The sequence below is a fragment of the Streptomyces sp. CLCI03 genome, assembly GCF_053615355.1.
The window spans coordinates 6,386,159-6,443,066 of record NZ_CM132132.1; the positions used below are offsets into that span (position 1 = coordinate 6,386,159).

General features: G+C 70.3%; 54 protein-coding genes (2 of these 54 cut by a window edge). 36 read left to right on the top strand and 18 right to left on the bottom strand.

The features are described from left to right. Positions 1-142, bottom strand: partial view of an MIP/aquaporin family protein gene (locus ACWG52_RS29430; RefSeq protein ID WP_033223918.1) — the beginning only. Its footprint begins 641 nt before the window's first position; the window shows 142 of its 783 coding nt (coding positions 1-142); its start codon is at positions 140-142; its stop codon lies beyond the left edge, outside the window. A gap of 312 nt (positions 143-454) precedes the next feature. Then, positions 455-1,222: an IclR family transcriptional regulator gene (locus ACWG52_RS29435; protein ID WP_033223919.1), complete on the bottom strand. Its 768-nt coding sequence runs from the start codon at positions 1,220-1,222 to the stop codon at positions 455-457. A gap of 277 nt (positions 1,223-1,499) precedes the next feature. On the opposite strand from ACWG52_RS29435, the gene metH reads away from it, so the two are divergent. From metH to ACWG52_RS29455, 4 genes are all read left to right on the top strand, one after another. Further along, positions 1,500-5,012: a methionine synthase gene (gene metH, locus ACWG52_RS29440; protein ID WP_453126403.1), complete on the top strand. Its 3,513-nt coding sequence runs from the start codon at positions 1,500-1,502 to the stop codon at positions 5,010-5,012. 113 nt (positions 5,013-5,125) lie between these two features. Beyond that, the gene (locus ACWG52_RS29445; protein WP_375933993.1) at positions 5,126-5,827 is read left to right on the top strand and encodes an HAD family hydrolase; all 702 of its coding nucleotides are present in this window, start codon (positions 5,126-5,128) and stop codon (positions 5,825-5,827) included. A 582-nt stretch (positions 5,828-6,409) separates the two neighbouring features. Continuing rightward, the gene (locus tag ACWG52_RS29450) at positions 6,410-8,014 is read left to right on the top strand and encodes an ABC transporter substrate-binding protein (protein WP_389817971.1); all 1,605 of its coding nucleotides are present in this window, start codon (positions 6,410-6,412) and stop codon (positions 8,012-8,014) included. A 71-nt stretch (positions 8,015-8,085) separates the two neighbouring features. Beyond that, positions 8,086-9,669 carry an ABC transporter substrate-binding protein gene (locus ACWG52_RS29455; RefSeq protein ID WP_389817968.1) on the top strand — a complete coding sequence of 528 codons (1,584 nt, stop codon included), beginning with the start codon at positions 8,086-8,088 and terminating at the stop codon, positions 9,667-9,669. 123 nt (positions 9,670-9,792) lie between these two features. Here ACWG52_RS29455 and ACWG52_RS29460 read toward each other — a convergent pair whose 3' ends face one another. Continuing rightward, on the bottom strand, positions 9,793-10,464 hold the full coding sequence (locus ACWG52_RS29460) for a response regulator (protein ID WP_161288457.1): 672 nt from the start codon (positions 10,462-10,464) through the stop codon (positions 9,793-9,795). A 60-nt stretch (positions 10,465-10,524) separates the two neighbouring features. Beyond that, positions 10,525-11,439, bottom strand: coding sequence for a RecB family exonuclease (locus tag ACWG52_RS29465; protein ID WP_389817964.1), 915 nt, complete (start codon positions 11,437-11,439; stop codon positions 10,525-10,527). A gap of 68 nt (positions 11,440-11,507) precedes the next feature. Here ACWG52_RS29465 and ACWG52_RS29470 point away from each other — a divergent pair, with 68 nt between their 5' ends. The 3 genes from ACWG52_RS29470 (at position 11,508) to ACWG52_RS29480 (ending at position 14,500) form a co-directional block, all read left to right on the top strand. Next, positions 11,508-12,794 carry a site-2 protease family protein gene (locus ACWG52_RS29470; protein WP_453126406.1) on the top strand — a complete coding sequence of 429 codons (1,287 nt, stop codon included), beginning with the start codon at positions 11,508-11,510 and terminating at the stop codon, positions 12,792-12,794. Between the two features lie 18 nt (positions 12,795-12,812). Continuing rightward, complete coding sequence (locus ACWG52_RS29475; RefSeq protein WP_033226525.1) at positions 12,813-13,709, top strand: tRNA (adenine-N1)-methyltransferase; 897 nt, start codon at positions 12,813-12,815, stop codon at positions 13,707-13,709. 179 nt (positions 13,710-13,888) lie between these two features. After that, positions 13,889-14,500 carry a hypothetical protein gene (locus tag ACWG52_RS29480; RefSeq protein WP_453126408.1) on the top strand — a complete coding sequence of 204 codons (612 nt, stop codon included), beginning with the start codon at positions 13,889-13,891 and terminating at the stop codon, positions 14,498-14,500. Between the two features lie 4 nt (positions 14,501-14,504). Here ACWG52_RS29480 and ACWG52_RS29485 read toward each other — a convergent pair whose 3' ends face one another. Next, positions 14,505-14,825 carry a ferredoxin gene (locus tag ACWG52_RS29485; protein WP_030723362.1) on the bottom strand — a complete coding sequence of 107 codons (321 nt, stop codon included), beginning with the start codon at positions 14,823-14,825 and terminating at the stop codon, positions 14,505-14,507. 264 nt (positions 14,826-15,089) lie between these two features. On the opposite strand from ACWG52_RS29485, the gene arc reads away from it, so the two are divergent. The 6 genes from arc (at position 15,090) to prcA (ending at position 21,250) form a co-directional block, all read left to right on the top strand. Continuing rightward, positions 15,090-16,856, top strand: a complete 1,767-nt coding sequence (gene arc, locus ACWG52_RS29490) for a proteasome ATPase (RefSeq protein WP_030723365.1) — start codon at positions 15,090-15,092, stop codon at positions 16,854-16,856. A gap of 266 nt (positions 16,857-17,122) precedes the next feature. Further along, the gene (gene dop / locus ACWG52_RS29495) at positions 17,123-18,634 is read left to right on the top strand and encodes a depupylase/deamidase Dop (RefSeq protein WP_266389622.1); all 1,512 of its coding nucleotides are present in this window, start codon (positions 17,123-17,125) and stop codon (positions 18,632-18,634) included. 172 nt (positions 18,635-18,806) lie between these two features. Continuing rightward, positions 18,807-19,019 (top strand): ubiquitin-like protein Pup, encoded by a 213-nt coding sequence (locus tag ACWG52_RS29500; RefSeq protein WP_030233608.1) that lies wholly within the window; start codon positions 18,807-18,809, stop codon positions 19,017-19,019. Between the two features lie 395 nt (positions 19,020-19,414). Continuing rightward, on the top strand, positions 19,415-19,648 hold the full coding sequence (locus ACWG52_RS29505; RefSeq protein ID WP_390141605.1) for an endonuclease VII domain-containing protein: 234 nt from the start codon (positions 19,415-19,417) through the stop codon (positions 19,646-19,648). Next, entirely contained in the window at positions 19,600-20,439 is an 840-nt protein-coding gene (prcB, locus tag ACWG52_RS29510) for a proteasome subunit beta (RefSeq protein WP_266358455.1), read from the top strand. Before ACWG52_RS29505 ends, prcB begins: the two co-directional genes overlap by 49 nt. A 46-nt stretch (positions 20,440-20,485) precedes the next feature. Beyond that, positions 20,486-21,250, top strand: coding sequence for a proteasome subunit alpha (prcA, locus tag ACWG52_RS29515; protein WP_030389614.1), 765 nt, complete (start codon positions 20,486-20,488; stop codon positions 21,248-21,250). An 83-nt stretch (positions 21,251-21,333) separates the two neighbouring features. Here the strand turns inward: prcA and ACWG52_RS29520 are convergent, their stop codons facing one another. After that, complete coding sequence (locus ACWG52_RS29520; RefSeq protein ID WP_389817948.1) at positions 21,334-22,332, bottom strand: LacI family DNA-binding transcriptional regulator; 999 nt, start codon at positions 22,330-22,332, stop codon at positions 21,334-21,336. A gap of 144 nt (positions 22,333-22,476) precedes the next feature. Between ACWG52_RS29520 and ACWG52_RS29525 the strand changes: the two genes are divergently transcribed. The 13 genes from ACWG52_RS29525 (at position 22,477) to ACWG52_RS29585 (ending at position 35,510) form a co-directional block, all read left to right on the top strand. After that, a complete protein-coding gene (locus ACWG52_RS29525; RefSeq protein WP_389817945.1) occupies positions 22,477-23,739 on the top strand; it encodes an MFS transporter in 1,263 nt (420 codons plus the stop codon). A gap of 128 nt (positions 23,740-23,867) precedes the next feature. Further along, the gene (gene pafA / locus ACWG52_RS29530; protein ID WP_030016332.1) at positions 23,868-25,229 is read left to right on the top strand and encodes a Pup--protein ligase; all 1,362 of its coding nucleotides are present in this window, start codon (positions 23,868-23,870) and stop codon (positions 25,227-25,229) included. A 127-nt stretch (positions 25,230-25,356) separates the two neighbouring features. Further along, positions 25,357-26,298, top strand: coding sequence for an FKBP-type peptidyl-prolyl cis-trans isomerase (locus ACWG52_RS29535; RefSeq protein WP_389817940.1), 942 nt, complete (start codon positions 25,357-25,359; stop codon positions 26,296-26,298). A gap of 28 nt (positions 26,299-26,326) precedes the next feature. Next, the gene (locus tag ACWG52_RS29540; protein ID WP_033226511.1) at positions 26,327-26,719 is read left to right on the top strand and encodes an FKBP-type peptidyl-prolyl cis-trans isomerase; all 393 of its coding nucleotides are present in this window, start codon (positions 26,327-26,329) and stop codon (positions 26,717-26,719) included. 171 nt (positions 26,720-26,890) lie between these two features. Then, a complete protein-coding gene (locus tag ACWG52_RS29545; protein ID WP_030723385.1) occupies positions 26,891-27,853 on the top strand; it encodes a helix-turn-helix transcriptional regulator in 963 nt (320 codons plus the stop codon). Between the two features lie 114 nt (positions 27,854-27,967). Next, on the top strand, positions 27,968-28,936 hold the full coding sequence (locus tag ACWG52_RS29550; protein WP_030723386.1) for a helix-turn-helix transcriptional regulator: 969 nt from the start codon (positions 27,968-27,970) through the stop codon (positions 28,934-28,936). A gap of 14 nt (positions 28,937-28,950) precedes the next feature. Beyond that, complete coding sequence (locus ACWG52_RS29555) at positions 28,951-29,178, top strand: CpXC domain-containing protein (RefSeq protein WP_030723389.1); 228 nt, start codon at positions 28,951-28,953, stop codon at positions 29,176-29,178. A 26-nt stretch (positions 29,179-29,204) separates the two neighbouring features. Further along, on the top strand, positions 29,205-29,405 hold the full coding sequence (locus ACWG52_RS29560) for a hypothetical protein (RefSeq protein WP_033226509.1): 201 nt from the start codon (positions 29,205-29,207) through the stop codon (positions 29,403-29,405). A gap of 179 nt (positions 29,406-29,584) precedes the next feature. Beyond that, positions 29,585-29,875: a Sec-independent protein translocase subunit TatA gene (gene tatA, locus ACWG52_RS29565; RefSeq protein ID WP_389817935.1), complete on the top strand. Its 291-nt coding sequence runs from the start codon at positions 29,585-29,587 to the stop codon at positions 29,873-29,875. A 47-nt stretch (positions 29,876-29,922) separates the two neighbouring features. Next, positions 29,923-30,888: a twin-arginine translocase subunit TatC gene (tatC, locus tag ACWG52_RS29570; RefSeq protein WP_033226507.1), complete on the top strand. Its 966-nt coding sequence runs from the start codon at positions 29,923-29,925 to the stop codon at positions 30,886-30,888. 84 nt (positions 30,889-30,972) lie between these two features. Then, positions 30,973-31,872 (top strand): diacylglycerol kinase, encoded by a 900-nt coding sequence (locus tag ACWG52_RS29575; protein WP_389817930.1) that lies wholly within the window; start codon positions 30,973-30,975, stop codon positions 31,870-31,872. 46 nt (positions 31,873-31,918) lie between these two features. After that, positions 31,919-34,759 (top strand): DEAD/DEAH box helicase, encoded by a 2,841-nt coding sequence (locus ACWG52_RS29580; protein ID WP_389817926.1) that lies wholly within the window; start codon positions 31,919-31,921, stop codon positions 34,757-34,759. Positions 34,760-34,850: 91 nt separating this feature from the next. Next, on the top strand, positions 34,851-35,510 hold the full coding sequence (locus tag ACWG52_RS29585; RefSeq protein WP_033226503.1) for a TetR/AcrR family transcriptional regulator: 660 nt from the start codon (positions 34,851-34,853) through the stop codon (positions 35,508-35,510). A gap of 41 nt (positions 35,511-35,551) precedes the next feature. Here ACWG52_RS29585 and ACWG52_RS29590 read toward each other — a convergent pair whose 3' ends face one another. Continuing rightward, positions 35,552-35,839 (bottom strand): antibiotic biosynthesis monooxygenase, encoded by a 288-nt coding sequence (locus tag ACWG52_RS29590; protein WP_389817922.1) that lies wholly within the window; start codon positions 35,837-35,839, stop codon positions 35,552-35,554. Positions 35,840-35,939: 100 nt separating this feature from the next. Between ACWG52_RS29590 and ACWG52_RS29595 the strand changes: the two genes are divergently transcribed. After that, positions 35,940-36,512 (top strand): TetR/AcrR family transcriptional regulator, encoded by a 573-nt coding sequence (locus ACWG52_RS29595; RefSeq protein ID WP_389817920.1) that lies wholly within the window; start codon positions 35,940-35,942, stop codon positions 36,510-36,512. Between the two features lie 97 nt (positions 36,513-36,609). On the opposite strand, the gene ACWG52_RS29600 is transcribed toward ACWG52_RS29595, so the two are convergent. The 4 genes from ACWG52_RS29600 to ACWG52_RS29615 form a co-directional block, all read right to left on the bottom strand. Then, a complete protein-coding gene (locus tag ACWG52_RS29600; RefSeq protein ID WP_389817917.1) occupies positions 36,610-37,581 on the bottom strand; it encodes an RluA family pseudouridine synthase in 972 nt (323 codons plus the stop codon). A gap of 19 nt (positions 37,582-37,600) precedes the next feature. Next, on the bottom strand, positions 37,601-39,163 hold the full coding sequence (locus ACWG52_RS29605) for a serine hydrolase (protein ID WP_390141599.1): 1,563 nt from the start codon (positions 39,161-39,163) through the stop codon (positions 37,601-37,603). A 225-nt stretch (positions 39,164-39,388) separates the two neighbouring features. Then, complete coding sequence (locus ACWG52_RS29610) at positions 39,389-40,228, bottom strand: siderophore-interacting protein (protein WP_389817911.1); 840 nt, start codon at positions 40,226-40,228, stop codon at positions 39,389-39,391. A gap of 48 nt (positions 40,229-40,276) precedes the next feature. Then, positions 40,277-41,182 (bottom strand): 5'-3' exonuclease, encoded by a 906-nt coding sequence (locus ACWG52_RS29615; RefSeq protein WP_389817981.1) that lies wholly within the window; start codon positions 41,180-41,182, stop codon positions 40,277-40,279. A 235-nt stretch (positions 41,183-41,417) separates the two neighbouring features. On the opposite strand from ACWG52_RS29615, the gene ACWG52_RS29620 reads away from it, so the two are divergent. Both ACWG52_RS29620 and ACWG52_RS29625 read left to right on the top strand, forming a co-directional pair. Next, a complete protein-coding gene (locus ACWG52_RS29620) occupies positions 41,418-42,032 on the top strand; it encodes a helix-turn-helix domain-containing protein (RefSeq protein ID WP_051763982.1) in 615 nt (204 codons plus the stop codon). 5 nt (positions 42,033-42,037) lie between these two features. Then, positions 42,038-42,760 carry a helical backbone metal receptor gene (locus tag ACWG52_RS29625; protein WP_389817908.1) on the top strand — a complete coding sequence of 241 codons (723 nt, stop codon included), beginning with the start codon at positions 42,038-42,040 and terminating at the stop codon, positions 42,758-42,760. A gap of 581 nt (positions 42,761-43,341) precedes the next feature. Here the strand turns inward: ACWG52_RS29625 and ACWG52_RS29630 are convergent. Then, positions 43,342-44,460 carry a TDT family transporter gene (locus tag ACWG52_RS29630; RefSeq protein ID WP_453126419.1) on the bottom strand — a complete coding sequence of 373 codons (1,119 nt, stop codon included), beginning with the start codon at positions 44,458-44,460 and terminating at the stop codon, positions 43,342-43,344. Positions 44,461-44,530: 70 nt separating this feature from the next. Here ACWG52_RS29630 and ACWG52_RS29635 point away from each other — a divergent pair, with 70 nt between their 5' ends. Beyond that, on the top strand, positions 44,531-45,451 hold the full coding sequence (locus ACWG52_RS29635) for a LysR family transcriptional regulator (protein WP_389814827.1): 921 nt from the start codon (positions 44,531-44,533) through the stop codon (positions 45,449-45,451). Between the two features lie 49 nt (positions 45,452-45,500). Here ACWG52_RS29635 and ACWG52_RS29640 read toward each other — a convergent pair whose 3' ends face one another. Beyond that, on the bottom strand, positions 45,501-46,301 hold the full coding sequence (locus tag ACWG52_RS29640) for a thioesterase family protein (RefSeq protein ID WP_389814830.1): 801 nt from the start codon (positions 46,299-46,301) through the stop codon (positions 45,501-45,503). Positions 46,302-46,529: 228 nt separating this feature from the next. On the opposite strand from ACWG52_RS29640, the gene ACWG52_RS29645 reads away from it, so the two are divergent. After that, positions 46,530-46,877 (top strand): hypothetical protein, encoded by a 348-nt coding sequence (locus ACWG52_RS29645; protein ID WP_453126422.1) that lies wholly within the window; start codon positions 46,530-46,532, stop codon positions 46,875-46,877. A 46-nt stretch (positions 46,878-46,923) separates the two neighbouring features. Here the strand turns inward: ACWG52_RS29645 and ACWG52_RS29650 are convergent, their stop codons facing one another. From ACWG52_RS29650 to ACWG52_RS29665, 4 genes are all read right to left on the bottom strand, one after another. After that, the gene (locus ACWG52_RS29650) at positions 46,924-47,736 is read right to left on the bottom strand and encodes a hypothetical protein (RefSeq protein WP_453126424.1); all 813 of its coding nucleotides are present in this window, start codon (positions 47,734-47,736) and stop codon (positions 46,924-46,926) included. Positions 47,737-47,850: 114 nt separating this feature from the next. Then, positions 47,851-48,558, bottom strand: a complete 708-nt coding sequence (locus tag ACWG52_RS29655) for a gamma-glutamyl-gamma-aminobutyrate hydrolase family protein (protein ID WP_389814839.1) — start codon at positions 48,556-48,558, stop codon at positions 47,851-47,853. 43 nt (positions 48,559-48,601) lie between these two features. Continuing rightward, positions 48,602-50,080: an ethanolamine permease gene (gene eat / locus ACWG52_RS29660; protein ID WP_389814842.1), complete on the bottom strand. Its 1,479-nt coding sequence runs from the start codon at positions 50,078-50,080 to the stop codon at positions 48,602-48,604. Between the two features lie 123 nt (positions 50,081-50,203). Then, positions 50,204-50,950, bottom strand: coding sequence for a FadR/GntR family transcriptional regulator (locus ACWG52_RS29665; RefSeq protein WP_375944093.1), 747 nt, complete (start codon positions 50,948-50,950; stop codon positions 50,204-50,206). Between the two features lie 77 nt (positions 50,951-51,027). On the opposite strand from ACWG52_RS29665, the gene ACWG52_RS29670 reads away from it, so the two are divergent. The 5 genes from ACWG52_RS29670 to ACWG52_RS29690 all read left to right on the top strand — a co-directional run bounded on the left by ACWG52_RS29670 (position 51,028) and on the right by ACWG52_RS29690 (position 56,401). Further along, a complete protein-coding gene (locus tag ACWG52_RS29670; RefSeq protein ID WP_033222465.1) occupies positions 51,028-52,392 on the top strand; it encodes a glutamine synthetase family protein in 1,365 nt (454 codons plus the stop codon). A gap of 37 nt (positions 52,393-52,429) precedes the next feature. Beyond that, the gene (locus tag ACWG52_RS29675; protein WP_389814847.1) at positions 52,430-53,794 is read left to right on the top strand and encodes an aldehyde dehydrogenase family protein; all 1,365 of its coding nucleotides are present in this window, start codon (positions 52,430-52,432) and stop codon (positions 53,792-53,794) included. A gap of 5 nt (positions 53,795-53,799) precedes the next feature. After that, entirely contained in the window at positions 53,800-54,585 is a 786-nt protein-coding gene (locus tag ACWG52_RS29680) for a 3-oxoacyl-ACP reductase (protein WP_030765496.1), read from the top strand. Between the two features lie 89 nt (positions 54,586-54,674). After that, positions 54,675-55,964 (top strand): haloacid dehalogenase-like hydrolase, encoded by a 1,290-nt coding sequence (locus tag ACWG52_RS29685; RefSeq protein WP_390141312.1) that lies wholly within the window; start codon positions 54,675-54,677, stop codon positions 55,962-55,964. A gap of 89 nt (positions 55,965-56,053) precedes the next feature. Continuing rightward, positions 56,054-56,401 (top strand): VOC family protein, encoded by a 348-nt coding sequence (locus ACWG52_RS29690; RefSeq protein ID WP_375944084.1) that lies wholly within the window; start codon positions 56,054-56,056, stop codon positions 56,399-56,401. A 38-nt stretch (positions 56,402-56,439) separates the two neighbouring features. Here ACWG52_RS29690 and ACWG52_RS29695 read toward each other — a convergent pair whose 3' ends face one another. Further along, positions 56,440-56,908, bottom strand: the end of a protein-coding gene (locus ACWG52_RS29695; RefSeq protein WP_389814855.1) for an amino acid deaminase/aldolase. The gene runs 734 nt beyond the window's last position; 469 of the gene's 1,203 nt are visible here — the last part of the coding sequence; its start codon lies beyond the right edge, outside the window — the gene reads right to left on this strand; the stop codon is at positions 56,440-56,442.

The window sequence follows — 56,908 nt, forward strand, 5'->3', positions numbered from 1 at the left end:
CCCAGCCGAACGTGATGGCGAGCCAGCCCGCGTTGCGGGCCTTGGAGCTCTTGAGCGTCACTGCGGCGCAGACGCCACCGCCGAGCAGTGTGAGCAGGGCGGTACCGATGGTCTCGCCGATGAAGATGTCGGAGCTGGACACCCGCGACTCCTTTGTACGTCCAGGGGTGGGCGGACACCGGGTCCCTCCGGTGGTTCCGCGCACTCGGTGAGTGCTGCACCGGTCCGTGGCTTGTCGCATCCTAGCGCGTATTGCCGGTAGGTGTTCGACAATGCCGACCGATGAACGGCAGTTTTCCGCCCAAGTGAAGAACGCGTCAAGGGTCGGCCAGGCCAAAGTGTCGGATCGTTACCGCTCGGTGCGATCAGCCAAATCCAGCCATCCTGTGGCCGAGATAGCGCGAAAAATGGGCAGAAAGAGGCCAGGGTGTGGCCTGAGGCTGCTAAAGGAAGGTCAGAACCGGCCCGCGCCGAGGTCGCGTGAAACCGCGCGCGCACAGTCCCGCACCGCTGCCACCAGGGCCGGACGGGGTTCACCGGCCTCGCCGCAGACCCGTTCCACGGCGCCGGCGACCGCCACCGCGCCCACGGGCATCCTGCGGCGGTCGTGGATCGGCGCCGCCACCGAGGCGATGCCCTCCCAGGTCTCCTCGACGTCGCTGGCCCAGCCGCGCGCCCGGGTCAGGCCCAGGATCGCCTCGAAGTCGGTGCCGTCCGTGACCGTGCGGGGGGTGAAGGCCTCGCGTTCCACCTCGTGCGCCTGGGTGTGCGCGACCGGGTCGTAGGCGGAGAGCACCTTGCCCAGCGCGGTCGAGTGCAGCGGCTGCATGGCCCCGACCTCCAGCACCTGACGGCTGTCGTCGGGTCGGAACACGTGGTGCATGATCAGCACCCCGCTCTGGTGCAGCACGCCCACGTACACGCTCTCGCCGCTCGCCCGGGCCAGGTCGTCCGTCCACACCAGGGCGCGGGCGCGCAGCTCGTGCACGTCGAGATAGCTGTTGCCCAGGCGCAGCAGCTCCGCGCCCAGCTGGTACCGACCGGAGGCCGGGTCCTGCTCCACGAAGCCCTCGGCCTGCAGGGTGCGCAGGATGCCGTGGGCGGTGCCCTTGGCCAGGCCCAGCGAGGACGCCACGTCCGAGAGCCCCAGCCGGCGTTCGCCGCCCGCCAGGAGTCGCAGCATCGCAGCGGCTCGTTCGAGCGACTGGATGTTCCGTGCCATCGCGCAGCCTCCTGCAGACCTTCGGTAATACTGACCATCTTGACGCGGTTCGACAATGCTGAACAGTATCGGTCGATGTCGACCTCTCGCACCGTCGGACAGCTGTTCGCCGTACCACGCCGGGGGACACCCCCGGGAAACTCCCCGCCACAGAATGCAGTCCGCCACGTGGGACACCCACACCGGGGCGGGCACCTCGCGGTTACCCTGGCCGCGTGCACCCTTGACACAGAGGGGGTGCAAAGCCGACAGCCGTCGCATCCCAGGGAGCACAACCATGGCTTCGTTGCCCACCTTGCCCGCTGACACCCAGACCCGGGCCGATGCCCTTCGGGAGGCGCTCGCGACCCGTGTGGTCGTCGCCGACGGTGCCATGGGAACGATGCTCCAGGCGCAGGACCCCACCATGGAGGACTTCCAGCAGCTGGAGGGCTGCAACGAGGTCCTCAACGTGACCCGCCCCGACATCGTGCGCTCCGTCCACGAGGCGTACTTCTCGGTGGGTGTGGACTGCGTCGAGACCAACACCTTCGGCACGAACTACGCGGCTCTGGCGGAGTACGACATCGCCGAACGCAATTTCGAGCTGTCCGAGGCCGGTGCGCGTATCGCCCGCGAGGTCGCCGACGAGTTCACCGCGTCCACGGGGCAGCAGCGCTGGGTGCTGGGCTCGATGGGCCCCGGCACCAAGCTGCCCACGCTGGGCCACATCACCTACGGCCGGATCCGCGACGCCTACCAGGTCAACGCCGAGGGCCTGCTCTCCGGCGGCGCCGACGCGCTGCTCGTGGAGACCACGCAGGACCTCCTGCAGACGAAGTCCTCGATCATCGGTGCCCGCCGGGCCATGGAGGCGCTCGGCGTGAGCGTCCCGCTGATCTGCTCCGTCACCGTCGAGACCACCGGCACGATGCTGCTGGGCTCGGAGATCGGCGCGGCCCTGACGGCGCTGGAGCCGCTCGGTATCGACATGATCGGCCTGAACTGCGCCACCGGGCCGGCGGAGATGAGTGAGCACCTGCGCTATCTCGCGCGCAACGCCCGTATCCCGCTCTCCTGCATGCCCAATGCGGGTCTGCCGGTCCTGACCAAGCAGGGCGCGCACTACCCGCTGACCGCCCCGGAGCTCGCCGACGCGCAGGAGACCTTCGTCCGTGAGTACGGGCTCTCCCTGGTCGGCGGCTGCTGCGGCACGACCCCCGAGCACCTGCGCCAGGTGGTGGAGCGGGTCCGCGGCACCGCGGTCACCGAGCGCACCCCCCGGCCCGAGCCCGGCGCCGCCTCGCTCTACCAGACCGTGCCGTTCCGTCAGGACACCTCGTACATGGCGATCGGTGAGCGCACCAACGCCAACGGCTCGAAGAAGTTCCGTGAGGCCATGCTGGAGGCCCGCTGGGACGACTGCGTGGAGATGGCCCGGGACCAGATCCGTGAGGGCGCGCACATGCTCGACCTGTGCGTGGACTACGTGGGCCGTGACGGTGTCGCCGACATGGAGGAGCTCGCCGGTCGTTTCGCGACCGCCTCCACGTTGCCGATCGTCCTGGACTCGACCGAGGTGCCCGTCATCCGGGCGGGTCTGGAGAAGCTGGGTGGCCGGGCGGTCATCAACTCGGTGAACTACGAGGACGGCGACGGCCCCGAGTCCCGCTTCGCGAAGGTGACGGGGCTGGCTCGGGAGCATGGTGCCGCGCTGATCGCGCTGACGATCGACGAGGAGGGGCAGGCCCGCACCGTGGAGCACAAGGTCGCGATCGCCGAACGGCTCATCGCCGACCTGACGGGCACCTGGGGGATCCGCGAGTCGGACATCCTCATCGACACGCTGACCTTCACGATCTGCACCGGTCAGGAGGAGTCCCGTAAGGACGGCATCGCCACGATCGAGGCGATCCGCGAGCTCAAGCGACTCCACCCGGACGTCCAGACCACCCTGGGCCTGTCGAACATCTCCTTCGGTCTGAATCCGGCGGCCCGTGTCCTGTTGAACTCGGTCTTCCTCGACGAGTGTGTCAAGGCGGGCCTGGACTCGGCGATCGTCCACGCCTCCAAGATCCTGCCGATCGCCCGGTTCGACGAGGAGCAGGTCACCACCGCCCTCGACCTGATCTACGACCGGCGCGAAGGCGACTACGACCCGCTGCAGAAGCTGATGGCCCTCTTCGAGGGCGTCAACACCAAGTCCCTCAAGGCCGGCCGTGCCGAGGAACTCCTCGCCCTGCCGCTGGACGAGCGACTGCAGCGCCGCATCATCGACGGCGAGAAGAACGGCCTGGAGACCGACCTCGACGAGGCCCTGCAGACCCGTCCCGCCCTCGACATCGTCAACGACACCCTGCTGGAGGGCATGAAGGTCGTCGGCGAGCTCTTCGGCTCCGGCCAGATGCAGCTCCCCTTCGTCCTGCAGTCCGCCGAGGTCATGAAGACGGCCGTCGCCTACCTCGAACCGCACATGGAGAAGACCGACGACGAGGGCAAGGGCACGATCGTGCTGGCCACGGTCCGCGGAGACGTCCACGACATCGGCAAGAACCTCGTCGACATCATCCTCACCAACAACGGCTACAACGTCGTCAACATCGGCATCAAGCAGCCCGTCTCCGCGATCCTCGAAGCCGCCCAGGAGCACAAGGCCGACGTGATCGGCATGTCCGGCCTCCTCGTGAAGTCGACCGTGATCATGAAGGAGAACCTGGAGGAGCTGAACCAGCGCAAGCTGGCCGCCGACTACCCGGTCATCCTCGGCGGCGCCGCCCTCACCCGCGCCTACGTCGAACAGGACCTCCACGAGATCTACGAGGGCGAGGTCCGCTACGCCCGCGACGCCTTCGAAGGCCTACGCCTCATGGACGCCCTCATCGCCGTCAAGCGCGGCGTCCCCGGCGCCACCCTGCCCGAGCTCAAGCAGCGCCGCGTCGCCAAGCGCGACACGCCCGCCCTCCAGGTGGAGGAGCCGGAGGAGTCCGGCGGCCGCTCCGACGTGTCCGTCGACAACCCGATCCCCACCCCGCCGTTCTGGGGCACCCGGGTCGTCAAGGGCATCCCGCTCAAGGACTACGCCTCCTGGCTCGACGAGGGCGCCCTCTTCAAGGGCCAGTGGGGCCTCAAGCAGGCCCGCGCCGGCGGGGCCACGTACGAGGAGCTCGTCGAGAGCGAGGGCCGTCCGCGACTGCGCGGCCTCCTGGACAAGCTGCACACCGAGAACCTGCTGGAGGCGGCCGTTGTCTACGGCTACTTCCCCTGCGTCTCCAAGGGCGAGGACCTGATCATCCTCGACGAGGCCGGTAACGAGCGGACCCGCTTCACCTTCCCGCGCCAGCGCCGCGGCCGGCGCCTGTGCCTCGCGGACTTCTTCCGTCCCGAGGAGTCCGGCGAGATCGACGTCGTCGGCCTCCAGGTGGTCACCGTCGGCTCGAAGATCGGCGAGGCCACGGCCAAGCTGTTCGAGTCGGACTCCTACCGCGAGTACCTGGAGCTGCACGGCCTCTCGGTCCAGCTCGCCGAGGCCATGGCCGAGTACTGGCACGCGCGCGTCCGCTCCGAGCTCGGATTCGGCGGCGAGGACCCGGCCAAGGTCGAGGACATGTTCGACCTCAAGTACCGCGGCGCCCGCTTCTCGCTGGGCTACGGCGCCTGCCCCGACCTGGAGGACCGCGCGAAGATCGCCGACCTCCTGGAGCCGGAGCGGATCGGGGTCCACCTGTCGGAGGAGTTCCAGCTCCACCCGGAGCAGTCCACCGACGCGATCGTGATTCACCACCCCGAAGCGAAGTATTTCAACGCACGCTGAGCTCCACCGACGTACACTTGTCGGTCCCATACAGGCCGGTCGCCTGTTCCCCGGGGTGGTATGCCCCGCGGAAGAGGTGACCGGCCTTCTCGTCCTTTCTGAGAGGCATGCGCATGACGAGCACCGTTCCCGCCCCCGTCGCCCGTACGGCCGACGGTTCTGCCCTGCAGGCGGTGCTGCTCGACATGGACGGCACCCTGGTGGACACCGAAGGCTTCTGGTGGGAGATCGAGGCCGAGATCTTCCAGGAGCTGGGCCACCGCCTGGACGAGGCCTGGCGCGACGTGGTCGTCGGCGGCCCGATGAGCCGCAGCGGGACCTTCCTGATCGAGGCGACCGGCGCCGCCATCGGCCTCGCCGAGCTGAGCGTCCTGCTCAACGAGCGCTTCGAGGCCCGCATCGCCGAGCGGGTGCCGTTGATGCCCGGCGCCGAGCGGCTGCTGAGCGAACTCGCCCGGCACAACGTGCCCACCGCCCTGGTCTCCGCCTCCCACCGCCGGGTCATCGACCAGGTGCTCCTCACCCTCGGCCGCGACCGCTTCACGATGACGGTCGCCGGCGACGAGGTGGCCCGTACCAAGCCGCACCCCGACCCGTACCTGTTCGCCGCGCGCTCGCTGGGCGCGCACCCCTCGCGGTGCGCGGTCATCGAGGACACCCGCACCGGTGTGGCGGCCGCCGAGGCCGCCGGCTGCCGGGTCGTGGCCATCCCCTCGGTCGGCGTGATCGAACCCGCTCCCGGGCGTACGGTCGTCCGCTCGCTGGAGGACGTCGACCTCGCCTTCCTGCGCTCGCTCATCGTTCCGATGAACTGAGAGTGACGGTCGGGCCCCCCAACCGGCGCGTCACCCACCCAAGCGGACACATCGGCATGCACTGCCCTACATCGGTATGCATTGCCACGCAACGGAACCCCTCGAATACGCTCCGTGCCGAACGGAACGCCGCCGGGTCGCGTCCTGACGGAAGGATCTTCCGCCGTAGGCCCCGGAGGCTGAAATTCCATCCTCGGCAGGGCCGTTGCGGAGCGTGACCTTGGTCACGCGCCACACCCCCGACGGGCCTGTTCGGAGGCCTCCGGAGCTTCCAATGTGTCCACATTGATCAGCCCCTGACCGAATCTGCGGAGCCCTGCCTGTGAACAGGCAGTTCGCTCCGATCACGGTGCGATTACGCCCCAAGTCCGGCCAGTTCCAGCCATCCCGCCACGGACCACTAGTGTCGAGCCGGGCACTGCGCCGCACCCAGCCGCGTCCCGGACACACACCCCTGTTCCGGAACCGCGTGGACCGATCGTCACTACACCGGCCCGATCGTTCCGCCCTGAACGGGCGACCGCCGCGAAGTGTCCTTCACACCGCTTTGAGCAAGTGCCGGTTACAGGGAGTACTTCCAGCATGAACCGCAAGACCATGGTGCTGACGGCCGCGGCCGGACTGCTCACCCCCGCGCTGGCCGCCTGCGGCAGCGCGAGCGGCGGAGGAGCAGGATCCGGAGCGATCGTCGTCGGAACCACCGATCGGTTCGAGGCCGCAGACTTCGCTCCCGCCCCCTTCGACCCCGCCTACGCCTACGACGCCGGCGCCTGGAACGTCCTGCGCCAGACCGTCCAGACGCTGATGCACACCCCGCGCGGCGGCGGCCAGCCCGTCCCCGAAGCGGCCTCCGCCTGCCGCTTCACCGACTCCGGCAACGAGAGCTACCGCTGCACCCTGCGCCCCGGTCTGAAGTTCGCCGACGGTGAGCCCCTCACCGCCAAGGACGTCAAGTTCTCCATCGACCGCGTCCTCGCCATCAAGGACGAGAACGGTCCCTCCTCGCTCCTCTCCACCCTCGACAACGTCGAGGTCAAGGGCGCCGACACCGTCGTCTTCCACCTGAAGACCCCGGACGCGACCTTCCCCTTCAAACTCTCCACCCCCGCCGCCGGCATCGTCAGCGAGAAGAACTACGACGCCAAGAAGCTCCGCGAGGGCTTCGCCGTGGACGGCTCCGGCCCCTACACGATGAAGGCCGAGGTCAAGAGCGGCCGACTGGTCCGCGCCGTCTTCACCAAGAACCCGCACTACAAGGGCGACCTCAAGCTGCAGAACGACAAGGTCGAACTGCGCACCTTCACCGACTCCCCGACCATGGGCAAGGCACTCACCGACGGGAAGATCCACATGGTCTCCCGCACCCTGTCGCCGGCCCAGATCACCGAGTTCAGCGCCCAGCCCCCCAAGGGCGTCAAGCTGGTCCCGATGCCCGGCCTGGAGATCCGCTACCTCGGCTTCAACACCGAGGCACCGGTCGTCAAGGACAAGGCCGTACGCCAGGCACTCGCCGCCGCCGTCGACCGCGGCCAGCTCATCTCCAAGGTCTACGGCAAGTCGGCCCAGCCGCTCTACTCGCTGGTCCCCACCACCGTCACGGGCCACGTCAACTCCTTCTACAACAAGTACGGCGACGCCAACACACCCAAGGCCGCCGCCCTGCTGAAGGACGCCGGGATCAAGACCCCGGTCAAGCTGACCCTGCACTACACCAGCGACCACTACGGCGACGGCACGGCCGCCGAGTTCGACGCCCTCAAGGCCCAGCTGAACTCCACCGGCCTCTTCGACATCACCGTCCAGGGCAGCGAATGGGCGGAATTCCGCCCCGCCCAGAAGAAGGGTGACCACGCCGCCTACGGGCTCGGCTGGTTCCCCGACTACCCGGACGCCGACAACTTCCTCGCCCCGTTCCTGGAGCAGGACAACTTCCTGGGCACGCCGTACGCCAACAGCGCGGTGCGCACCAGGCTCCTCCCCGAATCCCGGCGGGCGGGCGATCGCACGATCGCCGTCCCCGCGATCACGGAGATACAGGACATCGTCGCCGAGGACGTGCCCGTCCTGCCCCTGTGGCAGGGCAAGCAGTACGTCGCCGCACGCGACGGGATCACCGGAGTGGAGTGGTCGGTCAACGCCATCTCCGACCTCCAGCTGTGGGAGCTCGGCCGTGGCGTAAGCGGCTGAGCAAGACATCGACCGGCAGCGGAAGTCGCGAGCCGGACCAACGAAACAGTTCGATTGTGAAGGACGTTCGCGTGAATCGACGTAACCAGTGGCTGGCGGCCCCGCTCGGCGCGGCCACCGCCGCCGCGCTGCTCAGCGGTTGCGGCTCGACCGATGGCTCCAATGCCGGTAGCGGCAAGGGCGTGGTCATGGGCATATCCGACAAGGTGAAGTCCGTCGACCCGGCATCGGGCTACGACCCCGGCTCCTGGCTGCTGTTCAACAACGTCTTCCAGTCGCTGCTGAGCTTCCCCAAGGGCGGCACCACCCCCGAGCCCGACGCCGCCCAGACCTGCGGCTTCGAGGGCGGCGACAGCAAGCTCTACAAGTGCACCCTGCGCGACGGCCTGAAGTTCAGCAACGGCCACAGCCTCACCTCGAAGGACGTCAAGTTCTCCTTCGAGCGCACCCTGAAGATCAACGACGCCAACGGCCCGGCCGTCATGCTCGCCTCCATCGCGAGCATCGACGCCCCCGACGACAAGACCGTCATCTTCAAGCTCAAGACCTCCGACGCCACCTTCCCCAGCAAGATCGCCTCGGGCGCCGGCTCCATCGTCGACCACGCCGAGTACCCCGTCGACAAGCTGCGCACCGACAACAAGGCCATCGGCTCCGGCGTCTACAAGCTCGACTCCTTCGGCGACAAGAGCGCCAGCTTCTCCGTCAACGAGTCCTACAGCGGCAAGGCCAAGGCCAAGAACACCGGCGTCACCCTGAAGTTCTTCAACGGCGACCAGGCCGGCCTCAAGACGACCCTCGAAAGCGGCGACGTCGACTTCGCCTTCCGCGGCCTCGCCGCCAAGGACATCGCCGCCCTCGCCTCCAGCAAGACCGGCGACAACAAGGTCGACGTCGTCCAGGGCACCGGCGCCGAGGTCGAGCACATGGTGTTCAACGTCAACGACCCCGTCGTCGGCAAGCTCCCCGTGCGCAAGGCCATGGCCTACCTCATCGACCGCGAAGCCCTCGTCCGCGACGTGTACGCGGGCACCGCCACCGCGCTCTACTCCATCGTGCCCACCGGCATCGCCGGCCACACGACCCCCTTCTTCGACCGCTACGGCGGCACCCCGCAGCCCGAGAAGGCCAAGGCCGTCCTCAAGGCCGCGAACATCACCGGCAAGGTCAAGGTCACCCTGTACTCGACCCCGTCCCGCTACGGCCCCTCCACGGACCAGCAGTTCGAGGTCATCGCCAAGCAGCTCAACGACAGCGGCCTCTTCGACGCCGACGTCAAGTCCGTCGAGTACGAGCAGTACGAGAAGGACATCCAGGCCGGCAAGTACGGCGTGTACGTGAAGGGCTGGGTGCCCGACTACCCGGACGCCGACAACTTCACCCAGCCGTTCTTCGGCCCGGACAACGTGCTGAACAACAACTACGACAACAAGGAGATCACCGGGACGATCATCCCGTCGACCTCCGCGAAGTCCGACCGCACCGCGGCCAACACCGACTACAACCGCCTCCAGGACATCGTCGCCGAGGAACTCCCGCTCATCCCGCTCTGGCAGGGCAAGCAGTACGCCGTCACCCGCCAGAACGTCAGCGGCCTGCAGTGGTCCCTCGACGCCTCGACCGTCTTCCGCTTCTGGGAGATCAGCAAGGGCTGACCCCACCGGAGCCGGACCCGCCCACGGGCGGGCCCGGCACCACGCGAAGGGGCCGTACGCGCACACGCGCGTACGGCCCCTTCGCACATCAGCGCCCCGGTCGCCCCGGCCGCCCGAACGGACCTACTGGGCCCCAGGACGCACCAGACCGCTCTCGTACGCGTACACCGCCGCCTGGACCCGGTCCCGCAGCCCCAGCTTCGTCAGCACATGCCCCACATGCGTCTTGACCGTCGTCTCGCTCACGAACAGATCCGCCGCGATCTCCGCGTTCGACAACCCCCGGGACACCAGCTTCAGCACCTCGACCTCACGCTCGGTCAGCGTCCCCAAGCTGTTCGGCAGGCTCTCCTCACCCGACGGCAGATGCCCCGCGTACTTGTCCAACAGCCGCCGCGTGATGCTCGGCGCCAGCATCGCCTCACCCGCCGCGACCACCCGGATCGCCTGCACCAGCTCCGCCGCCGGCGCGTCCTTCAACAAGAACCCGCTCGCCCCCGCCCGCAGCGCCTCCACCACGTACTCGTCCAGATCGAACGTGGTCAGCACCAGCACCTTCGCCGGCCCGTCCCGCTCCGGACCCGTGATCTGCCGGGTCGCCTCCACCCCGTCCATCCGCGGCATCCGGATGTCCATCAGCACCACATCGGGCTGCAGCGCCCGCACCTGGTCCAACGCCTGCAGACCGTCCCCGGCCTCACCGACCACCGCCAGATCCTCCTCCGCCTCCAGAATCATCCGGAAACCGGTGCGCAGCAGCGGCTGGTCGTCGACCAGAAGGACGCGGATCGCCACGGGGTCTACCTCGTATTCGTCGGACGGCTACGGCCCGACCATTCTGCCCTGACCCCGGGATCAGGACTCCGTCGGGCGCTCCGCCCCCGACCCCACCGGGTTCACCTCAGGACGCGGAGAGATCACCAACGGATACGGCGGGGGAGTACCACCGAACTCCGGACACACCGCCTGATGATCACACCAGCCGCACAGCTTCGTCGGCCGCGGCCGCCACTCACCCGACTCCGTCGCCTCCCGGATCGCCTCCCACAACGCCAGCAGCTTGCGCTCCACCCGCTCCAGATCCGCGACCACCGGGTCGTACGTCAACACATCCCCACTGCCCAGATACACCAGCTGCAACCGCCGCGGCACCACCCGCTTCAGCCGCCACACCACCAGCGCGTAGAACTTCATCTGGAACAGCGCACCCTCGGCATACTCCGGCCGCGGCGCCTTCCCCGTCTTGTAGTCGACGATCCGCACCTCACCCGTCGGCGCCACGTCCACCCGGTCGATGATCCCGCGCAGCCGCAGCCCCGACTCCAGCTCCGTCTCCACGAAGAACTCCCGCTCCACCGGCTCCAGCCGCGTCGGGTCCTCCAACGTGAACCACCGCTCCACCAGCGCCTCGGCCTCCGTCAGCCACCGCGCCAGCCCCGCCCCCTCGTCACCCTCCGGGAACAACCCCATCAGCTCCGGCTTCGACTCCAGCAACCGATCCCACTGCCCCGGCAACAACGCCTTCGCCACCGGCGCCGTACGCTCCTGCGCCGGATGATCGAAAAGCCGCTCCAGCACCGCATGCACCAACGTCCCGCGGGTAGCAGCGGCACTGGGCTTCTCCGGCAACCTGTCGATCACCCTGAACCGGTACAGCAACGGACACTGCATGAAATCGCTCGCCCGCGAAGGGGAAAGCGAAGAGGGCGCCACAGCGCTCCGCACTTCGGCATCGGCTGCGCCAGGCACAGCACCGGGGCTCGTCGTCATGCACAAAACCCTACGACCCACCACCGACAGGACGCGCATACCATCGACGCCGAGCCCCCTCGCACTGCATGATCGGAGCATCACAACCCGCTACACCACCACCCCGTGCACGAACAGAACACACTGGAAACACCAGCACCGAACGAAGGACAGCCGTGGCAGACACCGACGAAACCGGCGAGCGCTCAGGCGGCCGCTCCGGACCGGGCGGCGGACTCCTCATGGGCCGCCCCTTCGGCGTACCCGTCTACGTCTCGCCCAGCTGGTTCCTCGTCGCCGCCCTCATCACCTGGGTCTTCGGCGACCAGCTCGACCGCGTCCTGCCCGACCTCGGACCCGTCCGCTACCTCGTCTCCCTCTTCTTCGCCGTCGCCTTCTACGCCTCCGTCCTGGTCCACGAACTCGCGCACACCGTCGCGGCCCTCCGCTTCAAACTCCCCGTGCGCCGCATCCAGCTCCAGTTCTTCGGCGGAGTCTCCGAGATCGAGAAGGAATCCGAGACACCCGGCCGCGAATTCGTCCTCGCCTTCGTCGGCCCCCTGCTCTCCCTCGTCCTCACCGGAGCCTTCTACCTCGGCATGAAAGCCGTCGACCCGGCCACCGTCCCCGGCGTCCTCCTCGCAGGCCTGATGATCTCCAACCTGCTCGTCGCCGCCTTCAACCTGCTCCCCGGCCTCCCCCTCGACGGCGGCCGCATGCTCCGCGCCGTCATCTGGGGCATCACCGGCAAACCCATGACCGGCACCATCGCCGCCGCCTGGGTCGGCCGCGGCCTCGCCCTCGCCGTCCTCCTCGGCCTCCCCCTCCTCACCCACACCGGCGTCCTCGGCAACCGCACCTCGGAAATCGGCGGCATGAACACCGTCATGGACGCCCTCCTCGCCGCCATCCTCGCCGGCATCATCTGGACCGGCGCCGGCAACAGCCTGCGCATGGCCCGCCTGCGCGAACACCTCCCCGAACTACGCGCCCGCACCCTCACCCGACGCGCCATCCCCGTCGAGAACGCCACCCCCCTCTCCGAAGCCCTACGCCGCGCCAACGAAGCCGGCGCCCGCGCCCTCGTCGTCGTCGACGGCCAAGGCGACCCCACCGCCATCGTCCGCGAAACCGCCATCGCCTCCGTCCCCGAACACCGCCGCCCCTGGGTCGCCGTCAGCACCCTCGCCCAGGACCTCACCGACGGCATGAAGGTTTCAGCGGACCTCACCGGCGAAGAACTCCTCGACCACCTCCGCGCCACCCCCGCCACCGAATACCTCGTCCTCGAACCCACCGGCACCATCTACGGCGTCCTGTCCACCCTCGACGTCGAAAAAGCCTTCGTGAAGGCCATGGCACGGCCCCAGTCCTGAAGCCAATACACTGGTCACATGTCCGAACCGACCGGTGCCGCCCGCCGACGCGGGCCCTTCGAGGTCGGGGACCAGGTACAGCTCACCGACCCCAAGGGCCGCCACTACACGTTCACGCTCGAAGCAGGGAAGAATTTCCACACCCACAAGGGTTCCTTCCCGCACGACGAGCTGATCGGCTCTCCCGAAGGCAGCGTTGTCCGCACCACGGGCAACGTCGCATACCTCGCGCTGCGCCCCCTGCTCCCCGACTATGTCCTGTCCATGCCCCGCGGCGCCGCCGTGGTCTACCCCAAGGACGCGGGCCAGATCCTGGCCTTCGCCGACATCTTCCCCGGCGCCCGCGTCGTGGAAGCGGGAGTGGGCTCCGGCTCCCTGAGCAGCTTCCTGCTGCGCGCCATCGGCGACCAGGGCATGCTCCACAGCTACGAGCGCCGCGCGGACTTCGCCGAGATCGCCACCGCCAACGTGGAGCGGTACTTCGGCGGCCCCCACCCCGCGTGGAAGCTGACCGTGGGCGACCTCCAGGACAACCTGGACGAGACCGACGTCGACCGCGTCATCCTCGACATGCTCGCCCCCTGGGAGTGCCTCGAGGCGGTCAAGAAGGCCCTGGTACCCGGCGGCATCCTCTGCTGCTACGTCGCCACCACCACCCAGCTGTCCAAGACCGTCGAGTCCATCCGCGAGATCGGCTGCTTCGCCGAGCCGCAGCCCTGGGAATCGATGATCCGCAACTGGCACGTGGAAGGCCTCGCCGTCCGCCCGGACCACCGCATGATCGGCCACACCGGCTTCCTCGTCACCGCCCGCCGCCTCGCGGACGGCGTCGAGCCCCCCATGCGCCGCCGCCGCCCCGCCAAGGGCGCCTACGGCGAGGACTACGACGGCCCCGGCAGCGACCGCTCCGCGTAACGGCCCCGCAGACCCAACACGAAGGCGCTGTGGCGCAGTTCCCCCGAACCACCCGGGAACTGCGCCACAGCGCCTTTTCGTTGTCCCGTGCACCAGCCCCGGACCCAGCCGTTCCACCACCCTGTGAGGTGTGGCACGATGCTGGCTCCTCGTCACCCTTCGCACAGGAGACACCCCGCGTGCCGCACAGCCACGCCGAGACGGCCCCGCTCCCGCACACCCTGGAGCACAGCCGCACCAGGCCCGTCCACTGGCTCGCCACGGCCACCGCCATGGCAGCCGTCATAGCCGCCGCAGGACTCGTACAGCCGGCCACCGGCACGCCGGCCACCCACACCACCGGAGCAGCCGCCCAGCCCCCCGCGAAGGGCCCCCTGGCCACCGCACCCGACCCGGCGGCAGTCACCTACCCCCTCGACTGCAAGGGCGCCCCGCAGACCGTCACCACCAGCGCCCGGGGCGACCTCGACGGAGACGGCCGCCCCGAGACCGTCGCCGCCGTCCGCTGCGACGCCGGCTCCGGCACCCCGCCCCACGCGATCTACGTCCTCGTCCAGGACCCCGCCGAAGGCACCCCGCCCCGCGTCGTCGCCACCCTGCTCGAAGCAGCCCGACGACAGACCGCCACCGAGCTCACCGTGCGCGACGGACTCGTCACCGCGACCCTCGTCGGCTACTCCTCACCCGACGTACCCCGCTACAGCCCCGACACGAAACAGCTCGCCAAGTGGCGCTGGCGCGACGGAAAATTCCGCCAGGAGCTGACGGACTCGGCCGCCAGGAGTGTTTGAGACGTCACTCCGCGTCGGGACCGAAGACTTCCACCCTGTCCGAAACGCGCCTCACATGGATGCAGTCCCCGGGACATTCCTTGGCCGAGTCGACCACGTCCTGGAGCAGCGTCAGCGGAACCGGAGTGGTCGCCCCCGCGTCCTGCAGCAGCTCGTCCTCCGGACTCTTCACATACGCCAGACCATCGATGTCCAGCTCGAACACCTCAGGCGCGTACTGCACGCAGATCCCGTCCCCGGTGCACAGGTCCTGATCGATCCAGACCTCGAGCGGCTCGCCGGCCTCACCGGCACCGCCCGTCGGAGCCTCCTGCTGCACGGTCATATCTCCTGCCGTTCCCTGCGCTGAGTGATCCATCCCGGTCGAAACCCGCAGCAAGTCGCGCGGGCCCTGACGGGTGTTGAACGCTTCGACCTTACAACCGGCTGCTTCCCGAGTTTGATGGGTGGGTATTTCCTTGGCGTGAGGGAGTACGCAAGGGTGAAGATCGGACACACCTCTACCGTCTTTGTGATCTAGGGGTTTCAATCACCACCAGCCCAGGTAGGGTCAGGAAGCGTCCAGCTCCCCTTGGAGGAGGTGAGGACCGTGGCAGCCCACGACGACGACATCAACCGCGGCATCCGGCCCGCGCGAGGGTCCGAGGACCCCGCCGGCCAGGTTGCCTATCTCGAGCAGGAAATCGCCGTCCTGCGACGAAAGCTCGCCGACTCTCCGCGACACACGAGGATTCTCGAAGAGCGGATCGTCGAGCTCCAGACGAACCTGGCCGGCGTATCCGCACAGAACGAACGACTCGCGAATACCCTCCGTGAGGCCCGAGACCAGATCGTGGCCCTCAAGGAAGAAGTCGACCGGCTCGCACAGCCGCCGGCCGGTTTCGGTGTCTTCCTGCAAGCCAACGAGGACGGCACCGTCGACATCTTCACCGGAGGCCGAAAGCTCCGCGTGAACGTCAGCCCCAGCGTCGACCCGGAAGACCTCCGGCGCGGCCAGGAGGTCATGCTCAACGAGGCCCTCAACGTGGTCGAGGCCATGGAATTCGAGCGGGCCGGGGACATCGTCACCCTCAAGGAGATCCTCGAGGACGGCGAGCGCGCCCTGGTCGTCGGGCACACCGACGAGGAAAGGGTGGTGAGGCTCGCCGAGCCGCTCCTGGACATCACCATCCGCCCCGGCGACGCCCTCCTGCTCGAACCCCGCTCCGGCTACGTCTACGAGGTCGTCCCCAAGAGCGAGGTCGAAGAACTCGTCCTCGAAGAGGTCCCCGACATCGACTACGACAAGATCGGCGGCCTGGGCGACCAGATCGAGCTGATCCGCGACGCGGTCGAGCTCCCGTACCTCTACCCCGACCTCTTCAAGGAACACGAACTGCGGCCCCCGAAGGGCATCCTGCTCTACGGCCCGCCCGGCTGCGGCAAGACGCTCATCGCCAAGGCCGTCGCCAACTCCCTTGCCAAGAAGGTCGCCGAGGTGACCGGCCAGCCCGCCGGGAAGTCCTACTTCCTGAACATCAAGGGCCCCGAACTCCTCAACAAGTACGTCGGCGAGACCGAGCGGCACATCCGCCTCGTCTTCCAGCGTGCCCGCGAGAAGGCCAGCGAGGGCACCCCCGTCATCGTCTTCTTCGACGAGATGGAATCCCTCTTCCGCACCCGCGGATCCGGCGTCAGCTCGGACGTGGAGAACACCATCGTCCCCCAGCTGCTCGCCGAGATCGACGGCGTGGAAGGCCTGGAGAACGTCATCGTCATCGGCGCCTCCAACCGCGAGGACATGATCGACCCGGCCATCCTGCGCCCCGGCCGGCTCGACGTGAAGATCAAGATCGAGCGCCCGGACGCCGAGGCCGCGAAGGACATCTTCGCGAAGTACCTCAAGGCCTCGCTCCCCCTGCACTCGGACGACCTGTCCGAACACCAGGACTCCAAGGACGGCACCGTCCACAGCATGATCCAGACCGTCGTCGAGCAGATGTACGCCGAAACCGAGGAGAACCGCTTCCTCGAGGTCACGTACGCCAACGGCGACAAGGAAGTCCTCTACTTCAAGGACTTCAACTCCGGCGCGATGATCCAGAACATCGTCGACCGGGCCAAGAAGATGGCCATCAAGGCCTTCCTCGAACACAACCAGAAGGGTCTGCGGGTGGCCCACCTGCTCCAGGCCTGCGTGGACGAGTTCAAGGAGAACGAGGACCTGCCCAACACCACCAACCCGGACGACTGGGCCCGCATCTCCGGAAAGAAGGGCGAGCGGATCGTATTCATCCGCACCCTCGTCACCGGAAAGCAAGGCGCGGACACCGGACGCTCCATCGACACGGTGGCAAACACCGGTCAGTACCTCTGACAAAGCGGGGCGGCTGCGGATGCCCTCCCCGGGCATCCGCAGCCGACTGCTTTACCCCACCGCATTACCGGCCGCTTTTCAGCCGGTGACGAGGCGGATCGAATGACGGAAATGATCTCCCCACGAGCGCGCAGTGGTTCTAGGCTCTTCCGTACCGCCGGACGCGCAGTGCGGGGACGGGCACCGCACAGGCACACGCACCGGAGCACCAGCGGTACTTGAGCGCCGCTCCCGAAAGGGGAGCGCCGCCGGGCAAGGAGGGCCGCATGACCGTACGGCGAGTAATGGGGATCGAGACGGAGTACGGGATCTCCGTCCCGGGGCACCCGAACGCCAATGCCATGCTCACCTCGTCCCAGATCGTCAACGCCTACGCGGCGGCGATGCACCGGGCGCGACGCGCCCGCTGGGACTTCGAGGAGGAGAATCCGCTGCGGGACGCCCGCGGCTTCGACCTCGCCCGCGAGGCCGCCGACAACAGCCAGCTGACCGACGAGGACATCGGCCTCGCCAACGTCATCCTCACGAACGGCGCACGGCTCTACGTCGACCACGCACACCCCGAATACAGCTCGCCCGAGATCACCAACCCGCTCGACGCCGTCCTGTGGGACAAGGCCGGCGAACGGATCATGGCCGAAGCGGCCGTACGCGCCGCCCAGCTCCCCGGCGCCCAGCCGATCCACCTCTACAAGAACAACACCGACAACAAGGGCGCCTCCTACGGCACGCACGAGAACTACCTGATGAAGCGGGAGACCCCCTTCTCGGAGATCGTGCGCCACCTGACCCCCTTCTTCGTCTCGCGACAGGTCGTGACCGGCGCGGGACGCGTGGGCATCGGCCAGGACGGCCGCGAACACGGCTTCCAGATCAGCCAGCGCGCGGACTACTTCGAGGTCGAGGTCGGCCTGGAGACCACCCTCAAACGCCCCATCATCAACACCCGCGACGAGCCGCACTCGGACGCCGAGAAGTACCGCCGGCTCCACGTGATCATCGGAGACGCCAACCTCTCCGAGATCTCCACCTACCTCAAACTCGGCACGACAGCACTTGTCCTGTCCATGATCGAAGACGGGTTCATCAACGTCGACCTGGCCGTCGACCAGCCCGTACGCACCCTGCACCAGGTCTCCCACGACCCGGACCTGCAGCACCTGATCACGCTGCGCAGCGGCCGGACACTGACCGCGGTGCAACTGCAGATGGAGTACTTCGAGCTGGCCCGCAAGTACGTGGACGAACGTTTCGGGTCCGACGCGGACGAGCAGACCAAGGACGTGCTGGGCCGCTGGGAAGACGTGCTGGGCCGGCTGGAGAGCGACCCGATGAGTCTGTCGGGGGAGCTGGACTGGATCGCCAAGAAGGAGATCCTGGAGGGCTACCGGCGCCGGGACGGGCTGAACTGGGACGCGGCGCGGCTGCACCTGGTGGACCTCCAGTACTCGGACGTACGGCCCGAGAAGGGTCTGTACAACCGCCTGGTGGCCCGCGGCAAGATGAAGCGCCTGGTGGAGGAGCCGGCCGTGGAGCGGGCTCAGAGCAAGCCTCCGGAGGACACGCGGGCGTACTTCCGCGGCCGCTGCCTGGAGCAGTACGCGGACGACGTGGCGGCGGCGTCCTGGGACTCGGTGATCTTCGACCTCCCCGGCCGGGACTCGCTCCAGCGGGTCCCGACGCTGGAACCCCTGCGGGGGACCCGCAACCACGTCAAGGAGCTCCTGGACCGCTGCCGCACGGCGGAGGACCTGGTCCGGGTGCTTTCGGGGCAGTGAACGCGGCTGAAAGGCCTTCGGTCCGGGAATCATGAAGAGAACCGGACCGAGAAAGTACGGGGACGAATGTCGGACCCTCCCTATAGGGTCCGACGTAGGGTCTGATCTTGAGAGATCCCGAATCCCGGGGTCTCTCGACATGAGCGTGCGAACCGAGCGGGGTGAGGTAGACATGGCGACCAAGGACACCGGCGGCGGACAGCAGAAGGCGACGCGCTCGACCGAAGAGGTCGAGGAGGCGGCGGTCGAGGAATCGACCGACCTCAAGGAGCGCCAGGAAAAGCTCTCCGACGACGTCGACTCCGTACTCGACGAAATCGATGATGTGCTCGAGGAGAACGCCGAGGACTTCGTGCGCTCCTTCGTTCAGAAGGGTGGCGAGTGATTTCACCTTCGAATCGAAGGTGAAACTTCGCGGGAGGGTTCGTGTCGGGGGCGGAGAAGCAGTGTCCGCGGTGTGGCTTAGTCAAGCCGCTTGAGGCGTTCGCTGCCAACAGGGCCATGCGTGACGGCCTGCAGTGCTACTGCAGGCCGTGCGCAGCCGAGTACCACCAGCAGCGTCAGATAGCCAAGGGGAAGAATGTACGTCCCCGCGTCGAGTCCCCTGCGGGGCACAAATACTGCCGCCGTTGCGGGGAGATCAAGCCCCACTCGGAATGGGACCGGAACAAGACGGCCTCGGACGGCTTGTCGACACGTTGTAAGGCGTGCCGGGCGATCGAAAGCCGGGCGGGCCATCTCAAGCGCTCGTACGGCATGACCGAGGCCGATCGGGACGAAATGATCACCGCTCAAGGCGGGGTCTGCGTGATCTGCCAAGAAGGTCTGGCGGAGCACGTGGATCACGATCATCAGACGGGTAAGGTCCGAGGCGTACTGTGCTTCAGCTGTAACGCAGCCCTGGGGCAGTTCAAGGATCGGCCGGACGTCATGAGGCGTGCAGCCGCTTACGTGGAAGGAAACCTGTGGAACCCAACACTCGTAGCACAGGGCGTCTACCGGCAGCCTTCCTGACGCCGGGGTCGTCGTCCTTCATGGACTTCCTGGGCGCGCACTCGCCCGACATGCTGCCCGGCAACCGCAAGCTGCCGGAGGGTGTCGTGGAGGCGCCGCACGGGACGACCATCGTCGCCGCCACCTTCCCCGGCGGGGTCGTCCTCGCCGGTGACCGGCGGGCGACCATGGGGAACATGATCGCGCAGCGGGACATCGAGAAGGTGTTCCCCGCAGACGAGTACTCCGCCGTCGGTATCGCCGGTACGGCCGGCCTGGCCGTGGAGATGGTCAAGCTGTTCCAGCTGGAGCTGGAGCACTTCGAGAAGGTCGAGGGGACGACCCTGTCCCTGGAGGGCAAGGCCAACCGGCTCTCCACCATGATCCGGAGCAATCTGGGGATGGCGATGCAGGGTCTGGCCGTCGTGCCGCTGTTCGCGGGCTACGACGAGGCCAAGGAGAAGGGTCGGATCTTCTCCTACGACGTGACCGGCGGTCGCTCCGAGGAGCACGGCTACGCCGCCACCGGTTCCGGTTCGATCTTCGCCCGGGGCTCGATGAAGAAGCTCTTCCGTCCCGATCTGACGGAGGAGCAGGCCACCACCTTGGTCGTCCAGGCGCTGTACGACGCCGCCGACGACGACTCGGCGACCGGTGGGCCGGACCTGTACCGCCACATCTACCCGATCGTCACCGTGATCACGGACGAGGGGTTCCGCAGGCTGACCGACGACGAGTCGCAGGAGCTCGCCCGTACGGTCACCAACCGTCGGCTGGAGCAGCCCGACGGCCCGCGCGCCGCCCTGCTCTGACCATCCGTCGCCCCGTAGGAGCCCAGAAGAAAGGGACGGACAGCCGGTGTCGACTCCGTTCTATGTGTCACCCCAGCAGGCCATGGCCGACCGGGCGGAATACGCCCGCAAGGGCATCGCCCGCGGTCGCAGCCTGGTCGTGCTGCAGTACGCCGACGGCATCGTGTTCGTCGGCGAGAACCCGTCCCGCGCGCTGCACAAGTTCAGCGAGATCTACGACCGGATCGGCTTCGCGGCCGCCGGCAAGTACAACGAGTACGAGAACCTGCGGATCGGTGGTGTGCGGTACGCGGATCTGCGTGGGTACACCTACGACCGTGACGATGTGACGGCCCGTGGGCTGGCGAACGTCTACGCGCAGACGCTCGGCACCATCTTCTCCTCGGCCGGTGAGAAGCCGTACGAGGTGGAGCTGGTGGTCGCGGAGGTCGGTGCGACGGCCGCGGGTGACCAGATCTATCGGCTGCCGCACGACGGGTCGATCGTGGACGAGCACGGTTCGGTCGCGGTCGGTGGCAATGCCGAGCAGATCAGTACCTTCCTGGATCAGCGTCATCAGGACGGGATGACCCTGTCGGAGGCGTTGAAGCTGGCGGTGCAGGCGCTGTCCAGCCAGGCCAACGGTGCGGACAAGGCGATTCCGGCGGAGCGGCTGGAGGTCGCGGTGCTGGACCGTACGCGGTCGCAGCAGCGCAAGTTCAAGCGGATCCGGGGTCGGCAGCTGTCGCGGCTGTTGGAGGCGGACGTGACGGCGGCGGTGCAGGCCGATGCCGTGTCGAACGACGAGGCGCCGGAGGACGACGCGGAGTAGTCGCCGAGTAGTCGTCGTGTGGGAGGGGCCCCGGTTCGCCGTTCGTGGCGGGCCGGGGCTTCGTCGTGTCCGGACGGCTGCGGTTACGGCGTCGGGGCGGGGCCCGTGGAGTCGCGGACGACGAGCCGGACGGGGAGGTCGGGTGCGGTCCAGGTGGTGCCTTCGAGGACGGCGAGGAGTGCGGCCATGCCCTGTTCGCCGACGCGTTCGGCGGGGAGGTGGACGGTGGTGAGTTCGGGTTCGACGGCGGTGGCGAGGGCGAGGTCGTCGAAGCCGGTGACGGAGAGGTCCTCGGGGACGCGCAGGCCGAGGCGGCGGGCGGCCTTGCAGGCGCCGGCGGCGAGGATGTCGTCGTCGCAGACGATGGCGGTGGGTCGGTCCTGGGGGGTCGCCAGGGCGGTCTCCATGGCCGTACGGGCGCCGTCGACGGTGAGGGGGGCCCGCACGGTGCGCAGCTCCGTGTCGGGGCCGAGGAGGGCTCTGAGGGCTTCGGCGCGGGTGTCGAAGGTCCAGGAGTCGATGGCGGAGGCGAGGTGGAGGAAGCGGCGGTGGCCGAGGGGGAGGAGGTGTTCGGTGATCTGGCGCATGCCGTCGGCCATGGCGAGGTTGATGTGGGCGGCGGCGGTGCCGGCGGTGGGGTCGCTGTCGAGCATGACGAGGGGGAGGGTGGCGCCGCCGATGGCGTCGAGGGCGTCGGCGGCCATGGAGGAGGCGATGACTCCGTCGAGGGCGGCGCGGGCGGAGGCGAAGGGGTCGCGGGCGGGGCCGGTGCCGTCGGGGGAGGGGTAGAGGACGACGCCGAAGCCGTGTTCGGCGGCGACGCGGGCGGCGCCGGTGTAGACGCGGGCGAAGAATTCGTTGGTGAGGGCGGGGACGACGAGGAGGGCGGTGCGGGTGGTGCCGAGGCGGAGGTTGCGGGCGGCGAGGTTGGGGCGGTAGCCGAGGCGGGTGGCTGTTTCGCGTACGTGGGTGGCGGTGCGTTCGGAGACGCGGCCGGGCCATTTGTCGCCGAGGACGAGGGAGACGGTGGCCTGGGAGACCCCGGCGGCGGTGGCCACGTCGCGGCTGGTGGGTCTCGTCACAGGGGGCTCCTGAAGTGCGAGGTCGGGGGGTGTGGTGGGGTCCGCGGGGTGGACCGTTCGACTGCGGCCATGGTACGTATGAGAGGTCTAGTTATACGTATTACTTGGTTGACTCCCGGCTGGTCCGGGCAGAAGGGGGCGGACATGGCCGCGGGATACGCGGAGCTGCTCAGGACCCGGCATGCCGCGAGGCTGCTGGTGGGCACGCTCGTGGGCCGGCTGCCGAATGCCACCGGGCCGATCGCGATCGTGCTGTTCACGCGCGCGGAGGGTGGCAGCTACAGCCTGGCGGGGGCGTTGGCCGCCGCGTACGGGCTGGCGAACGCGGTGGGTCAGCCGCTGCTGGGGCGGGCGGTGGACCTGTTCGGGCAGCCACGGGTGCAGTTGCCGGCCGCGGTGCTGTCCGCGCTGGGCATGGTGTGGCTGGCGCTGTCGGGTACGGGGTCGGTGGTGGCCGCGTACGCGGCGGTGGTGGTCGCGGGTCTGTTCACGCCGCCGCTGGAGGGCGGGCTGCGGGCGCTGTGGCCGGGGGTGCTGGGCGGTCGTGAGGAGAAGGTGCACGCCGCGTACGCGATGGACGCGGTGGCCCAGGAGGTCATGTTCACCGTCGGTCCGCTGTTGGTGACGCTGTTCGTGGCGATGTGGTCGCCGGCGGGGGCGCTGCTGGCGTTGAACGCGATCGGTGTGCTGGGTGCGCTGTCGGTCGTGGTGAGTGAGCCGTCCCGGAAGTGGCGTTCGGCGCCGCGGGAGGCGCACTGGCTGGGGGCGCTGCGTTCGAGGGGGCTGCTGGCGCTGCTGGGCGCGTTCTTCTTCGTGGGGACGGCGCTGGGTTCGATCACGGTGGCGGGTGTGGCGTACGCGGACGATCACGGTGGTCAGGCGGTGTACGGCTGGTTGATGGCGGCGCTGGGTCTGGGTGCGTTGGTCGGTGGTGTGTTCTACGGTGCGCGGCAGTGGGCCGGTGCGCCCGAGCGGCGGCTGCGGCTGTTGGTGGGTCTGCTGGCGGTCTGCTACCTGCCGCTGATGCTGGTTCCGGGTGCGGTGGCGATGACGGGGTTGTCGGCGCTGTCGGGCGTGTTCCTGGCGCCGGCGCTGGCGTGTGCGTTCATCGTCGTGGACCGGCATGCCCCGGCGGGCACGGTGACGGAGGCGTTCTCGTGGCTGGTGACGTTCTTCGGGGTGGGTGCGGCGATCGGTACGGCGGCGGCGGGTCCGGCGGTGGAGCTGGGTGGTACGGCGGCGGGCTTCGGGGTGGCGGGTGTGGCGGGCTTCTCGGCGTTGCTGGTTCTGATGGTCACTCAGCGGGCGCTCGCGACGGGTGGGCGAAGCCGGGCGGTGGCGGCGTCGCCTGACGGTGTGTCGGAGGCTGCCTCTGACGTGCCGTCGGAGGTGCCGTCGGCACCGTGATCGGGGGGTGCGCCGGATGGGCCGATCGGGCCGTGATCGGGGCGTGGATCGGCCCGCTGACGGGAACTGATCGAAACGGCGCTCCCGAACCCGGTTTCAGAAGAGGGCAGAAGGCGTAATGTTCAGTCATGGACCGCCGCATTTTCGGGCTGGAGAACGAGTACGGCGTCACGTGCACGTTCAGGGGACAGCGCCGACTGTCTCCTGACGAAGTGGCGCGCTACCTCTTCCGCCGTGTTGTGTCATGGGGCCGCAGCAGCAATGTCTTCCTGCGGAACGGCGCCCGCCTGTACCTCGACGTGGGTTCGCATCCGGAATATGCAACACCCGAATGCGACAACGTGACCGAGCTGGTCACCCACGACAAAGCAGGCGAGCGCATTCTCGAAGGTCTGCTCGTCGACGCCGAACGCCGCCTGCACGAGGAGGGAATCGCGGGCGACGTCTATCTCTTCAAGAACAACACCGACTCGGCGGGCAACTCGTACGGCTGCCACGAGAACTACCTGGTGGCCCGGCACGGGGAATTCTCCCGCCTGGCGGACATTCTCATTCCGTTCCTTGTCACGCGGCAGCTGATCTGTGGCGCCGGCAAGGTGCTGCAGACGCCGCGGGGTGCGGTCTACTGCGTGAGTCAGCGGGCCGAGCACATCTGGGAGGGTGTCAGCTCCGCGACGACCCGTTCGCGGCCGATCATCAACACCCGGGACGAGCCGCACGCGGACGCCGAGCGCTATCGCAGGCTGCACGTCATCGTGGGTGACTCGAACATGTCCGAGACGACCATGCTGCTCAAGGTCGGGGCCACCGATCTGGTGCTGCGCATGATCGAGGCGGGCACGGTGATGCGGGATCTGACCCTGGAGAACCCGATCCGGGCGATCCGTGAGGTCAGTCACGACATCACGGGTCAGCGCAAGGTGCGTCTGGCGAGTGGTCGGGAGGCCTCGGCGCTGGAGATCCAGCGGGAGTACTACGACAAGGCGGTGGACTTCGCCGAGCGCCGGGGGATCCGTACCGGTGTGGTGGATCAGGTGCTGGAGCTGTGGGGTCGCACGCTCGACGCGATCGACGCGGAGGATCTGGACCGGATCGGGACCGAGATCGACTGGGTCATGAAGTACCAGCTGATCGAGCGGTACCGGGCGAAGCACAACATGACCATGTCGAATCCGCGGGTGGCTCAGATAGACCTCGCGTATCACGACATCCACCGTCGGCGCGGGCTGTACTACTTGCTGGAGCGCAAGGGGCAGGCGGCGCGGATCTGCAACGACTTGAAGATCTTCGAGGGCAAGTCGGTGCCTCCGCAGACGACGCGGGCGCGGCTGCGCGGGGACTTCATCCGGAGGGCGCAGGAGCAGCGGCGGGACTTCACGGTCGACTGGGTGCATCTGAAGCTCAACGACCAGGCGCAGCGCACGGTGCTGTGCAAGGACCCGTTCCGGTCGGTGGACGACCGGGTGGAGAAGCTGATCGCGGGTATGTAGGACCCGCAGAATGACCGCAGTGTGACATCGCACTCCTCGCCAGGGCCTCGTACGTCTCTCGTACGGGGCCCTGTGCACGGCTTAGAGTGGCGAGCGACCGCTTTGCCGTCTGAGATCTGAGGAACCCGTGCGCCGACTTGCCGGCCTGCTTGTCGTACCCCTCCTGCTGCTGTCGACCGCAGCGTGTGGCGACGACAGCGGCTCCGACTCCGCCCAGATGAAGAACGGGGCCCCCGCGATCACCAAGGGTGCCGCCTTCGGGGAGACGCCCACCCTGTCGAAGGGGAAGGGCACGCCGCCCAAGGAGCTCAAGGTGGTGACGATCAGCGAGGGCACCGGGCAGGTGCTGAAGAAGAACGACATCGCGCAGGTCCACTACCTCGGCCAGGTGTGGGACGGCAAGGAGCCGTTCGACAAGAGCTTCGGGCGGCCCGCGCCGTTCGACGTGACGATCGGCGCCGGCGCCGTCATCAAGGGCTGGGACCAGGGCCTGGAGGGCCAGAAGGTCGGCAGCCGTGTCGAGCTGGTGATCCCGCCGGAGCTCGGTTACGGGGCCCAGGGCTCGCCTCCGAAGATCAAGGGGGACGCCACCCTGGTCTTCGTCGTCGACATCGTCAAGGGTGCGACCGTTCCGGCCTCGGCGACGGGCAAGGAAGTCGCCCAGGAGAACAAGGACCTGCCCAAGGTCGGCACGAACACGGACGGCAAGGAAGTCTCCGTGACCGTCCCGAAGGACACCGCCGAGCCCACCAAGCTGGTCTCGAACTACGTCATCGAGGGTGACGGCCCGGTGGTCAAGGACGCCGACAGTGTCGTGGTCAAGTTCAACGGCAAGACGTGGAAGGACGACAAGTCCTTCGAGAGCACCTACACCAGTGACCAGACGGTCACCTGGCCGCTGGGTGAGCTTTCGGTCAAGGGTCTGAAGGACGGTCTGGTCGGCAAGAAGGCCGGCAGTCGGATCCTGCTGGTCATCCCGCCGGACCAGGGCTTCGGCGACAAGGAGCAGGGCACCATCCCGGCGAAGTCGACGCTGGTCTTCAGCCTCGACATCCTCACCGTGATGTAAGACTGTTCCGGTTGACCATTTCGTACGTATGAGGAGAAGTTCCGTGAGTGACCTGCAGAAGCCCGAGATCGACTTCCCCGAGGGCGACGCCCCCAAGGACCTCGTGATCAAGGACGAATGGGTCGGCGACGGCGCGGAGGCCAAGAAGGGCGACCTCGTCTCCGTGCACTACGTGGGTGTGGCCTTCTCCACCGGCGAGGAGTTCGACGCCTCCTGGAACCGTGGTTCCGCGCTCCAGTTCCAGCTCGGTGTCGGTCAGGTCATCGCCGGCTGGGACCAGGGCGTCCAGGGGATGAAGGTCGGCGGCCGCCGCAAGCTGACGATCCCGGCGCACCTCGCCTACGGCGACCGTGGCGCGGGCGGTGCGATCGCCCCGGGCGAGACGCTGATCTTCGTCTGCGACCTGGTCAAGGTCGGCTGATCCACACATCGTGATCGGTCGAGGGGCCCCCGCCGTCCGGCGGGGGCCCCTCGCTTTTGCCCGGGCGCGCCGGGGCGGTACGGTCAACGGTCAACGGGTCCGTCCACATCGGGTCGTGGCCCGTGTGACGGTCCGACGGATGTGCAGGCGGAGAAGGGCGGAAGGGCGTCGATGGCGATTGCCAAGGCCGAGCGGCTGATGAATCTGGCGCTGTGTCTGCTGGGGACCCGCCGACCGCTCAGCAAGCGGGAGTTGCGCGGTTCCATCGAGGCCTACATGGAGGCCGGTAACGACGAGTCCTTCAACCGCATGTTCGAGCGGGACAAGGACGACCTGCGGGAACTCGGCCTCGTCATCGAGACGGTGGAGAACCTGGACGGTGAGACCGGCTACCTGGCCCGCCGGGACAGCAACCGGCTGCCTCCCGTCTCCCTCGACGCCGAGGAGGCCGCGGCCCTCGGGCTGGCGGCCAAGGTCTGGCAGCAGGCACGGCTGGCGGGGGCCGCGAGCGGGGCCCTGCAGAAGCTGCGCGCGGGCGGGATGCCCGAGGCGGAGGACCCGTACGAGGGACAGCACAGCGCGATCGAGCCGCGCATCCCGGTCCACGAGGCGGCCTTCGAGCCGCTGATGCTGGCCTGCCGGGACCGTCGGCCGGTGGTCTTCGACTACCGCAAGTCCACCGCCGCCCGGCCCGAGGCCCGGCAGGTGGAGCCCTGGGCGCTGGAGTGCTGGCGCGGCCACTGGTACCTGGCGGGCTACGACCGTGACCGTGGGGCGGAGCGGGTGTTCCGGCTCTCCCGGATCACCGGCAAGGTGCGTTCCCGGGCGGCGAAGTACACCGCCGAGGTGCCGGACGTGGTGACCGTGCGGGAGACCGTGGCGAGCTGGGCCGGGGAGAGCGCGGACCGCTCCGCGCTGATCCGGCTGCGGGCCGGGGCGGGCTATCCGCTGCGGGCCAAGGCCACCGCGGTGCGCGAGGGTGGGGGCGGGGACGGCTGGGACGAGCTGGAGATCCCCTACGGGCACGGGCTGGACGCCTGGCTGGTGGAGTTCGGGCCCGACGTCGTCGTGGTCGGTCCGGCCGACCTGCGGGCGGACGTGGTGGATCGGCTGCGGGCCGTCGCCGGGGCCTGAGCGGCCCGATCCCGGGGCCCGCGGGCCCGGCGGCCGATCCGCGGCCGCACCGTTCCAGCACCGTTCTACACGAGCGACATCCACAGATGTGCCCTGAGGGGGAGACGTACCAGCATGGCTGCCAACGCCATCGACCAGACCCGCCGGATGCTGTCCCTGGTGACCTACCTGCGCGAGCGCCCCGGTGCGCACGTCGCGGACGTGGCGCGCGCCTTCGGGATCACCGAGGACGAGCTGATCTCGGACCTCGACGTGCTGCCCATGTGCGGGACGAGCTTCCGGGGCGGGGACCTGCTCGACATCGACACCGACGGGGAGCGCATCTGGTGGCGCAACCCCGACGCCTCGGGGGAGTCCACGGCGGAGCCGCTGCGGCTGGCCGCCGACGAGGCGACCGCGCTGCTGGTGGCCGCCCGTGCGGTGGCCACGCTGCCCGGGCTGCGCGAGAGCGACCGGGACGCCCTGCTGCGGGCCACCGCCAAGCTGGAGGCGGCCGCGGGCGAGGTGGCCGGGGCCAGCTCCCGGCTGTCGGTGACCTTCGAGTCCGAGGGCGGGGTCTTCGCAGACGTCGACCGGGCCATCGCGGAGCGCCGTCGGCTGTGGCTGCGCTACTACTCGCCGGCGCGGGACGAGCTCACCGAGCGCAAGGTCGACCCGATCCGGCTGTTCGCGGTGGGGCACACGTACATGGAGGGCTGGTGTCACCTCTCGGAGGCCCGGCGCACCTTCCGCCTCGACCGGGTCGCGGAGATCCGGCTGCTGGACGAGCGGGCCGAGCCGCCCGCCATCGAGCCGCGTGACCTGTCCGAGGGCCTGGTCCAGCCGGCCGCCGAGGACCCGGAGGTCGTGGTCGAGGTGGAGCCGGGCGGACGCTGGGTCGCCGAGTACTACCCGCACGACAGCGCGGAGGAGCTGACCGGGGGCGGTCTGCGGATCACCCTGCGCAGCCCGGACCCGGCCTCGCTGCGCCGGCTGGCGCTGCGGCTGGGTCGGGAGGGCCGGATCGTGGCTCCGGCCGAGCTGGCGGACAGCGCGCGCAGCGCCGCCCGGGAGGCACTGGCGGGGTACGGGGAACAGGTCTGAGGGGATCGCGGTCGATGTCGCCAACGTCCGGGCCCGTCGCCTTCAAGGCCTCCTGTCCCGACTGCCGTGCCCGCTTCGAGCTGGACGCGGCCGCCCTGCGGCTGGCCATCGGCGGCAGCCGGCGGACCACGTTCTACTCCTTCACCTGCCCTGAATGCGGTGCCGCCGTACGCAAACCGGCCGGCGAGCGGATCGTGGAGCTGCTCACCGGCGGTGGGGTGAGCACCCTGCGCAGCATCTGACCCGGCGGGTGGCCTAGGCTCGGCCCATGCTGTGGCCGATGTTCGCAATTGTCCTGGGTTTCCTCGGCGTGGCCGTGCTCGCGGTGCTCGCGGTACGGGTGTACATGGAGGTGCGCAGGTTGGCCTCGCAGGTGGCGCAGGCCAGCCGCCGGATCACCGACGCCTCGGCGGATCTGGAGCGGGCGGCCGTCGACCTGGCCCGGGCGGGACACGGCGTACGTCCGTAGCCGATGTCGTCCGCCGGGACGAATGTGTGTGACGGGGGCATTGCGAACCTGCCCGAGTGCAAGCGTGAGGACCCCCGGGGATTGCCGGGCGTTAACCCCCTGGGGTTACGATCCTCGGTAGAGCAAGTCCTAGGCGCCCGTCCGGCGTGCTGTGAACCTCGGAGAGAAGGAAGACACCTATGGGCAACTTCAGGGGTTGGGAAATCCTCGTCATCGTCGGACTCATCATCCTGCTGTTCGGTGCCAAGAAGCTCCCCGACATGGCCCGCTCCCTCGGCAAGTCGGCCCGCATCCTCAAGAGCGAGGCCAAGGCCATGAAGAAGGACGGCGAGAGCGACGACGCCGCCCCCGCCGCGCCCGCGGACCAGTCCGCCCAGCAGCCGGTCGCCCCGCGTACCATCCAGGCCGCGCCGGGTGACGTCAGCAGCTCGCGTCCGGTGAGCGAGCCGAACCGCACCGCCCAGGGCTGACACCCGCCGTACACGCCAGTCATCTGCGACGAGACAAGGGACGTGGGTTGCTCAACTCTGCCCGCAAGCAGGAGAAGAAAGAACGACAGGCCAAGGACGCCGAAGGGCGCATGCCTCTCGTCGAGCACCTGCGTGAGCTCCGAAACCGCCTGCTGAAGTCGGTCGTGGCGATCGTGGTGATCACGATCGTCGCCGCGTTCTTCTACCGGGACATCATCAACTTCCTGCTGAAGCCGATGCTGGACTCCGTCGGCTGCACCGACGGTGTGGTGACCCAGCGCAACGGTCGCCCCTGCGCCGACATGACCGTGAACGGTCTGATCTCGGCGTTCTCGATCGCCCTGAAGGTCTCCCTGATGGCCGGTGTGGTGCTGTCCGCGCCGGTGTGGCTGTACCAGCTGTGGGCGTTCGCCGCGCCCGGGCTGCACAGCCACGAGAAGAAGTACGCGCGGAGCTTCGTCGCCGTCGGCGCACCCCTCTTCCTGACCGGCGCGGTGCTCGCGTACAAGATCCTCCCGCAGACCGCGACGATCATGCTCGAGTTCACCCCGGACCACGCGCGCAACCTGCTGCCGGTCGACGACTACCTCGACCTGGTCACCCGCATGGTGATCGTGTTCGGCCTGGCCTTCGAGCTGCCGCTGCTGCTGATCCTGCTGAACTTCACCGGGGTGCTGACCGGCAAGCGGCTGGCGAGCTGGTGGCGGGGCATGGTCCTCGGCATCACGATCTTCGCCGCCTTCGCGACCCCCACCGGTGACCCGCCGACGATGCTCGCGCTGGCCGTGCCCATCGTGGCCCTCTACTTCGCCGCCCTCGGCCTCTGTCTCCTCAACGACCGCAGGCGCAGGCGCAACGACCCCGACGCGGGCCTGAGCGACGACGAGGCCTCCCAGCTGGACCTCACCCCGGCGCCGATCGGCGATCTGGAGTCGGTCCCGGCTCCCGCCGCGCTGCCCGAGCAGGCCGACGGCGGACGCCAGCGGATCAACGGCTACGACGACGCCACCTGACCGGTGCGCCCCCGGCCACGGCCGGGAGGCGCCCGACCCGGGGGCGACCGAGGCCCGGGAAAGGGCTCCGGTACATTCCCGAGGATGAGTCACGAGGTCACCCTCTTCGTCAATCCCACCGCCGGACGCGGCCGGGGCGCGCACGCCGCGCAGCCGGCCGCTTCGGCTGTCCGGGCGGCCGGCTTCTCCGTACGGACCGTCGTGGGCGCCGACGCGCCGGACGCGCTGGCCCGGCTCACGGCCGCCGTCCGTGAGGGCACCGGTGCGGTGATCGCGGTGGGCGGCGACGGAGTGGTCTCCCTGGCGCTCCAGGCCCTGGCCGGGACACCCGTGCCGCTCGGGGTGGTCGCTGTGGGCACCGGCAACGATTTCGCCCGGGCGATGGGCCTGCCCGTACGGGAGCCGGCGCGGGCCGGGCAGCTGGCAGCCGAAGCCGTCAAGGAGAGCCGGATCCGGGAGATCGACCTGGGCCGGGTGGCCGGCGCCGACTACGAGAAGTGGTTCGGGACGGTCCTGTGCTCCGGCTTCGACTCACGGGTCAACGACCGGGGCAACCGGATGCGGCTGCCGGTCGGCCGGTTCAAGTACGACCTGGCGATGATCGCGGAGCTGGCCGCCTTCCGGCCGTTCCCGTACCGGATCACCCTGGACGACGGGCCGGTGATCGAGACCGAGGCCACCTTGGTGGCCGTCGGCAACGGATCCACCTACGGCGGGGGCATGCGCATCTGCGCGGACGCCGTCCCCGACGACGGGCTCTTCGACGTCACGGTGGTCGGCGACTGCAGCCGGACCACCCTGCTGAAGGTGTTCCCGCAGGTCTACAAGGGCCGCCACCTCGGCCACCCGAAGGTGACCGTCCACCGGGCCAGGAAGATCACCTTGGAGGCGGTGGGCCTGTCCGCGTACGCGGACGGCGAGCCGCTGGGGGTGCTGCCGGTGAGCGCCGAATGCGTTCCCCGGGCCGTCCGGCTGCTCGCCTAAATGATCGCGACTGTTGTCAGAGGTGGCGGGTAGGCTCGACAACAAGATGACCGAAGAACTCTCACCCGCCGAGCGGTACGCCGCTGCCCGGATCCGCGCCGCCGAAGAGGCCTCCGCCCTGGCCCCCTTCCGCGAGATGTACGACTTCGACCTGGACCCGTATCAGGTCGAGGCATGCAAGGCGCTGGAGGCCGGCAAAGGCGTCCTCGTCGCCGCCCCGACCGGCTCGGGCAAGACCATCGTCGGCGAGTTCGCCGTGCACCTGGCCCTCCAGCAGGGCCGCAAGTGCTTCTACACGACGCCGATCAAGGCGCTGTCCAACCAGAAGTACGCCGACCTCGTCAAGCGCTACGGCGCCGACAAGGTGGGCCTGCTGACGGGCGACAACAGCGTCAACTCCGAGGCGCCGGTGGTCGTGATGACCACCGAGGTGCTCCGCAACATGCTGTACGCGGGCTCCCAGTCGCTGCGCGGCCTCGGCTACGTCGTGATGGACGAGGTCCACTACCTCTCCGACCGGTTCCGCGGCGCCGTCTGGGAGGAAGTGATCATCCACCTCCCCGAGTCGGTGACCCTGGTGTCCCTGTCGGCCACCGTGTCCAACGCCGAGGAGTTCGGCGACTGGCTGGACACCGTGCGCGGGGACACCGAGGTGATCGTCTCCGAGGAGCGGCCCGTTCCGCTGTGGCAGCACGTCATGGCCGGCCGCCGGATCTACGACCTCTTCGAGGAGGAGTCCGACCACGGCGGCCGAGGCTCCGCGCGCCGGGAGGTCAATCCCGACCTGCTGCGCATGGCCCGCGAGGAGAACAGCCGCACCTACAGTCCGAAGGACCGGCGGCGCGGAAAGATGGTCCGCGAGGCCGACCGCGAGCGCGAGCGGCGCTCCCGCGGCCGGATCTGGACCCCGTCCCGCCCCGAGGTCATCGCCCGCCTCGACAACGACGGGCTGCTGCCCGCCATCAACTTCATCTTCAGCCGGGCCGGCTGCGAGGCCGCCGTCCAGCAGTGCCTGTACGCGGGCCTGCGACTGAACGACGAATCGGCGCGGCTCAGGGTCCGCGAGATCGTCGAGTCCCGGACCGCGTCCATCCCCACCGAGGACCTCCACGTCCTGGGGTACTACGAGTGGCTCGAAGGCCTGGAGCGGGGCATCGCCGCGCACCACGCGGGCATGCTGCCCACCTTCAAGGAAGTCGTGGAGGAGCTCTTCGTCCGCGGCCTGGTCAAGGCCGTCTTCGCCACGGAGACCCTGGCGCTGGGCATCAACATGCCCGCGCGCACGGTGATCCTGGAGAAGCTGGTCAAGTGGAACGGCGAGCAGCACGCCGACATCACCCCCGGCGAGTACACGCAGCTGACCGGCCGGGCCGGGCGGCGCGGCATCGACGTCGAGGGCCACGCGGTCGTGCTCTGGCAGCGCGGCATGGATCCGGCGGGTCTCGCCGGGCTCGCCGGTACCCGTACGTATCCGCTGCGTTCCAGCTTCAAGCCGTCCTACAACATGGCCGTGAACCTGGTCAGCCAGTTCGGGCGGCACCGCTCGCGCGAGCTGCTGGAGACCTCCTTCGCGCAGTTCCAGGCCGACCGCTCGGTCGTCGGGATCTCCCGGCAGGTGCAGCGCAACGAGGAGGGTCTGGCGGGCTATCAGGAGGGCATGACCTGCCACCTGGGGAACTTCGAGGAGTACGCGCAGCTGCGCCGTGACCTCAAGGACCGTGAGACGGACCTGGCCAAGCAGGGCGCCGCGCAGCGCCGGGTGCAGGCGGCCAGTTCGCTGGAGAAGCTCAAGCCGGGCGACATCATCCACGTGCCGACGGGCAAGTTCGCCGGGCTCGCGCTGGTCCTTGACCCGGGCGTGCCGGCCGGGCGGGTCAACGGGCACCGCGGGCACGAGTACGCCGAGGGCCCGCGCCCGCTGGTCCTCACCGCCGAGCGGCAGGTCAAGCGGCTCGCCGCGATCGACTTCCCGGTCCCGGTGGAGGCGCTCGACCGGATGCGGATCCCCAAGACCTTCAACGCGCGCTCGCCGCAGTCCCGTCGGGACCTGGCGTCCCAGCTGCGGACCAAGGCCGGGCACATCACGCCGGAGCGGCGTTCCCGCGGCCGGGCCGCGGCCGCGGACGACCGCGAGATCGCCCGGCTGCGGTCCGAGCTGCGGGCGCATCCCTGCCACGGCTGCGACGAGCGCGAGGACCACGCCCGCTGGGCGGAGCGCTACCACCGGCTCAAGCGGGACACCCAGCAGCTGGAGCGGCGGATCGAGGGCCGGACGAACACCATCGCCCGCACCTTCGACCGGATCCACGCCCTGCTGACCGAGCTGGACTACCTGCGCGAGGACGAGGTCACCGTGCACGGCAAGCGGCTCGCCCGGCTGTACGGGGAGCTGGACCTGCTGGCCTCCGAGTGCCTGCGGGCCAAGGTGTGGGAGGGGCTGAGCCCGGCCGAACTGGCGGCCTGTGTCTCGGCGCTGGTCTTCGAGGCGCGGCAGTCCGACGACGCGGTCGCCCCGAAGGTGCCGGGCGGCGCGGCCAAGGAGGCGCTGGGCGAGATGGTCCGGATCTGGGGCCGGCTCGACGCGCTGGAGGAGGAGCACCGCATCAACCAGGCGGAGGGCGTGGGCCAGCGCGAGCCGGACCTCGGCTTCGCGTGGGCGGCGTACCAGTGGGCCTCCGACAAGAGCCTCGACGAGGTGCTGCGCGAGGCGGAGATGCCGGCCGGTGACTTCGTGCGCTGGTGCAAGCAGGTCATCGACGTGCTCGGGCAGGTCGCGGCGGCGGCTCCGGCGGCCTCCGGCGACAGCGGGAGCACGGTGGCGCGCAATGCCCGCAAGGCCGTGGACGCACTGCTTCGGGGTGTAGTGGCCTACAGTTCGGTCGGCTAGGCGGTTTTGGGGCTTCCTCCGAGAGTGGGGATGGCTCGATCTGATCTCTTGCCATGATCGAATCGGCGTGCTCTGTGCGACGATCGATGTCATGAGCGGGGAAGCGGACGATGGTCCGAGACGGGTCGGTCGGCCACGCGCCGACCGGCTGCGACCGGAGAGCGGCCGGCCGCCGCGCGAGGAACTCCTCTGCGCGGCGGCCGAGTTGTTCACCGACCAGGGATACGCGGCGACCACCACGCGGGCCGTCGCGGAGCGGGCCGGGATGCGCCAGGCCACGATGTACCACTACTTCGGCGGCAAGGAGGAGCTCCTCGCCGAACTGCTGGAGTCCACGGTCGCACCCTCGCTGGTGCTGGCCAGGCAACTCCTCGCGGACGAGGGGCGGTGCGCCGCACGGCGGCTGTGGGAGCTGTGCCGCTCCGACGTCCTGCTCCTGTGCGGCGGACCGTACAACCTGGGCGCGCTCTACCTGCTCCCCGAGCTCGGCGGCTCGCGCCTCGCACGGTTCCGTCGGATGCGCGGAGAACTCAAGGACGCCTACCGGGTGTTGCTCGCCGGAACCCGCGTCGGCGCCGAACTCGCGGGGGACAAGGCGGGACTGACGCTCCGGGGCGATCTGGTCTTCGGTCTCATCGAGGGCGTCATGCTGATCCACCGCACGGATCCGGCGCGGCCGCCCGTGGCCTTCGCCGAAGCCACCGCGGACGCCGCGCTGCGGATCGCGGGCGTCGGTCGCCTCCAGGGCTGAGCGGTCGCGTGCCGGGGCGGCCCTGGCCGGGCGCGGCGTTCCTACCGCGATGCGAGGAAGTGGACCTCGCGGGGCCTTGTCTCCAGGTCGCTCAGGCCGTCGGGCGTGGCACCCATCTCGCGGGCGAGGCCGGCCGTCGCCCGGAAGGCGTCCTCGGACTCGAACGTGCCGGTGGTGACGACGGCGGCGCCGTCCGGGGTGACCCAGACCCCGACGGACAGGAAGCCCGGCTGTTGCCGTATCGCCTCGGCGACCCGATGGCACTCGGCGACGAACGCATCGACGTGCTCGGGGGCCGGGTAGTGGAAGGCAACGAAACCGAATGACATGACGGTGTCCTCTCTCGGGTTATACGATGCCGTACAACGCGAGGCTAGACCTGTTGTACGGCTTCGTACAACCGGTCGGACAGGGTGAGGTGGGCCACAGATGGGCGCATTGCGCACACCGCGCGAGAAGTGGGTCGAGGAGGGACTGCGGGCACTGGCCGCAGGCGGTGCGGAGGCCGTCCGGGTCGAGGCGCTCGCCAAGGCGCTGGGAGTGACCAAGGGCGGCTTCTACGGGTACTTCGCCGACCGCGACGCGCTCCTGGCCGAGATGCTGGACACCTGGGAGCGCGAGAGCGTGGACGAGGTGATCGACCGGGTCGAGCGGGAGGGCGGCGACGCGCGGGACAAGGTCCGCCTGGCAGGTCGGCTCACCTTCTCCAGCGACCGCCTGCTGCCCATCGATCTGGCCATCCGCGACTGGGCCCGCCGCGACCCCGCCGTCGCGGAACGCCTGCGCCGCGTGGACAACGAGCGGATGCAGTTGGCGCGCGACGCGATCGGCACCTTCTGCGACGACCCCGACGAGGTCGAGGCCCGCGCCCTGCTCGCCTTCTGCGCGGCCATCGGTAGCCACTTCCTCGCCGCCGACCACCCCGGCACCACCCGTGCCCCGGTCATCGCCCGCGCCGCCGACATCGTCCTCGACCTCCGGCACGGCAACCCCGGCGGATGACCGCCTCCCCAAGAAGTGCGCTGCTGATCCTCACCGTTCGGCCCGGTCGAGGGCTCGGACGTCGAGAAGGATCGGCGCGCGACCTCGCCCCACCCGCTCAACCGGCCGTGCCGGCCTCCCAGCCCGCGCGGTCGTCCCAGGCCTGGAGGGTGCGGCCGCTCTCGAAGCGGTGCACGCGCGCGGTCACCGGGTCGGTGAACGCCAGCACCCGGGCCAGGAGTTGCAAAGGCGTGCGGTAGTCGTCCGGAGCCGGATCGGTGACCTGCGGATACACCGGGTCGCCGAGGATCGGCAGGCCCAGGCTGTTCATGTGGACCCGCAACTGATGGGTCCGGCCGGTACGCGGGGTCAGCCGGTAGCGACCCAGTCCGCCCCGGGAGCCGACGAGTTCGACGAGGCTCTCCGCGTTGGGCTCGCCGCCCGGCACCTCGACCGCCGCGATGACCCCGCGGGCCTTCTCGATCCGGCTGCGGACCGTACGCGGCAGGGTGCGGGCGAGCGCCGGGTCGTGGGGTGCGAGGGCCTCGTACTCCTTGTGCACCTCGCGCCGCTGGAAGAGCAGCTGATAGGCGCCGCGGTCCTCGGGGCGGACGCTGAACATCACCAGCCCCGCCGTCAGCCGGTCCAGCCGGTGCGCGGGGCTGAGGTCGGGGAGGTCCAGCTCCGCGCGGAGCCGGGCCAGGGCGGTCTCGGTGATGTGGGAGCCGCGCGGGGTCGTCGCCAGGAAGTGCGGCTTGTCCACGACCAGCAGGTGCGCGTCCCGATGGACGACGGAGATCGGGAAAGGCACCCGCGGCTCCGGCTCCATGTCCCGGTGGAACCACAGATAGGCGCCCGGCTCGTACGGGTCCTCCGCGCGCAGGACCCGCCCGCCGGGGCCCAGTACCCGGCCCGCGGCCAGCAGGCGGGCCACGGAATCGGCGCCGCGGGTGCCGGCGTAGCGCGCCGCGAGGTAGTCGCCGAGATCCGGCCAGGTTCCCTCCGGGTCGGGCGGGAGCCGCAGTCGCACCGGGTCGATGCCGGCGCGCTGGGGGAGGGGCGAGGTCGGTGGCTGGGCTCTGCGTCTCATCGGAGAACAGGCTATGCGGCTACTGCTGGGTGAAAGTGCCCAGGTGGTCGGCGTCGAGGTACTCCACGCGCAGGGTGCCGTCGGCGAAGATCACTCCGGTGCGGCCGACCGCGTTCTCGCCTGCGGTCACGAAGCTGAAGGTGTCCCCGTCGTAGTGGGTCAGCGGGAAGCGCAGGGGCTTCGGGCCGAGGGCGAGGGTGAGCGCGCCGTTGTCGTCGGCGGTCACGGTGGCCTTGCCGTAGTAGGGGTTGTCGTAGGTTCCGGTGTACGCGGCGCTGTCCCGGGCGGGCCGCGCACCGGCGGGCGGGTGCGCGTAGTCGGTGCTCGACCCGTTCGGGGGCGCGAGGGCCGCCGCGTAGGCGGAGGCGGCCAGGGCGAGCCAGTCGGTGGAGACCTTGCCGTGCTCGGCGTAGTCGAAGAAGTCCAGGGCGACGGCGTCGGGCAGACCGACCGGGGCGCCGTTGGTCAGGACGACGATGCCGAGCTGCTCCAGCGGCAGCATGGTGACGTTGGTGTTGGCGCCGAGTTCGAAGCCGCCGGAGTGGCTCAGACGCAGGCGGCCGGCCTGGTCGTAGCCGACGTTCCAGCCGAGGCCGTAGAAGCTGGTGGTGCCGATCGCGTTGGTCGGCTGGGACACGATCTCGGGCAGGTGGGTCCGGGCGAGGGTGTCGGCGGGGATGATCCGCTTCCCGTCGAGGGTGCCTCCGGCGAGCTGCAGTCGCAGCCAGCGCGCCATGTCGGTGGCGGTGGAGCTGGTACCGCCGGCCGGGGACTGGGCGTCGGGGTTGCGGACGAAGCGGGGGCTCCAGGTGCCGTCGGCGTTCCTGACGTGGGTGGAGGCGTGGTCGGGGGCGTTGATGAAGTCGGCGAACTCGGTGCTCGTGCGGGTCATGCCGGCGGGCTTGAAGAGGGTGTCGGCGCTGAGCTTCTGCCAGCTGGTGCCCTTGGCGCGGGCGACGGCCTCGGCGGCGGCCGTGAGACCGAAGTTGGTGTAGGCGTAGCTCGCCCGGAACGGGGAGAGGGGCTCCAGCCGCAGGTGGTCGAGGATGTACGCCTGGTCGTAGCCGAGGTCCTCGAGGAGGTCGCCGGCGTGGTCGGGGAGGCCGCTGCGGTGGGAGAACAGATCGGCGGCGGTGACGTGGTCGGTGACCCAGGGGTCCTTCAGGGAGAACCCGGGCAGGACGGTGCGGTCGTCCCATTCCTGGGGGTCGGTGAGGGCGCCGGCCACGACCGTGGAGGAGACGGGCTTGGACACCGAGGCGAGCTGGAAGACGGTGTCGGGGCCGACCGTGGCGCTCTCGCCCGTCCTGCGGAGGCCGTAGCCCTTGATGTGGACGACCTTGTCGTCGTGGACGACTGCCACGGACACGCCGGGGACGCCGGTGCGGCGCATCATGTCCTCGACGGTGCGGTCGAGGCGGGCGACGGCCTTGTCGACGGCGGCGTCCGTGATCTGGGGTTTCGGGGCGGGGGGCGGCGTGGGCGCGGCGGTGGCCGTGCCCGTGGCGATGGCCGTGACGCCTATCGCCGCGGTCAGGAGGCCCGCGGCCCCGGCTGCTCCGAGGGCGGAGAGCTTGCGCATGGGGTCATTGTCCTGCCGGTGGCCGCGGCGCGCCCGTCGCCGTCCTGCGGTGGGCGCGTGCGGCGCCGTTGCCGGGGGCGCCGCCCCCGGACCCCCGCGCCTCAAACGCCGGCGAGGCTGGAAGGACCGGGGCTCCGCCGACCCGCGCCCGGAACGCCGGCGAGGCTGAAAGGACCGGGGCTCCGCCCCCGAACCCGCGCCTCGAACGTCGGCGGGGAAAAACCTTCAGGCAGCGGCGCGGTGTTCCTGTTCGGCTTCCACCGTGGCGTTCCAGTCGCGCTTGATCGCGCGCCAGCCCTCGTCCGTCTCGCCCAGGCGCCAGTAGCCCGAGATCGACAGGCGCTCGCGCGGGACACCGCGCTCCATGCGCAGGTGGCGGCGCAGCTCCTTGACGAAGCCGGCCTCGCCGTGGACGAAGGCGTGGACGTCCGTGGAGGGGAACTCCATGGACGTGACGGCCTCCACCAGGGCCTCGCCGACCGGGCGGTCGCCGCGGTGCAGCCAGATCGGGACGATGCCGTCCGGGGTGGCGACCTTCAGCTCGTCGGCCGGGCCGTCGATCTCCACGAAGGCGTGGACCTTCGCGCCCGCAGGCATCCGCTCCATCGCGGCGGCGATCGCGGGCAGGGCGCTCTCGTCGCCCACCAGGAGGTGCCAGCCGGCCACCGGGTCCGGGGCGTAGGCGCCGCCCGGGCCGAGGAAGCGTACGAGTTCGCCCGGCTGCACCCGCGCCGCCCAGGGGCCGGCCAGGCCCTCGTCGCCGTGGACCACGAAGTCGAGGGTCAGCTCCAGGTGCACCGGGTCCCAGCCGCGGACCGTGTACGCCCGCTGGCGCGGCCACTGCGCCCGGGGGAAGTCCGCGCGGATCCGGTCCAGGTCCCACGGCGCGGGATAGGTCACGCCCGCCGGGGCGAACAGCAGCTTCACGTAATGGTCGGTGTACTCGCCCGCGCCGAACTCCCGGAGGCCCTCACCGCCCAGCACGAGCCGCACCATGTGCGGCGACAGCCGCTCGGTGCGTACGACGACGGCGGTGCCGACGGTGCGGGCGCGTCCTTCTGCCACGGTGACTCCCCTGACTCCATGAAACTTAGCCTTACCTAAGTTATCACCTCATGGGCGCAGCGCGCTGCTCAGGCGAGTGACCGCGCCTCCCAGACCCCACCGATGGGCTAGCGCATCCACCAGTTCGGGCTGCGCCGGGGCCGTCGGAAGGGCCGGGTCGAACGCGGGCAACGGCACGTCCGTGGCCACCTGGACCACCTTGGGCGCCACCGCCAGATAGGGCCGGGACTCGTCCAGCCGCTTGCGCTGGGTCGGGGTCAGCTTCGACTTCGGGTCGTCGATCGCCGCGATGATCCCGGCCAGGGTGCCGTAGGCGTCCAGGAGTTTGGCGGCCGTCTTCTCGCCGATGCCGGGGACGCCCGGCAGGCCGTCGCTCGGGTCGCCGCGCAGCAGTGCCAGATCCGCGTAACCGGGGCCGTCCACCCCGTACTTCTCACGCAGCCACGCCTCGTCGGTCAGTTGCAGGGTGCCCACGCCCTTGAGCGGGTACAGCACCCGACGCTGCCGGGCGTCGTCCACCAGCTGGTACAGGTCCCGGTCGCCGGTGACGATGTCCACCGGGCCGCTCGCGCGGGCCGTGAGCGTACCGATCACGTCGTCCGCCTCGTACCCGGCGACCCCGACCCGGGCGATGCCGAAGGCGTCCAGCGCCGCCTCGATGATCGGCACCTGCGGGGCGAGGGTGTCCGGGGTCTCCTCCACGTCCGGGCCGGTCTCCGTCTCCTCGGCCACCCGGTGCGCCTTGTAGGAGGGGATCAGCTCCACCCGCCAGTGCGGCCGCCAGTCGGCGTCCATGCACGCCACCAGATCGTCCGGCCGGTGGTCCTGGACGAGCCGGCCGATGAAGTCGAGCAGCCCGCGCACGGCGTTGACCGGGGTGCCGTCGGGGGCCTTCACCGAGTCCGGCACACCGAAGTAGGCGCGGTAGTAGAGGGAGGCGGTGTCCAGGAGCATCAGGCGTCGTGTCGTCACGGAGTCGATGATGCCGCAACGCACCCCGGCGGATGTCCCGGCCGCTCGGACACCCCGCGCCGCGACGGACAGTGAGCGCATGTGTACGGGAAGAGCCGTGCACGCGAAACCGGAGGCGGTTGCTGCGTAAGGTGCTTACAGCACACCGATGTGCGACAGACATGGGGAGGGCAGCCCCGACATGAACGACAGGGACGGCATCGACGGCACCGATGGCATGGACGGCAAGCTGAACGACAGGGACGACAAGAGCAAGGACAAGGACGGCAAGGAGCCGCTCCGGGTGGGCGTGGCCGTGCGCAAGCGGCGCCGCGCGCTCCATCTCACGCTGGCCGCCGTGTCGGCGCGCAGCGGCCTGTCGGTGCCCTTCCTGAGTCAGATAGAGAACGAGCGGGCCCGGCCCAGCATGCGCTCCCTGGAGCGGGTCGCGGACGCCCTGGAGACCACGGCCGTCGAGCTGCTGGCCGCCTCCGACACCGCGCGCACGGTGGACCTCGTACGGGCCGGTGACGCCTCCGGGCTCACCCCGGCCCCGGGCGTCCGCCCCCTGGTCCGCGGACACCACCAGCTGCACGCGATGGAGTTCACCGGGGACCAGGACGCCGGACGCGAGTACCAGCACCGCAACGACGAACTGATGTACGTGGTCGAGGGTGCCTGTCAGGTCGAAGCGGAAGGGCGGGCGTACCGGCTGGAGAGCGGGGACGCGCTGTTCCTGTCCGGCGGGGTGCGCCACCGCTGGCGGGCCGTCACCGAGGACACCCGGATCCTCGTCGTCGCGGTGGGCGAGCACATCCACGCGACCTCCGAGCCCCCGTCGCCGGGACACTGACCGGCGTGCGGCGGATCGTCTCGCTGGTGCCCTCGTTGACCGAGGCGGTGGCCGTGAGCGCGCCGGGGCGGCTGGTCGGGGTCACCGACTGGTGCACACACCCCGCGGACCTCGGGGGCGCGGTGCGCGTCGGGGGGACGAAGAACCCCGACGTGGCGGCGATCGCTGAGCTCCGGCCGGACCTGGTCATCGCCAACGAGGAGGAGAACCGGGCCCCCGACCTGGCGGCGCTGCGCGCGGCCGGGGTCGAGGTGCTGGTCACCGAGGTACGGGACCTCCCGCAGGCGCTGCGGGAACTGGACCGGGTGCTCGTGGGGGCGCTGGGGCTGACGAGGCCCGGGTGGCTGGCGGACGCGGAGCGGGCGTGGGGCCGGGTGGAGCCGCCGGCCGGTACGCGCACCGCCTTCGTGCCGATCTGGCGGCGGCCGTGGATGGTGCTCGGGCGGGACACCTTCGCCGGGGACCTGCTGGCACGGCTGGGCGTGCGCAACGTCTACGCCGCGCATGCGGAGCGGTATCCGCGGGTGCCGGTGGAGGAACTCGCCGGGGCCGGCTGTGATCTGGTGGTGCTGCCGGACGAGCCGTACCGCTTCACCGCCGAGGACGGGCCGGAGGCCTTCCCGGGGCTGCCGGCCGCGCTGCTCAGCGGCCGGCACCTGACCTGGTACGGGCCCTCGCTGGCCGAGGCGCCGGTGGTGCTGGCGCGGGCGTTGGGTGCGGCGCGGTAGCCGTTCGGCTCCGGCGGCTCCGGCCGGTCGGTGGTTCCGGGGCTCCGCCCCGGACCCCGCGCCTCAAGCGCCGGCGGGGCTGGGTGGTGTGGGGCGGTGCCCCGCCGGAGTGTCTCCTCGGCTCGCGCGGTACTGCCTTTCTCGGCTGTTCGCGGGGGTGCGCGCTCGTCCTGCGGGGACACTCCGCCGTGTCCCCGCCCCACGGCAGGACTTCGACAGTGCCCCCCGAAGCCGCCCCGACGCGTGGGGAGCGGGGACGGGCAGGGGTGTCCCCGCAGGACGAGCGCGCACCCCCGCGCACAGCCGAGACATGCCCGCATCGCGCGAGCCGAGGAGACACCCCTGCCCGTCCCCGCGCACCCGCCCGCACCGTGAGCGGATCCCGCCCCGCAGGCCGACACGGCCCTGCCCGCACCGAGCCCGGAGCCCGTCCGCCCCGCCCGGAGGGAACGGCGCGAGCCGGGAGACACCCCTGCCCGGCCCCGCGCACCCGCCCACACGGCAGTCCGGATCCCGGCCCGCAGGCCGATACGGACCGGCTGGGTCGACCCGGACCGCCACCCGCCGCGGGAGCGGAACGGTCAGCCGGCCAGGAGGCGGCCGGAGAGGAGGCCGCGCAGGGTGTGGGCGGCGGCCAGGAGCCAGGCGGTCAGCAGGGCCAGGAAGAGGGCGGTGGCCAGCCAGGCGAAGGCGGTCAGGCCCGTGTGGCGGGCCAGGCCGGTGGCGCCGGTGACGCAGGTGCCGACGGGGAAGGTCAGGGCCCACCAAGTCATCGCGAAGCCCATGCCGTTCCGGGCAGCCCGGACCAGCATGGCCGTGGCCAGGGCCAGCCACAGCAGGGCGAAGCCCATCACGGGGACCCCGTAGACCACGGCGAAGGCACCCAGGGCGCCCGCGTAGCTGCCGTCGATCGACTGGGGGGCGACGTCGGCGAGCTGGTTGACGGCGGTGGTGGACTGGCCGAGGGGGCCGAGGACCAGGAAGAGGGTGGGGGTCAGGACCAGGGGGAGGGGGCCGCCCACGATCAGTCGGCCGAAGATCAGAGGGAGCATCAGCAGGGTGGCGAGCAGGCTGATGCCGAACATGGCGTAGCAGGCGAGCAGCAGGGTCTCGCGGGGCTGGCCCGCGGGCAGGTGGGGTATCAGCAGCGGGCCGAGGGCGGCGGAGACCATGGGCGGCACCAGGGGGAGCAGCCAGACGGCGGTGGCCTGCTGGGGCTCGACCTTGTGGCGTACGACCATCAGGTAGGGCAGCGCCACGGCCGTGACCAGGCCGATCACGGTACCGACGGTGAAGAGGACGGCGTCCACGGCGACGGCCGCGCTCGTTCCGATGAGGTCCTTGCCGACGATGAGGGTGCCGCCGCCGACGGCCAGCAGGGCCATCGAGAGGCAGCCGTAGAACGGGGCGACGGAAGGGTCGAGCAGGTGGGCACGGGCCTGGTCGCGGTGGTGGAGCCAGTGCCCGGCGCGGGCCGTGAGGAGCACGGCGAGGGCGGCGGCGGACAGGGCCCAGACGAGCTGGCAGGCCACGCGTTGGCCGGGGAGCTGGTACGGGAGGGTCGCGCCGGCGTTGGCGAGGATCGCCGTACCCATGACGCAGGCGTACCAGTTGGGGCCGAGATGCCGCAGCGCGGGGGCCTTGTGGGTCCGGGCTGCGGGGGTGGTCTGGGTGCGGGGTCGCACGAGGGTGGTGGCCATGGCTCCAGCCTCGCGGTGGGGCGCACGGGGCGGCAGAGGCCATCTCTCTATGAGGCCATAAACTGATGTTATGGGTAATGAGGAGTGGGTTCCGCTGGCACACCGGGTACCGGACCTGGGTGCGCTGGAACTGCTGCTCGCGGTCGCGCGGGTCGGCAGCCTGAGCGGCGCGGCCCGGCGTCTCGGGATCACCCAGCCCGCCGCGAGCAGCCGGATCCGGGCGATGGAGACCCGGCTCGGCGTGGCGCTGGTGGACCGCTCCCCGCGGGGTTCGACGCTCACGGCCGAGGGGGCGCTCGTCACGGACTGGGCCCGGCGGGTGGTGGAGGCCGCGGAGGCCTTCGACGCGGGGGCGCAGGCGCTGCGCGGGCGGCGGGACTCGCGGCTGCGGGTGGCCGCCAGTATGACCATCGCGGAGTACCTGCTGCCGGGCTGGCTGATCGCCCTGCGCGGGCAGCGCCCGGACACGGCGGTGTCCCTGCACGCCGGGAATTCGGCGGTGGTCGCCGAACGGGTCCTCACCCATGAGGCCGACCTCGGTTTCGTGGAGGGGCTGACCGTGCCCGAGGGACTGGACTCGGCGGTGATCGCGCAGGACCGCCTGGTGGTGGCGGTGGCCCCCGGTCACCCGTGGGCCCGCAGGGCCAAGGGGGTGTCGGCGGTGGAGCTGGCCTCGACCCCGTTGATCCTGCGCGAGCGGGGGTCCGGCACCCGGCAGGTCCTGGACGCCGCGCTGGTCTCGGCGGGCGGGCTGGCCGCGCCTCTGCTGGAACTGGCGTCGACCACGGCGGTGAAGGCGGCGGCGCTGGGCGGTGCCGGGCCGTGCGTGCTCTCGGAGCTGGCGGTCGGGGACGAACTGGGTGCGCGGCGGCTGGTGGAGGTTCCGGTGTCGGGCGCGCCGCTCGACCGTGCCCTCCGGGCGGTCTGGCCGGCGGGCTCCCGGCCGGCGGGCCCGGCCCGTGACCTGCTGTCCCTGACCCGGGGTGGCTAGGTCGTCTCTTTCGGATCTTGTCGGCCCGGCACGATCCGAAAGAGACGACCTAGGAGAGCGGGCGGACCGTGAGGATCTGTTCCGCGTGGCCGACCGGGCCGTCGATGTCGTGCAGGACGCTGCTGGTGAGTCCCTGACCCGACGGGCCGAAGGTGACGGTGGTGTCCAGGCCGGTCCACGGGCCGCGGGGCGGACGGTGCAGGTGGACGGTCAGGTCGAGGTTCGGGAACATCCACGCGGTGGGGTCCTGCTGGACCGCGATGCCGTTCGCGGTGTCCACGAGCGCCATGTACGAGGCGAGGGCGCTGACCGGCTCGCCCGCGACCAGAGCGAGGGGTGAGGACACCCAGGCCGCCTTCGTCCGGCCGCGGCGGGACGGGGGTGTCCGGCGTACCTCGATGGAGGAGACGTAGCCGCCGCTCCACTCCTCGTCCATCGCCCAGACGTCGAGTTCCTCGGGGGCGGGCAGCCGCGGGTGGGGGCTGTCGGCCACGGAGGAGGAGTCCAGGGTGGCCAGCAGCCAGGCGCGGGCGCGGACCACGGTACGGCCGCCGATGACCACGTTCGCTTCGAGAAGCTCGATGGTGCGGCCCGGCCGAAGGGTCTCGACGGTGATCTCGCACGCGTCGAGGGCGATGCGGCCGAGGATGTCGTAGCTGATCCGCGCGAGCGCGGGCGGTTCGGGCCGCCGCGCCAGGTGGTCGTCGATCGCGTGCACCACGAGGCCGGCGAGCGGGCTGAAGTGCTGCTCGTCGGCGTTCCACGCACCCCCCGCGTGGGCGGTGGGCTTGAAGCCGTGCTCGCCCGTCCGCTCGTAGTAGCTCTCGGGTGCGGCGGTGCCGGTGGTCACGGGATCCGTCTCCTCGGAAGGGGGACAACGCGCAGGAGTGGGTGTATCGCTCACGCATCGTAGGAGGTGCCGTTCCGTCCGTCACCGTGATCTGCCGGACGTTGGGGCGGAGGTCGTGCGTCCGTTCGGGGGAGGAGGGATCGATTCGGCGCGGTGCGGAGGGTGACCCCGGGCGGGACCGCGGGAAAGGTGGCTCCCGCACGCGTCCCCCCACGAGGAGAACCCCTGATGCGTCTTCGCCAGGCCGCGGTCGCCGCTTTCGGCGCCTTCACGCTCCTGCTGACCCTCCCGACCTCGGCCTCGGCGGCCACGGGAGAGTTCCAGTACACGGTCACGGGCCTTGACGGCCGCCCCCTGGTGGTGATCCTGGAAGACCCCGAGAGCCGGCAGTGCATCACGCTGCCCGAGGTCGCCGACCCCGCTGCCAGTTCCCCGGCGCACTCGCCGCGCAACAGGACCACCTCTGCGGCGACGGTCTTCACCGAACCCGGCTGCGAAGGGGACTTCTTCACGTTGCGGCCGCTCACGGGCCACGGCTCGGCGCGTCTGCAGCTGCGGTCGGTCGTCTTCGGCTGAGCTGTCCGGGGACGCCGCCGGGCCACCGCCACGGGCCCGGCCGGCGTCAGCCCGGGGCTTCGGACTCGGACCGGGCCTGCAGGCGCTTCGTCAGGAGCGAGCCCACCACGATCAGCCCGACACCCAGCCACCACATGTTGTCGACGATCAGGACGGCGATGCCGATCGGTACGAGCAGGCCCGCCAGCGGCACCAGGAAGCCCGCCCACGGGGTGGGCTCGGCGGGCAGGCCGGAGGCTTCGCGGACCGCTCGGGCGCGGGCGACGTCCGGGTACCAGACGGTGAACTTCACGGCGGCGACGATCGCCAGGATCTGGATGATCCAGCCGGTCCAGATGTTGTTCGGGTTGTGCAGCACCAGGTCGCCGTAGGCTCCCGCGGCGGCTGCCACCAGGAAGGCGATGCCCCAGGCCCCGGTGATCATGTAGTTGGTGTGCAGGAAGCCGCGCGTGTGCCAGAGCGACGGATCGACCTGTTCGCGGGCGTACTGGATCGTGAACGGCATCCGGACGGCCATCGAGCCGAAGGCGATCACCGCCAGCGCGATGTTGGCGACCTCTCCCGCGTACGTCTCCAGCCAGCGCAGGGTTCCGTCGTCGACGAGGGCTCCGATGACGGCCATCGACGCGAAGAAGACCACGTCGGCCAGTTCCAGCAGCTTCCAGGAGCTGCCGCGGTTGACCAGGTGGCCCACCGCGATCAGCGCGACTGCCGTGGCGAGGGCCAGTCCGACGGCCAGTTCGAATCGTCCGGGGCCGACCAGCAGCGAGAAGATGATCCACGGCGCCATGCCCACGACCGGGTTGTCCAGGAACCCGGCCACCGGCCCTTTCGCCGTACGGTGCGCGTCGGTGCTCACCCATCCAGCGTGCCCGCCCGGCGGGGGACCGGCCATTCGAGCGGGGCTGCCCCAGCGCGCCGCCCCCTCCCGGGCGCCGGTCGGGCGCGTGGGACGGGGCGGACGGCGGGGGCGTCAGCCCACCGGTACCGCGGTACGGACGGAGGCCGCCTCGACGAGGGCGGACATCACCCGGGTGTCGGTGTCCCGCTCCGGGTGCCACTGGACGCCCATCACCCACCGCTCGGGGTCGGGCAGTTCGATCGCCTCCACCGTGCCGTCGACCGCGTGGGCCGAGACGACCAGGCCCCGGCCCAGGCGGTCGACGGCCTGGTGGTGGTAGGTCGGGACATGGGCCTCCTGCGGGACCAGGTCCGCGTAGCGGGTGCCCGGGACCGGGCGGACCGGGTGCGAGGACATGACCCCCGGGGTAGCGACGTGCCCGTCGATGTGCTGGACGAGCGTGCCGCCCAGGGCCACGTTCAGGGCCTGCATGCCCCGGCAGATCCCGAGGACCGGCAGGTCCGCGTCCAGCGCCGCCGCGATCAGGGCCAGCTCCCAGTGGTCGCGGACCGTGGCGGGGGCTCCCGTACGGGAGTCGCGCGCGGCTCCGTAGTGCACCGGGTCCAGGTCCGGGCCGCCCGCGACGACCAGGCCGTCCACCCGGCTCAGCACCTCCGCCGCCGATCCGGGTTCGTCCGGCGGGAGCAGCACGGCCGCGCCGCCCGCCGCCTGGACGAGTTCGTGGTACCCGGTCGGTACGAGGGATGTCGGGAGGTCCCACACGCCGTAGCGGGTGGATTCCTCGACGTAGGTGGTGATGCCGATGAGCGGCCTGGGCACGTTCGATACCTCCGGGAAGGGCGTGGCGGACGGTGACAGGGTTTCAGTCGCGGGACAGTTCCGCCTCGGCTTCCGCCAGAGCCGCGAACTCCTCCTCCGGGGCCGAGGCCACCAGGTGGTGGCGACTGTAGAAGGCGAAGTAGGCCAGCGCGACGGCGTACACGGCGAGCGCGATGAGCGCCGCGTCCTTGTCCACCAGGAAGGTGGCGACCAGGGCCGACAGGGCGAGTGCGAAGGCCACCGAGGAGGTCAGGATCCCGCCCGGGGTGCGGTACGGGCGCTCCAGGTCCGGCTCCCGGCGGCGCAGCACGATGTGCGAGAGGGCCATCAGGGCGTAGGAGATGGTGGCGCCGAACACCGCGATGTTCAGCATGCGGGCGCCGTTGCCGGTGGCCGCGGCGAGGGCGAAGCCGATGGCGCCGGGGATGATCAGACCCAGGTACGGGGCCTTGCGCTTCGAGGTGAGCGAGAGGAAGCGGGGCAGGTAGCCGGCCCGGGAGAGGGCGAAGAGCTGGCGCGAGCCCGCGTAGATGAGGGAGAAGAAGGAGGCCACCAGGCCCGCCAGGCCCGCGTAGTTCACGAAGCGGCTGAGCGCGGTCGGGCCGCCGTCCCCTTCCAGGGCCACGACCAGCGGGTTGCCCGCGGCCTTGACGGCGTCGGCGCCCTGGGCGCCGGTCGCGGCGAAGAAGGTGATCAGCGCGAGCAGCGCGAGGATGCCCATGGAGATGGAGAGGGCCTTCGGCATGGAGCGGACCGGGTCCTTGGCCTCCTCGGCGGCCAGCGGGACGCCCTCGACGCCGAGGAAGAACCACATGCCGAACGGGAAGGCGGCCCAGATGCCCAGCACGCCCAGCGGCAGCCAGGAGTTGGAACCGAAGGCGTTCGCGTCGACGGGGATGTTGTTCAGGCCGGAGGCGTCGAACTCGGTGAAGGCCCCCACCGCGAAGATCAGCAGTGCGGCGACGGCGATCGCGGTCACGACGAGGCTGAAGCGCAGCGCCTCGCCGACGCCCCAGAGGTGGACGCCGATGAAGACGACGAAGCAGCCGAGGTAGACCGGCCAGCTGGAGGTGAGTCCGAAGAGGCCGAGGGACTCGACGTAGTCGCCGATGAAGATGACGATCGCGGCCGGGGCCAGGATGTATTCGATCAGGATGGCGGTGCCGGTGAGGAAACCGCCCCACGGGCCGAGCGCGCGGCGGGCGAAGCCGTAGCCGCCGCCCGCGGTCGGCAGGATGGTGGACAGCTCGGCGAGCGAGAAGACCAGACAGGCGTACATCGCGCCCATGAGGACGGTGGCGATGGCGAGGCCGCCGAAGCCGCCCTTGTCGAGGCCGACGTTCCAGCCGGAGAAGTCCCCGGAGACTACGTAGGCGACGCCGAGACCGGTCAGGAGCAGCCAGCCGGCGCTGCCACGGCGCAGCGTCCGGCGTGCGAGGTACTCGTCGGGGCCGGCCCCGCCGTCGGGGGATGTGGTGGGTGCGGGTACGGCGGCGAGCCGTGCCTCGATGTCGTCGGCCATCGTGCGCTCCTGCCTCAGGGCAATGGTTGTGGGGCGTACCTTTGCCTTAGAGCGGTGGAGTGCGCAAGACCTCTGCGTTAAACAGAAGTTACGAAACCCTCTCGGGCCGCCCCCGGGCGCGGCTCAGGCCAGGAAGCCCCGCAGCAGCGCCGCCGTGCCGCAGCAGTGCTCGCGCATGGTCTCCCGGGCCTTGGTCGCGTCGCCCGCCAGTACCGCCTCGACCAGCGTGCTGTGCTGCTGCTGGGAGTGCTCCAGGTTGCGTACGAGCAGCGGGATGCAGTCCAGCAGGTCGTTCACGCCGGCCCGGACGGCCGCGTACTGGGCCGTCAGGGTGGCGGATCCGGCCAGTTCGCACAGGGTCAGGTGGAAGAGCGTGTCCTGGCGGCGGTAGTCGGCGAGCGGGGCGTCGTGGGTGGCGGTCAGAGCGCCGAGCAGTCGTTCGGTGCCCTCCTCGGTCAGGCCTTGCGAGGCGCACAGGCCGGCCGCCCCCACCTCCAGGACCTCGCGGAATCGCAGGACGTCCTCGATGTCCACCCCCGCGACACGCCGGCGCAGTTCCTCCTCGGCGCCACCGGCCGGGGTGTCGGGTCGGGGCAGCACGAACGTTCCGCCGTACCGCCCGCGCCGGGCCTCCACGAGCCCCTGGTCCTGCAGCACCTTCAGCACCTCGCGCAGGGTGACGCGGCTGATCCCCATCCGTTCGGCCAGCTCACGCTCGGGCGGGAGTCGTTCGCCGCCGGGCACCAGGCCCAGTCGGACCACCTGCAGGATCTGCTCCAGCGCTTCCTCGAAACCGTTGCCCGCCCGCACCTGCCGCAGTACGGGATTCAGTCGCGCGATGGCGTCGCCTTCGCTCGCCGTATCGGTCATCTCGGCTCCTCCCCTTCCCAAGCAATGGTTCTATTCAATACCTTAGGCCTCCTCGGCTCACCGAAGGAGAGATTCCAGTGGTAGACCGCAAGCCGCCGCTCGCGCCCGAGGAGCTCCGCTCCCTCGTCGCCAGCGGTGAGATCGACACAGTCGTCCTGGCCTTCCCCGACATGCAGGGGCGGCTCCAGGGCAAGCGGTTCGCCGCACAGTTCTTCCTCGACGAGGTCCTTGAGCACGGTACCGAGGGCTGCAACTACCTCCTCGCCGTCGATACCGACATGAACACCGTCGACGGTTACGAGATGTCCTCCTGGGACCGGGGCTACGGCGACTTCGCCATGCACCCCGACCTCGCCACCCTGCGCCGCATCCCGTGGAACCCCGGCAGCGCCTTCCTGCTGGCCGACCTCGCCTGGAACGACGGCTCGCCCGTCGTCGCCGCACCCCGGCAGATCCTGCGCCGCCAGCTGGAACGCCTCGCCGAGGCCGGGTACACCGCGATGGTCGGCACCGAGCTGGAGTTCATGGTCTTCCAGGACACCTACGAGCAGGCCTGGAACTCGGGCTACCGCGACCTGACCCCGGCCAACCAGTACAACATCGACTACTCCGTCCTCGGGACCGGCCGCATCGAACCCCTGCTGCGCCGGATCCGCAACGAGATGCAGGCAGCGGGCCTGATCGTCGAGTCGGCCAAGGGGGAGTGCAACCTCGGCCAGCACGAGATCGCCTTCCGCTACGACGAGGCGCTCACCACCTGCGACCAGCACTCCGTCTACAAGACCGGAGCCAAGGAGATCGCCTCCCAGGAAGGCGTCTCGCTCACCTTCATGGCGAAGTTCGACGAGCGTGAGGGCAACTCCTGTCATATCCACCTCTCGCTGGCCGACGCCGACGGACGCAACGCGATGGCCGGGGACGGCCCGGGCGGAATGTCACCGGTGATGCGGCACTTCCTGGCCGGCCAGCTGGCCGCGCTGCGCGACTTCTCCCTTCTCTACGCCCCCAACATCAATTCGTACAAGCGTTTCCGGCCGGGATCCTTCGCGCCGACCGCCGTCGCCTGGGGCGTGGACAACCGGACCTGCGCTCTCCGCGTGGTCGGCCACGGCCGTTCCATGCGCTTCGAGAACCGCCTCCCCGGCGGCGACGTCAACCCCTACCTCGCCGTCGCCGGCCTGGTCGCGGCCGGGCTGTACGGCATCGAGCACCGCCTGGAACTGCCCGAGGCCTGCGGCGGGAACGCGTACACGGCCGACTTCGCGCACGTCCCCACCACCCTGCGCGAGGCCGCCGAGCTCTGGGAGAACAGCGAGATCGCCAAGGCCGCCTTCGGCCCCGAAGTGGTCGCGCACTACCGGAACATGGCCCGCGTGGAACTCGACGCCTACGACTCCGCGGTGACCGACTGGGAGCTGCGCCGCTCCTTCGAACGCCTGTAGCCACCGCACGCCACCGAACGAAACTGTGAGGCACCACGTGTCCGATGCGCTGGAAGTGCTCAATCCGGCCACCGAGGAAACCGTCGCCATCGTCCCGGCCGCCACACGGGACGATGTCGACGCCGCCGTCGCCCGGGCCGCCACGGCCCAGCGCGCCTGGTCGGCGGCCGCCCCCGCCGACCGGGCCCGGCTGCTGCGCCGCTTCGCCGCGGTCGTCGACGGCCACATCGAGGAACTGGCCCAGCTGGAGGTCCGCGAAGCCGGCCACACCATCGGCAACGCCCGCTGGGAAGCCGGCAACGTACGCGACCTCCTCGACTTCGCCGCCGGGGGAGTGGAACGCCTCTCCGGCCGCCAGATCCCCGTCGCCGGCGGCATCGACATCACCTTCCTCGAACCCCTCGGCGTCATCGGCGTGATCGCCCCGTGGAACTTCCCCATGCCGATCGCCGCCTGGGGCCTGGCCCCCGCCCTCGCCGCGGGCAACGCCGTCATCCTCAAGCCCGCCGAGACCACTCCCCTGACCGCGCTGCGCCTCGCCGAACTCGCCCTCGAAGCCGGGATCCCCGAACACCTCTTCCAGGTGCTCCCCGGCCGCGGTGACGTCACCGGCGACGCGCTCGTCGAACACCCCGGCGTCGCGAAGATCGTCTTCACCGGGTCCACCCGCGTCGGCAAGCAGATCATGGCCAAGTGCGCCGACCGGGTGAAGCGCGTCACCCTCGAACTCGGCGGCAAGAGTCCCAACATCGTCTTCGCCGACGCCGACCTCGAAGCCGCGGCCGCCGCCGCCCCCATGGCCTTCCTCGACAACACCGGCCAGGACTGCTGCGCCCGCACCCGGATCCTCGTCCAGCGTTCCGCCTACGACCGCTTCCTGGAGCTCGTCGCCCCCGGCATCGCGGCCGTGACCGTCGGCGACCCGCTCGACGAGAAGACGCAAGTGGGCCCGCTGATCTCACGGACCCAGCTGGACCGCGTACGGTCCTTCGTCACCGACGACCTCACCGCGATCCGCGGCACCGCCCCCGAGGGCCCCGGCTTCTGGTACCCGCCCACCCTCGTCACGGACGTCGCCCCCACCGCGCCCGTCGCCGCCGAGGAGGTCTTCGGACCGGTAGCCGTCGTCCTGCCCTTCGAGGACGAGGAGGACGCCGTACGCCTGGCCAACGCCACCGAATACGGCCTCTCCGGCTCCCTCTGGACCCGCGACGTCGGACGCGCGCTGCGCGTCTCGCGCGCCGTCGCCGCCGGCAACCTGTCCGTCAACTCCCACAGCAGCGTCCGCTACTGGACCCCCTTCGGCGGCTACAAGCAGTCCGGACTCGGCCGCGAGCTCGGACCCGACGCCCTCACCGCTTTCACCGAGACCAAGAACGTCTTCATCAGCACGGAGGCCTGAAGCACATGTCCAACGAAGAGATCGTCTGCCGCCGCCTGGTCGGCCGTACCGCCGTCATCACCGGAGCCGGCAGCGGCATCGGCCTCGCCACCGCCCGCCGCCTGGCCTCCGAGGGCGCCAACATCGTCTGCGCCGACATCGACGAGACCGCCGGCAAGGCCGCGGCCGAAGAGGTCGGCGGCACCTTCGTCAAGGTCGACGTCACCAGCCCCGAGGAGGTCGAGGCGCTGTTCAAGACGGCCTTCGACACCTACGGCTCCGTGGACATCGCCTTCAACAACGCGGGCATCTCACCCCCGGACGACGACTCCATCCTGACCACCGGCCTGGAGGCCTGGAAGCGCGTCCAGGACGTCAACCTCACCTCCGTCTACCTGTGCTGCAAGGCCGCCCTGCCCTACATGCAGCGCCAGGGCCGCGGCTCCATCATCAACACCGCCTCCTTCGTCGCCATCATGGGCGCCGCCACCTCCCAGATCTCCTACACCGCCTCCAAGGGCGGGGTGCTCGCCATGTCCCGCGAGCTCGGTGTGCAGTTCGCCCGCGAGGGCATCCGCGTCAACGCCCTGTGCCCGGGGCCCGTGAACACCCCGCTGCTGCAGGAACTGTTCGCCAAGGACCCCGAGCGCGCCGCCCGCCGCCTCGTCCACATCCCGCTCGGCCGCTTCGCCGAACCCACCGAGATCGCCGCCGCCGTCGCCTTCCTCGCCAGCGACGACTCCTCCTTCATCAACGCCACCGACTTCCTCGTCGACGGCGGCATCTCCGGCGCGTACGTCACCCCGCTGTAGGCCCCGCCACCACCGCATCCCGGCCGGCCGGGCACCGAGAGGTGCCCGGCCGGCCCCTTCGGGCTGTCCCCGAACCTCGAAGGAGCAGCATGCACAGAACATGGGCAGCCCCCCTCGCACTCGTGGTGGTCACCGGATCCGGCCTCCTGGCGGCCCCACCCGCCGAGGCCGCGCACGCACCCTGTCCCCCGGTCACCATCGGCTCCGGCTGGTACGGCGACAACCGGAGCCGCCTCCAGCAGCTCATCGACCGGTACGGCGCCTGCGGCCCGTACCGGCCCGGCCGCGCGGCGCCCGTCGCCGTCTTCGACTGGGACAACACCGTCGTCAAGAACGACGTCGGCGACGCCACCCTGTTCTGGCTCCTGCGCAACGGCCGGATCCGCCGGCCCGCCACCGGTGACTGGTCCACCACCAGCCGCCACCTCACCCCCGCCGCCACGAAGGCCCTGGCCGACGCCTGCGACGCCCTCGCCCGCCCCGGCACCCCCCTGCCCACCGGAACCCCCGCCGGAGCGGCCTGCGCCGACGAGATCAACGCCGTCTACGGCACCGCCGCGACCCGCGCCGGAGCCCCCGCCTTCACCGGCTGGGACCGCCGCACCACCGAACCCTCGTACGCCTGGCTGGCCCAGCTGACACACGGCTGGACCGCCCGCGAGATCCGCGGCTTCGCCGCCGCCGCCCGCACCGAGAACCTCGCCGCGCCCATCGGCGCCACACAACAGGTCGGCACCACGACCACCGCCACCGGCTGGGTCCGCTACTACGACCAGCAGAAGGACCTGATCAAGGGGCTACGGAAGGCCGGCTTCGACGTCTGGATCAGCTCCGCCTCCCCACAACCCGTGGTCGAGGTCTGGGCCCAGGGCGCCGGCATCGAGGCCGACCACGTCATCGGCATCCGCAACACCACCACCCACGGCGGGAAGTTCACCGCCCACCTCCAGGGCTGCGGAACCGTCCGGGACGGCGCCGACACGATGATCACCTACATCGACGGCAAACGCTGCTGGATCAACAAGGAGATCTTCGGCGTACGCGGCGCGGCCGCCGAGCGGGTCCAGCCCGCCGCCCGCCGCCAGGTGTTCGCCGCCGGCGACTCCGACACCGACATCTCCTTCCTGCGCGACGCCACCGCCCTACGGCTCGTCGTGAACCGCAACAAGAACGAGCTGATGTGCCGGGCGTACGACAACAGCGACGGCCGCTGGATCGTCAACCCCATGTTCATCGAGCCCAAGAAGCGAAAGACCGACCCCTACCCGTGCGCGACGACCGGCTACGTCGACCACGACGGCACCAAGGGCCCGGTCCTGCGGGGCGACCGCAGCGTCGTCCCCGACCAGACCGACTCCGTGTACGAGGGGGGTGCATGAAGGCGTGTCGCGAAAGGGCGTGCGGTGGTGGACGTCGCGTAGTACTCCTGGGGACAAGGAGACACGCTCGTTCTCACATGGAGTCGTCGATGGCCGTTCGCCGTGTCGTGCCCAACATCCTGTCGGAGGCCGTGCAGGAGAGCCGGGAGTTCTACGGCCTGCTGGGCTTCGAGGAGGTCATGAACCACGGCTGGATCATGACGCTCGCCTCCCCGTCCACCCCGGCAGCGCAGATCAGTGTCATGACCGGTGACAAGACCGCACCCGTCGCCCCCGACATGAGCGTCGAGGTGGACGACGTGGATGCGGCCTACGCGGTCATGCGGGAGAGCGGTGCGGAGATCGTGCACCCCTTGCAGGACGAGGAGTGGGGCGTGCGGCGGTTCTTCGTCCGCGATCCCGGCGGACGGGTGGTCAATGTGCTGGGCCATCGGTGACGGCCCACTGCCCGGCGCCGAGCCTCCCGTGACACCCGTCAGAGGAAGGTCCGTCCCTCGCCGCGGTAGGTCGGGACGCCCTCGGTGACCCGATCGCCCTCGATCAGGTGCAAGGTGTCGAACCGCTCGCACAGTTCGCCCGCCTTCGCGTGCCGGAACCAGACCCGGTCGCCGATCAGCAGATCGTCGGCCGGGCTCCCCAACAGCGGGGTCTGCACCTCGCCCGCGCCCTCCTGGGGGTCGTAGCGCAGCCCCTGGGGCAGGTACGGCACCGGCAGCCGGTCCACCCCGGCCGCACCGGAGGCCGGATACCCTCCCCCGAGCACCGTCACCACACCCACCCCGGGCCGGCGCACCACGGGCTGCGCGAACAGAGCCGCCGGACGCCCGCTGAACGACGTGTAGTTGTCGAACAGCCGGGGCATGTACAGGCCCGAACCCGCCGCGATCTCGGTCACCGCGTCCTCGGCGGCCGTCTGCTGCACGCTGCCGGTACCGCCGCCGTTG

Bases quoted from the DNA above. Each gene is read 5' to 3' on its own strand.
- ACWG52_RS29435 (WP_033223919.1), bottom strand. From the start codon at position 1,222: ATGGCACGGAACATCCAGTCGCTCGAACGAGCCGCTGCGATGCTGCGA.
- metH (WP_453126403.1), top strand. From the start codon at position 1,500: ATGGCTTCGTTGCCCACCTTGCCCGCTGACACCCAGACCCGGGCCGAT.
- ACWG52_RS29445 (WP_375933993.1), top strand. From the start codon at position 5,126: ATGACGAGCACCGTTCCCGCCCCCGTCGCCCGTACGGCCGACGGTTCT.
- ACWG52_RS29450 (WP_389817971.1), top strand. From the start codon at position 6,410: ATGAACCGCAAGACCATGGTGCTGACGGCCGCGGCCGGACTGCTCACC.
- ACWG52_RS29465 (WP_389817964.1), bottom strand. From the start codon at position 11,439: ATGACGACGAGCCCCGGTGCTGTGCCTGGCGCAGCCGATGCCGAAGTG.
- ACWG52_RS29470 (WP_453126406.1), top strand. From the start codon at position 11,508: ATGATCGGAGCATCACAACCCGCTACACCACCACCCCGTGCACGAACA.
- ACWG52_RS29475 (WP_033226525.1), top strand. From the start codon at position 12,813: ATGTCCGAACCGACCGGTGCCGCCCGCCGACGCGGGCCCTTCGAGGTC.
- ACWG52_RS29485 (WP_030723362.1), bottom strand. From the start codon at position 14,825: ATGACCGTGCAGCAGGAGGCTCCGACGGGCGGTGCCGGTGAGGCCGGC.
- dop (WP_266389622.1), top strand. From the start codon at position 17,123: ATGACCGTACGGCGAGTAATGGGGATCGAGACGGAGTACGGGATCTCC.
- ACWG52_RS29500 (WP_030233608.1), top strand. From the start codon at position 18,807: ATGGCGACCAAGGACACCGGCGGCGGACAGCAGAAGGCGACGCGCTCG.
- ACWG52_RS29505 (WP_390141605.1), top strand. From the start codon at position 19,415: ATGATCACCGCTCAAGGCGGGGTCTGCGTGATCTGCCAAGAAGGTCTG.
- ACWG52_RS29525 (WP_389817945.1), top strand. From the start codon at position 22,477: ATGGCCGCGGGATACGCGGAGCTGCTCAGGACCCGGCATGCCGCGAGG.
- pafA (WP_030016332.1), top strand. From the start codon at position 23,868: ATGGACCGCCGCATTTTCGGGCTGGAGAACGAGTACGGCGTCACGTGC.
- ACWG52_RS29540 (WP_033226511.1), top strand. From the start codon at position 26,327: ATGAGGAGAAGTTCCGTGAGTGACCTGCAGAAGCCCGAGATCGACTTC.
- ACWG52_RS29545 (WP_030723385.1), top strand. From the start codon at position 26,891: ATGGCGATTGCCAAGGCCGAGCGGCTGATGAATCTGGCGCTGTGTCTG.
- ACWG52_RS29550 (WP_030723386.1), top strand. From the start codon at position 27,968: ATGGCTGCCAACGCCATCGACCAGACCCGCCGGATGCTGTCCCTGGTG.
- ACWG52_RS29555 (WP_030723389.1), top strand. From the start codon at position 28,951: ATGTCGCCAACGTCCGGGCCCGTCGCCTTCAAGGCCTCCTGTCCCGAC.
- ACWG52_RS29560 (WP_033226509.1), top strand. From the start codon at position 29,205: ATGCTGTGGCCGATGTTCGCAATTGTCCTGGGTTTCCTCGGCGTGGCC.
- tatA (WP_389817935.1), top strand. From the start codon at position 29,585: ATGGGCAACTTCAGGGGTTGGGAAATCCTCGTCATCGTCGGACTCATC.
- ACWG52_RS29575 (WP_389817930.1), top strand. From the start codon at position 30,973: ATGAGTCACGAGGTCACCCTCTTCGTCAATCCCACCGCCGGACGCGGC.
- ACWG52_RS29580 (WP_389817926.1), top strand. From the start codon at position 31,919: ATGACCGAAGAACTCTCACCCGCCGAGCGGTACGCCGCTGCCCGGATC.
- ACWG52_RS29585 (WP_033226503.1), top strand. From the start codon at position 34,851: ATGAGCGGGGAAGCGGACGATGGTCCGAGACGGGTCGGTCGGCCACGC.
- ACWG52_RS29590 (WP_389817922.1), bottom strand. From the start codon at position 35,839: ATGTCATTCGGTTTCGTTGCCTTCCACTACCCGGCCCCCGAGCACGTC.
- ACWG52_RS29595 (WP_389817920.1), top strand. From the start codon at position 35,940: ATGGGCGCATTGCGCACACCGCGCGAGAAGTGGGTCGAGGAGGGACTG.
- ACWG52_RS29600 (WP_389817917.1), bottom strand. From the start codon at position 37,581: ATGAGACGCAGAGCCCAGCCACCGACCTCGCCCCTCCCCCAGCGCGCC.
- ACWG52_RS29605 (WP_390141599.1), bottom strand. From the start codon at position 39,163: ATGCGCAAGCTCTCCGCCCTCGGAGCAGCCGGGGCCGCGGGCCTCCTG.
- ACWG52_RS29615 (WP_389817981.1), bottom strand. From the start codon at position 41,182: ATGCTCCTGGACACCGCCTCCCTCTACTACCGCGCCTACTTCGGTGTG.
- ACWG52_RS29620 (WP_051763982.1), top strand. From the start codon at position 41,418: ATGGACGGCAAGCTGAACGACAGGGACGACAAGAGCAAGGACAAGGAC.
- ACWG52_RS29630 (WP_453126419.1), bottom strand. From the start codon at position 44,460: ATGGCCACCACCCTCGTGCGACCCCGCACCCAGACCACCCCCGCAGCC.
- ACWG52_RS29635 (WP_389814827.1), top strand. From the start codon at position 44,531: ATGGGTAATGAGGAGTGGGTTCCGCTGGCACACCGGGTACCGGACCTG.
- ACWG52_RS29645 (WP_453126422.1), top strand. From the start codon at position 46,530: ATGCGTCTTCGCCAGGCCGCGGTCGCCGCTTTCGGCGCCTTCACGCTC.
- eat (WP_389814842.1), bottom strand. From the start codon at position 50,080: ATGGCCGACGACATCGAGGCACGGCTCGCCGCCGTACCCGCACCCACC.
- ACWG52_RS29665 (WP_375944093.1), bottom strand. From the start codon at position 50,950: ATGACCGATACGGCGAGCGAAGGCGACGCCATCGCGCGACTGAATCCC.
- ACWG52_RS29680 (WP_030765496.1), top strand. From the start codon at position 53,800: ATGTCCAACGAAGAGATCGTCTGCCGCCGCCTGGTCGGCCGTACCGCC.
- ACWG52_RS29685 (WP_390141312.1), top strand. From the start codon at position 54,675: ATGCACAGAACATGGGCAGCCCCCCTCGCACTCGTGGTGGTCACCGGA.
- ACWG52_RS29690 (WP_375944084.1), top strand. From the start codon at position 56,054: ATGGCCGTTCGCCGTGTCGTGCCCAACATCCTGTCGGAGGCCGTGCAG.